This is a genomic window from Alteromonas sp. MMG017, assembly GCF_018100795.1.
Taxonomy (GTDB): domain Bacteria; phylum Pseudomonadota; class Gammaproteobacteria; order Enterobacterales; family Alteromonadaceae; genus Alteromonas.
On the sequence record NZ_JAGJDY010000005.1, the window covers coordinates 173014 to 230684 of the forward strand.

Genomic DNA, 57671 nt, shown 5'->3' on the forward strand with positions numbered 1-57671 from the left:
TATGCAATTTTCAATGTCGATATTGCCATTGCAGGATTGTATTTATCAACAATGGAACTGGGCTATTATCAGTTTGCCGTGATGTTAGCTATGATGCCAGCAGCTAAGGTTTTACCCCTGCTAAGACAAGTTGCCTATCCGGTCTACTCCAAAATTCAAGAGGATCCTGTAGGGATAGAGCGTTATTTTTTGAAAAGCCAACGTTTGAGCGCTCTACTATTTGTGCCTGTTTTTTTCGGCTTGGCGGGAGTTGCTAATACGCTCATTCCAGCGCTCTTTGGAGACAAGTGGGTTCCTGCAGCACTAACATTATCAGTATATTGCCTTTCAATGCCTATCAAAAGCCTAGAGCAGCTTTTCGGCCCAGTACTAAAATCGTTGAATAAAATGAATGTCATAATAGGGAACACGGCAATATTTGGTGTGGTTTTAGTTCCTTCTTTTCTTATTGGCGCTCAATATGGTGGGGTAGGGTTAGCATTGTCCTGGCTGCTAACATTTTTCTTCTGTTTTGTCATTAATGCATATCGCTCGTGCAATGCGATAAACATTTCATTCAAAAGTTGTTTATCGGCAATAGTAATGCCTCACATCATTGGCCTACTTATGCTGGTTATTTGCTTTACTCTTGGGTACTGCTTAACAAATGTCGTTAGTGTTTGGATAATATTAGTCGTTCAAGTAAGTATTGGAGCTTTGGTATATGTGGGGCTAACTTGGATGATATCGAAAAAAGATCTTCAAGAGCTACTGCATCTATTTAAAAAGAAATCCTGATGATTTCGATGCTGCTCTTTATACTACAACCTCAAAAATCTTGAGATAATTTATGGTAAATATCGTTATTGCTGTCATTACCTGTAGACGTCCTGAGTGGCTTAATCGTTTGCTCGAGGAGCTATTAAAGCAAAATGTCAGATCTGATATGCATGTTAGTGTATTGGTTGTAGACAATGCGAGTGACGCAAAGACTAAAAATGTCGTTTTGAAACATCAATATCGTAACCTTAGTATTGAAGTACTTTACGAGGTTGAATCAACGCCAGGCATAGTGTTTGCTAGAAATAAATGTGTAACCACTTTTTTAAAAATGAGTGGTGAATATTTACTATTTATCGATGACGATGAATGGCCTGGAAGTGATTCGTGGCTGATTAACATGTTTGATGCGGCGATAAATTCAAAAAAGCACATAGTAACAAGTCACGTGATTTCGGTAGGAGAGGAAGGTACTCCTCCTTGGGCTATCGATTTAATTTATGGCGATAATCCGTTAACACCGGGTCAGGCTGTTGATGTTTTTTATACCAATAATCTATTACTGTCGCGCGAAGTTATAACTTCGGTTTTTCCCTGCTTTGATGAGCGCTTCGCGATGACAGGGGCAAGTGATTATCATTTTTCATTACGATGTAAAAAAGCTGGTTTTAATGGCGTCTATATTGATGCGCCTGTTATTGAAGAGTTTCCAAAAAGCAGGGCTTCAATCAAGTGGTTTTGTAGAAGAGGTTTTCGCTCGGGTATTGGCTATACTCGCTCACATTTATTCGAAGAGAGAAAAGTGACCGCTATTGCTCGATGCTTAGTGATGTCTATTATTCGATTACTGAGAGGATTAGCAAAGTTGGTTATCGGCATTTTCAGTTTTAATAAAATGCGCTTTGTTGACGGACTGTTCCGGATATCTTCAGCTGCAGGAACAATAGCAGGCTTTCTTGGAATAAAGCATGAAGAATATAAAATTATACATGGCAAATAGTGTAATTAAGATCATTTAAATGTGTGATAGAGGAAAAGTTTTGAAAGATAAAAAGCCGAGTGTGGTTGTCCCCCTTAAAACTAACGCTAGACACTTGCAGCAGTTGTTTACAGGGCTGGAGTCCCTCGCACGCAAAGGTTTTATATCTCTTATGTATGAAAGAAATGTGGAACAGCATCACAAGGCAAGCGTTTTCATAAAAGTCGATAATGCGCAGATATATATAGATTGCTCAGACTCTCCAGATATCCATAAAGAGGAATATCAGCATTGCGAACTTTATTTTAAACGAACTTTGAGGAAAGAGGATAGGCAAACACTGAGTAAGCTTAGGCCTTTTGGTCTGTATTTCGAAGTGTACCCTTCGTTTCGTTCTCTAATGACTTTACGACGTTTTTTAAGCTTTTCAAATGATGGCATGAAAGGAAAGGGTAAAACTGTTGTTAAGCTATTAGATTCAGACAACAAGTTGGGTTTTATGCCTAGGGAGTCAGCTTTTTATAGTAGCAAGAAAGCTACTGGTAAAGGTCAAGCGTTAAAAGTACTTTTCTACGTCAGACTTTGGGATCCAGAAAGTGACAAAGAATTTGAAATTTCTGATATCGAACGTACAGATAGGGAAAAAATAAATACATCACGGATAAAAACGATACGTTTATTAAAGCAGAAATTTAAAGAAAATGCTTTGGTAGGTGTAATGGATGACAATTACTCACGAAAAGTTGCTCCTGATTTAATTGTTGATAAGTCTAAAACGTCTAAAAAACAATATCTCAGTCAAGTTAACTCTGCATCTGTATGTATAGCTACAACAGGTTTACATGGCTCAATTGGTGCAAAATTTGCTGAGTATGTTGCTTTAGGGAAGGCGATCGTTACCGAATCTTTTGATTATGTGTTGCCTGGTACATTGGATGAGCCAGGACATTATTTAGAGTTTAATTCTCCCGAGCAGTGTGTAGAGAAAGTTAGTCAACTATTTGATACACCCAATATGCTTGAGCAAATGGAAAGTATGAATATACGCTATGCCCAGCAATATATGACCTCTGAAAAAATGGTGTCTAGAATAGTTGAGGAAGTTAAGCTCGATACTTTGTTATAGGGCTAACACTCCCTGAAATTTTACACTGGCGGTATTCAACCTTCGATTCCTTCAATGTAACTATTTATAATAGGGCGACGACGTCTAATTTCATTGTATTCAATTATTATGGGCTCGATGAAAGTATTCCTTTTTAAGATGATACTTTCCACGTTCGTGTCAGATACGTCTGCATGTATTCGCTTAAGTAGCTCAGTACGTTCATTAAGCGTATTTTCTTTAATGGTAATGTTGGGCTTTCCTTCAACCCATTCCCGATTTTGAAGCTCGTCTGTAACTAACACAATGCTTTTGGGTTTTGAAATGAAAGCTACGGTGTTCCCACTTAATGTTAAAGAGCGGAGGCCTTGGAACGTTCTGACAAGCGTTCTGTTGAAATTTGGAGCCAGTAAAAATAAATTGTCTCTAAATAATGTGTCTCCCCGAGACGCACTATTACCGTCTCCGCCCACGCGGCTTCCGAGTCCTGGGGGTTGATGAAGTAATATATTATTGAAAACTGTGTTCTGCTGGCCATAAAAATCAAATTTTCCGTCGTAGCCTATTAATTCAATAAGGTACTTGGCTTGAGGGTGATCACCAGATTCAATCCAATTCCCCTCAATGAGCGTGTTCTGAAAGCGAGACTTTATACTGTTACCCCTGTTGTTGTGTATAAAGCTGTTTTTTATAGTGAGCAAGCTATTTGGAAAGCTGTGTTGATCGCTAGCAGCATAAATTGCATGACCCCAGCTGCGGCCAAGTGCTTTTCCTCCGCTTTCTCTTACTTCACTGTTAAGAATAGTCAGGTTACCGGAATTAAGATCTGTTCCGAGTATACCGGTGCTACATCGTTGAATAAGTACATTCTTGATCGTAGTGCCATTAGATTCGTTCCTAAAACATAAACCACCGTCTTGTATGATGATGTTCTCTATTATCCAATAGTGAGAGCCCCTCAAACTGACAGTCCAGTTGTATTTTTCAGAGCCACCAGCTACTATCGGTCGGTCTTTCGCTGCGTTAGTATTTCCTTTTAAAGTTATAGGGAGATTTTTTGTTCCAGGTACATATCTAATGTCGAAAGGCTCATAAGTTGCATTGGCTTCTAAAAATAATGTGTCGCCAGCAACAACGTCAGGTAATACATCCGATACTTCTCTGTATGGGTAGCTGGGGCCAATAAGCCACGTCCTAGGCTCCCGCTCTACATTCAGTGTTTGAATTGACCAAATTATTCGATAGACTTTTCTTCGTCGCTCTTGATCCGTTTCGTTAAATGTAAGGCGAACGACCTGATTACTATTAAACTTTGAGGGCGCTCTAAATTTGAAAGATAATTTGTCACCATCTTTTACCATATGGTTATTGTCTGAATCATATGCCTCTTCATTAATTAAAATGTTAACATTTTTCATATCTTCCAGAATTAATGGGAATTTCCCCACCCCGGTCACGACTACACAACCTTGAATTTCTTCATTAGGGGAGGCATCTAAAACTGCAGGTAGTGCTGCATCATGTCTCACTCTCCATTGGTAGTCTGATATGTCTTTTTCGACACAGCCGAAGTCTCTTGTATGTCCAGGCACAGATGAGATAAGTAATGAAATGAGTATAAAAAGACGAAGTGTGAACGGTTTAATCATATTACGTTTGGCTCAATGAGTTTCAATAGATGATAAAATAGTTATCGGCCAGTGATGCGGCGTATTAATTCTCGCAACCTAGAGCCTGAACTTAACTGCCGAAAGAGAAAGGCTCTTATAGTTCTTGATAATAGCGTTATTAAAATGAATCGACGTGATTTGACCGGAGTAGTTATTATCTGAGCAATATTATCTTCGTATGCCTTAACTACATTGCTTAAGTGGTATCGTTTATCACATTGAAATTTTAAAGTTTGTCCGTACTTGATAATATCTGTTTTTCCCATCCGCTGCATATCTTCTATATTTTTCAGATAAATGCCATCTTTTTGAAGTAATTCGACAGCTGGGTGGTCTTCATTGACAAATTGAGGAACTGCCGAGCTGGCATGAATTTGACATTTAGTCGGGGGTTTAGTGAGGTGCCTAAACTCTCTAGTTTTGTAATCGATGCATGATATGCACGAGGCTAGATAGGCATTTTGCTTTTCAACAGACCACTTTTGAACTACATAACCTTGAATCTCAATATTGCCATCATCACCTACAATGGGGGGGCTTAATCCTAGTCTGTCTAATTGCAGAGTAATACTGTTCAGGTCTTTGGTAATATTTTGTGTGTCAGAAAGTAAAACGATAGTGTCAGGATGAATTTTCTGGTCTATTAGGAATCTGATAGTCTGGGGGACATACTCAGATACGCCTAGCCATAGTCTAAAGTCTTGAACTGTACTATTGCGCTCAATATCAAATTTTTGATAATGATCAATAGCATACTTTGGAACCGAAACAGGTAAATAAGTATTAATATTGCTATTGTGAATAAAAATGGCGTCTAACAGTGTGAGGACTGTCTTATCAGACCATATTTGAAAAGTTGAGTAATAATAATCGATTGGGACGAATATTAGTTTAGTTGTTTTGAGTCTTCTGAAAGTTGAATTCTTAGGCAAAAATTTTGAAAATATAGCAATATGGCAACTTTCGTCAATATCCTCTTCGTTCTCAAAATATGAGATGCTGTAATCAGTTTTTTTTTGTAAACAGTCGAACACATCTGTTAAAACCCAATCAAAGCTTGGGGCATTTGTTTTTGGTCCAATGGTGATTTTGTAACTCACTCTACTCTTCCTTAACTTGAACAATGACATGTTACCAATAAGTGCGTATCTCAAGAAGACAATGATTGGCAGATATGAACCAAAGAATAATTACAGTTTACACTAGAAGTTGCTTTCTAAAACACAAATTATGGATGATAGAGTTTCGACTAGTTATAGAGTCGCCATGAAATTACATGATACAATATTATTACTTAAGTTTTTATTCGCTCAATTTTTTTATTTCCAATAATAAAAATATCACATTAAGAGAAGCCCATGAAAGTTGGTGTATTTCGTCCTGAAAATCTTCCAGAAAGCTTTGATGTTTGTATTGATAATATTGTAAAACACGCCAGCACTTTAGATGTAGAGTTTATACAAACTACAGATGTTTCAATATTGGCATCTGTTGATTTGATTTGGGATCCAAGGGCCGGTGGCGGTCACGCTCCCAGCGATATTCTTTGTAATTTAAGAAAACCTTTGGTGGTTACTCTGCATGGAATTGGTCCTATGATGTTTCCAGAACACTATTCCGTAGGTCTCCGTCACAGGCTTAAGGTACTTAAAGACAATAAAAACAAGAAGCTGGCCTGGAAAGGTGCGGAAGGAAAATTCAGTCATATTGTCACAGTTTCAGAATTCTCTAAGCGTGTAATAAATCAGTATCTCAACATAGACAACGATAAAATCTCTGTTATCTACAACGGTGTAGACACAAGTGTGTTCAATCATTCGATTACCATTGATAAACCAAATCCTTATTTTCTCCATGTTTCAAATGATGAATCTAGAAAGAATGTTGATAGAATAATAAAAGCCTACTCAAAAATAAAAAATGAAAAAAAGTGGCCTTTAATTTTAAAGCTATCCAGCAAAAGAACTACTGATGTTGATAAGGTGGAAATAATAAATGAGCGATTAGACGAAAGCGAATTGTCTAATTTGTATAAGGGAGCTGGGGTATTTTTGTTTCCTTCTATCTATGAAGGGTTTGGTATTCCAATTATCGAAGCAATGGCTTCATATTGTCCGGTTATCACTTCTGCTGGAACTGCATGTGAAGAGGTTGCTGAAGGCCACGGAATACTTGTAGATCCGAACAGTGTCAACTCTTTAAAACAAGCAATGATAAATATAATGGAAACTGCTCCAAAGGCAGAAAGTTTGGTTTTAGCTGAACGACACGCCAAATCTTATAAATGGGAAAAGGCGTCAAGGTCTTATTATAGAATTTTTAAAGAAGTGCTCGATAAACATCAAGGTTAGGTATTTGAGGGGGCGTGGGCTTAGCTGAGTTATCAATAGTTATTGTGGTTGGTTGTAACAAGCAAGATTTTATCTTTTACTCGACATCTTCTATTTAGAATTTTCTATATTAATTATACTGTTTTAAGAGGTATATTATTTTGTTAGGCAGCTTTGCTTACAAGGCAAGTTTTAGTACTACAGGTTCATATATTTATGAGAAATGTTTCACTAGATTTACTAAAGCTTTTTAATGGCTTTCATGGTTGTTGCGTTGCATGCGAATTTTTTACTCGAATACTCTTCGCTAGGCTCATACCTTTTTGTAAACGGTCTTTTTAGAGTAGCTGTGCCCATATTCTTAATAATTAACGGTTTCTACTTTTTTAACATCTTAACACAGGGTGCACAGTCAACTTGGTTTAAAAAAGTTTTTATCTTATATGCTATATGGATGATGTTGTACTCGTATTTTTGGTTTTCTATACCAGAATTTTCTTTTTCAGGCATCTTCAAACTAGTTAGAGATATAGTAATAGGGTACTGGCACTTATGGTATATATCAGGGATGTTAGTGGCCGCTATTATAGTTATGCTTTTTAACAACAAATCTACCAGCTTTCTAACTGTCGCAATTTTATTGACTTTTACTTTGGGGGTAGCGATCCAATACTTGGGAAACTATCAGAATTTCGAAGGCAGTCTATTTAATGTGTTATTTAATCGAAACTGGTTTCACCGAAATGCGATTCTATTTTCATTTCCATTCTTTTGTATAGGCTTTTTGATCAATAAGCATAAAATGCATAGAAAGATTAAAATACAGACTGCGTGGTGGTTAGCTATTTGGGGATTGTTTTTGCTATTTTTGGAGTCGTATTTTAACTTTAACCAAGATAGTAATGAAGGTGGCTTCGATAACTATTTTTCTCTAATTATAGTATCACCTTTTATGTTTATTTTTTTCTCGAAAATAAGTATACACGGTAGTAGCAAAAGTATAGCGCTATACTCATCTTCAATTTATTTTGTTCACGCATTTTTCTTACTTTTATTGATAAAGTACACGGCATTTCAACCCACCGCTTTAACTTTCGCATCAATTTTGCTTTCTACAGTAGCATCGTATTTCATAATAAAAATTAATAAAAAGGTAAATTACTTGTTGTAAATAATCAGATATACAGAGCGAAATAAGTTCAGATTATTGTACGAAGTTAATGCTAAACAGCCGTATAAGCACTTAAATAAAGAGTTCACTAATTTTTTTTGCTGTGTTGACCCAAGTATAGTCTTTTATAGAGCTTCGAATGATGTCAGGCTTCCATTTTGTTTGCATTGTACTTTTAATTCCAGCCACAATTGATGCTGCCGATAAAGGTTCAATCAACGTGCCATTAACCCCAACCATCAGTACTTCTGGAATACCTCCTACAGTGGTTGCTATAACGGGCGTTCCTGTGGCTAGAGACTCCATAACAACATTAGGAACACCTTCCCTGTAGCTTGGTAGAATGAGAGCGTCTGCGTCTTGTATGTGCTTACACAATTGACTATGGGGTATAGGCCCTAATATGCTTATAGTTTGTTGTAAGCCAAACGACTCTACTTTCTCTTTCAGCTGTGCCTGACTACTTCCACTACCAATAATAGAGAGTGTAATTGAAAGTTCATCTTTTAAGGCTGCTATTCCTTCAACGAGTTCAAATATACCTTTTGTAGGAATAATAGAACCAATAAATACGAAATGAGAATTGGGTTGCTGGAATACTGATGTTTCTCTTAAGAAAAACGTGTCGAAATCGACTCCATTGTACACAACCTCAGCAGTTATTGAGGGCGCATGTTGTTTAATGACCTTGGCTAAAGCGTAACTTTTTGTCGTAACAGATGTAGCCGTCTTAAACGCCCATTTCATCTGTATTCTGTGCAAAGGCTTTTTCATGAGAGCATTCACATCGCTGCCTAAACATTCAATAATTAGTTTAAATTTGAACAGCTTCTTCAAAACAGCTGAACATACTCCTTCAGAGTAGGCCCAACTAGCTATAACGTTATCGGCCTTGGCAAATAATAGGAGGGGCTTTATACAAACTATTATAGATAACAACATAAAAATTGGATGCAAAAAACTTAAAACTTTGGGGATGTAAAAAAAGGGGAATAGGCAAGAGTTACCTTCTGCCCGGTGCCCGTTAACTAGCACTTCTTTTATCCATACAAACCAAGGGACGGGAACCAGCAACGTTATATTTGCATGACTACGTAAATGCCGTATTTCCTCTTGATTATACGTCGCTCTAGTTGGTTGCCAAGGCAATGGGTGTAGATTTGTAAAAAACAGGATATCTGATTTCATTATTGGTAACTTTTTTGATAAATCATACAGATGTGTTTTATGGCGAACTGGTCGCGAATAAAAGCATAGGCGGCTGCCCCCATTTCCTGTAGTGACTTTCTATGGGTATTTGCAAAAGTTAATTGTTGCTGCCATTCCTCTAAGTTATTCAGCGAATAGACTATACCATTGCACTGGTTTTCAATAACATTAGGTATTTCGCCAACACTTGTTGAAACGGCAGGAATTCCTCGAGCCATTGCTTCAAGCAAAGACATTGGGAGGCCTTCTGTAGTGGAGTTGATAAGCAGCAGGTCTTTATTCTCATAAATGGCCTGTTCATCCAAAACTGCCCCATAGAAAGTGATGGATTGGTTTAGATTCAATTGTGTTGTTAACATCTCTAAATTAGATTTTTCAGGCCCGTCACCATATATATGAAGTTCAGCATAGTCGGAACAGCCATATTGTTTGAATGCTTCTATTAGCTGTGCAATATTTTTAAGTGGTACTAATCGACACACAACGCATAGTTGTAATTTGGATTGCTTAGAAATTTCCTGTGGTTTTAAAGGAATTACAACACCATTTTTTATCACTGTAACTGATGAAGTAGGCCATCCATAGCGATTTTTTATGCCTGCTTTAATATTTTCTGAAACGCCATATGAGCGATTTATATAAAGCCTTGCTAACTGGTGAGATTCTTTTACGAAACTTATAGGCGGCTCTACTTCACCATGTATGGTATACACCACCTGCTTGATTAATAACACAGGGAAAATTAACGTGAATGCACGAACAACAGCTGGTGAATGTATATGGACCGTAGAAAACGTTGAGACTGCTCTAATTGAAGACCATGCGCGAGATATTAAATTACCTGTTATGTTTATTACCTTGACGCCCGAAGTTTCCATTTCTTTTTGAAAGGCATCGGAGGGGGCACCAAACGATAGTACGGCAACCGTTAAACCTTGTAGCTTCTGCTCTAACACTAGGTTTCTAACGCACTTCTCTGCGCCTCCTACTTTTAGACTGCTCACACAATGCAATATCCGCATTTTCTAAAATTTCCCAGTGTAACTGAACATGTTTTTTAGCGCGGCTTCATCAGCTTCAGGAGCAATAGGGAAACGATGTAGATCATAAGGCGAATTCGAGGGAGATATATTCACACCCGGTAAAAAGTTAAATGCTATTTGATATCCAGTATTTCTAAGCCCATCGATGACTTTTTGGTTATAAGTCGATTTATTTCCGACTGGATATGAAAATGCGGTAACTTGGCAGGGTAGATATTGCTCCAATAAAGCTTTTGAATGACTGAGTTCATAAAATAACTCATCATCTGTTAGCTTTGTAAGAATGTCGTGATTATGTGAATGTGCGCCTATTTCCATTCCTTCAGCAAGCAGTGTGTTGAGTTGCTCCCAACTCATAAATTCTGCATCAGGATAACCTGTAGAATGGGAAAGCTCTCGCTCAATCTCCAAAATTTGTTCGTTCGCTGAATACTTACACAGTTTTACAGCACTTAAAATATCCCTGATGTAAGATTCTTGGTTGCCTGAATAAATAATCTTTTGATTCCACCCAGATAATATAACTTCACTAGGCTTGTAACGTTTTATTAAATAAGCAATTTTGTCCCACCACGGAACAGTATTGTTACCCACAAGTCCCGTTGCAATAAAGAAGCTAGCCGTGACATTGTGTTTTTTTAGAACCGGCAATGCGTTAGTGAAATTGTCTACATAACCATCATCAAAAGTTAAACACATATATCGCTTAGTTGGTGGGCTTTTACTTTTTATTAACTGCTCTAGCTCAGTTAGGCTAATTACCGCAAAATGTTGTTTTATAAATCCAATGTGATTATCTAATTCATTAGTACTACAAGAAAATACACAAGGGTCAAAAGGCGTGTCTTCTCCTGACCCGATACGGTGGAAATTAAGACAATAAAGACCATTAGGCCGATTTTCCCAGTAGTAGCTATCAAGTCCAAGTAAGCCACCTAACTTCCTTTTTAAACGGGAAAACTTCAAGTTACAACCTCTTAAACGTTGGCGCTGGCAAAACGAAATTTCTAAATTCGTTGGGGTTACCTTCTGCGCCAGCTTCTGCAGCTTTGATTATATTGTACATTTCTCGAGCGGAAACATAGTGAAGTAAGTAGTTTTCGCCATCGTTGTACTTGTCATTAAGGTGGCGATGCATTGCTTCTACAGGTTTCCCTAAAAGCGTATCCATATCCCCATCCTGCGCACCATGAGTGTGAATTTTGATAAATACCCACTCAGGCTTCCCTTTAACATGAATGCCTTGGTCAACCCACAAATCGACGCGGTTTGGGGTTGGGGGGAAAGTATGTCTGACATCAGAATTTTCAATTTGTGGGAAAATTCCTTTTTTCTTAACCTTCCAATTCAGCCCTAAAATACCTTGGATAAGAAGTAGGTCGCCCCATGCTCGTCCACCTTTTTCTATTGGCTTGCCAGTTTCGTAGGATTTTGGTTTTTCAGGATCATCTTTAGCGTAATAAATAGTATTGAGCATGGCAGGCTGAGATGTATCTGGTGATGGGAATGTGAAATCGGCATAACAACCCGTTTCGTTTAATACAATTAACTCATCGTTCACACCACACCAATGACCTTCAGGGTGTGAATTATCCAACACCCAGTTTCCATGAATAAAAGCATAGGTAGGCTTTCCCGTCTTGGGATCAATGCTCAATGCGTTGTGTTCTTCATGAAGGCATTGCGCAAATCCCGACAGGGTCTTTCTCAAGTTATCACTTGTATCATTTTCATGGTGTAAGTGAATTTCAATTTCGCCGAACCCCTTGGCACAAAGGTCTGAAATTTTATCGAGATGCTCTTTTCTATATTCTTCTTCTGGGTAGAAAAAACTATGTTTGGGATGACAGCCATCCGAATCAGTAAACTTCGATGCCATTAATGGGTAATCTGACATCCAACGGTCTACACGTTTTCTTTCTAATTCAATATTATCTTTGTTAAGCCATTGAGGTTCATAATGGTCCACGAAGCAAAACATGACATGCTTCGTACCAGAATGTTCTGGGGCTGTCGAAAATTGGCTCTTGGTATAGTTCCATAGCCAACTTTGCATTTTTTTCTTTCTGACAATGAAAATAAAAGCGGCTATGAAGAGTGTAAGTAAAATTATTGCAACAACTGCAATCATCGAGATGTCCTTTGCCAAGTAGCAGATAAATTGCTTGTTAAATATCTAATGTAGCCGCGAAAGAGCGATATATTCATGGATACAAAAAACGTTATTAATGATACTAAACCACTAACAATAGGTATGTTTTTTAAAAGCTTAAGGCTTCCAAGTAGCCATAGGCAATAGAATGCAACTTGCGCGCTAAAAAGATAAGTGTAAATCGAATGGCTATGCCAAAGCAAAGCGAAATTTGTAGATAAAGAGAGGATCATGAAGTGTGGTACAAACCAACGAATAACTTTATGACTTATATAGGAAAACCAGCGCCACTTATATTTAGGGTTGAGTAACCATGTCAGCCTAGCAAAAGCTTGGTAATTGCCTGCGCCAATGCGTACGCGACGATTGGCTTCTTCTTGCATGCTTGGGGCTATCTCTTCTATTGCTTTTGCTTCTGGCGTGTAAACCACAGATTGATTTTGTCGCGCTACATTCATCACAATACAGAAGTCATCGATAATCGTGTTGCTTGGCAGAGGTATATAAAATTCAGTTTTAATGGCATATATGCCGCCATTCGCTCCCAATAGAGCATCTAACCTTGATTCATGGAATTTCAGTACTTGTTCATACTTCCAATAAAGGTTGTCTTTGTTATCTCCTGAATGTGCATCAATGAGAACTAGCTCACCACACACAGCGCCTACTCCTTTCTGATTGATAGACATAACAAGTTGGGTAACCGCGTCTTTTTCGAAGGCAGTATTCGCATCCGAAAAGATAGTTATTTCCGAAGTAACACGTTCCATCAAATCATTTAATACATTAATTTTGCCTCGATTCTTCTCGAAGCAAAAAGTACTTAGTCGAGGGTCGTCAAAAGATGCCAATATGGAATTAGTGTTGTCCGTACTTCCGTCAGACGCAACGAAGATACTGAGCTTTTCTGCCGGATAATCTAAAGCGAGTAAATTTTCAATGCGTTCTTTAATACATGATTCTTCGTTGAATGCAGATATAACGATAGTGACTGAAGAGTCATCAGATGTATCTAAACGCCGTTCTTTTTTAATTAGCGTATAACGGGTATCTCTAACGCATTGAACCAACGCGCTGACCAGTATTAATATGAAAGGATAGATAACATAGCTATAGATAATAGCCAAAGAGACAACCCAGAATAAAATTTCAATATACTTCATTTATGCTTACTTTGATTTCGCGGGAATGCCAAGTGCAGTTTTGTTCGACTCTACGTCCTTTACGACTACGGCATTAGCGCCTACTTTTACATTGTCACCCACAGTGATAGGGCCAAAAACTTTAGCGCCAGCACCAATAAATATATGGCTTCCAAGAGTGGGAGATTTTCCTTTTTCATCACCCATTACGACACCGCTTTCTACAGTGATATTGATTCCACCCTTAACTTTGGAATTTATAACCACGCCGATAGGATGCATAATGACGAAACCTTCACCAAATTCTGCACTTACGCCAATTACACAGCCGTTGTAGACCCTGTTTATGTGTTGAATTATCAGAGCAATAGGCGCCAAAATTTTTGTTTTTGCGCACCTGCCAGCTAAGCGGAAAAGGATATTAGCACTAGTTCCGTCAGTAAGGCACGTTCTAAGTAATGATATTTCAGCGCCATCTTGATGAAAAATTTCCTGTTTTCTTTTTAAGTCAGATTTTATGAGTTGCAATGTAGATGGCATGGTTATGTGTCTTTACTTTCTTCTAAAATCTGTTTCACTTTCTTAAACATATATTTTTGCAAAGGGTTTCTGTTTCCCCAAGGTCTCCATGTCTTTATTAAGTTATTTCGGTAAGCGTCAAAGTGTAGACCTTTAGGAGCACAGACAACTTCGCCTCTATCTAGTAGAAGTTTCAGCACATTGGTACACAATACCCCCGCCGCTAACGAAATACCCATACATGTTGAGGGCACTTTCTTTTTCATGAAGTTAACTGACGAATTTTGAACGAGGTAATGTCTTTGCTGTACTGATGGGGAAACGCCTATCACAAAGCGAACAATATTATCTTCGAAGTATCGTTCCTTAGTGGCATCGTCAGCACCGTAGGGGGCGTCAACCATTGCAAAGTATTCGTCGAAGGACATGCCCCCTGGTTTGAAACATAGCATAGCCGTACCCATCCCCATTGGGGCTGCAGTAATAGTAGGTATACCTAATTCATAGCAGCGGCGAAAGACTTGTCTTCTAATTTCTAATGCGAAGATATCCAAACTATCTATGTATATATCAACTCCATCTAAAAAGGCTTCAAGGTTTTCGTGCGAAATCCCTCTGTCAAAATTCTTTATCTGCGCGTCAGGGTTGATGTCTCTCAACGTTTTTTCCATCACAACTGACTTTTCTTCACCAATTGTAGATACAAAAGCACCGGCCTGACGATTGAAGTTGGCGTAATCATACTCGTCTAAATCAGAAATATGGAAATTTGAAATGCCCATTCTAGCACATACAATGGCGTGATCGCCTCCAACGCCACCCAATCCGCCAATAGCTACTTTGGTATTTTTAATTTTTTCTTGCTCAGCTTCCGTTACCCAGCCGATATTTCTCGAGAATGCTTCGTTATAATTGAACATAGATTTTTCACCCTATTCCGACGCGATTATTCTTCTAGTTTGTCATATAGAGCGCTAGCTTCATTCTGCTGTTCAACGCTTTTTGGCTCTAATTTTGTGAATACAATTTTGGCATAGTCCTTGTTACCAGATTTATGCAAAGCTTCTATATAGTCTAGCGCTATTTGGAAGGAGGATGGAGCTTTTTCATATGCTGCTTTCAAGTTTTGTATAGCTTTGTCATATTTTTTCAAACTAACATAAACGTTTCCTGCGGTTGCCAAAATTGTAGGGTTTTGTGGCAGCAGAGCTAATGCTTGTTCTATGTAGCCTAACGCTTCATTTGCTTTATTATTCTCAACTAGAAGCCATGCCAAATTATTAAGCACAAGAGGGCTAGCTGGAGAGGCATTCAATGCTAGATATTTAAAATGTTCGATTGAATCTTGCTGATCTCGATTCATGAGCTCATTAGCAAGTATTAACCTCATAGCAGTGTCGTTAGGGTCTTGTTTTATATGGTTTTCGGCAAATTTAATGCCTTCATCATAACTATTTTGTTTAACTAATGCGGTATACAAAAAGCGAGCCGTATCAGTATTCGCGGCTATAGCATATGAACGACGAAATAGTCCCTCAGCGTTGTTGTACTCTTTTTTAACAAGTAAGAGTCGACCTTGGAGAGAAAGCCCTGAGGCCGTTGATTTTAAGTTTGCGGGAGTTGCATTGAGGACGCGCTGCGCTTTATCGTAATTTTTATTCAATATTAGTAAGTGCGTAAGAATTAAATCTAGCTCACGTTGCTGGGGAAATGTAGTGGTAGCTTGGTCAGCAAGGACTAACGCTCGAGAGATATCCCCCGACATTTCTGCAACTCGAATATTCTTAACAAAAGCACTAAAACTCTTTTCTTTGTTTAACCAATTGGTATAGGCATTTATACTTTCTTCTGTATTTCCCTTTTCCCAGAGGGCATCACCTAAAAGCATCCAATACTTTGGTTCGTTTTTACCTTGTTCCGAGATAGATAATAAATGGGCTACTTGTTCTTCTACTTTACCTTGAGAAGCTAGTGAACCAACATATATGAGGTCGTAGATGACATCATCGGAGGAGTCGATAGCATTTCTCATAGGAACTAAAGCTTTTTCGTGATTTCCTAGTAACTCATGAACTTGGAAGTACCTCACCAATGCTTCGATATTTAGCGGGTTTTTTAGTACAAGAGTTTCTAAGTACCGTAAAGCTTTCTCTATGTTGTCGCGCTTGATATTCACTTCAGCAAGAAAAAGGAGGGCTGAGGGCGTAGTACTATCGATGGTCAAAGATTGGTAATAGGTTTCTTCTGCTAAATGTATTTCTTGCATATAGCCATAAGTGCGAGCTTTTAGGTTAATAACCGCTACATCATTAGGGTTCTTCTTAAGCCATTCATCAGCAAGTCTGAGTGTCCTATCAAACTCCCCAGAATCTAAATAAGCTGATGCAAGTATAAATAGAGCCTCGCTTGAATCTGGTTCTGCGGAATAGCTTTTTTCTAAATCTTCGATACCATCTTTGTCATTAGCTAAAATTTTTAGTGAACCTAAAGCTCTTAATGTTTTACTATCTTCAAGTTTAGATGAGTTAATTTGGTTCAATAGCAATTTAGCCGAAAGTGAATCGCCGTTTTTCAAGAGGCTGTTGGACGTAGCAATGATAAAACTAGTATCGTTTTCATTTAGGTCAGATATTAAACCTACGGACTCTGACGCTTCTGCGTTATATCCCAATTGAAGTTGTATGACCGTAAATAGTTTGTAGGCAAAGTGATTCTTGGGAAAATTGTTAATTACCACGGAGAGGTTTTGGTATGCCTGCTCAATACTTCCTAGGTTATAATTTGCCAAAGAGGCTAGAAGTCGCGTTGTGGTATTTGAGCCACCATTTTTTATTGCTTTGTCTAAATGAATCAATGATGTTTGAAAATTTCCTTTCGAAAACTCTACGGCGCCTTTAAGTTGATTAAAATATGGTTGTTCAGAAGATATTTTAAGTAGATTGTCAACCAGAGGTTCTGCAGCTAGAAAATCTCCGTTGTTAATAAGTGCATCAGAGAGTTGAAGCTTAATTTTGTAATCAGCTGGTCTTAAAGAGAGTAAAATATTCAGTGTATTAATGGCGTCAGTCCATTGCTTCTGCTGAATTTCTACTTTAGATTTAAACTGTAAGGCAGGCAGATAATTTGGTCTATATTGTAAGCTGTTCTTTGCATCGGTGGTTGCTCTATCAATATTGTTGTTTAATCCAGCAATATAGGCACTAGCTAAGTTTGAAACTTCAGGTTGTTTAGCGGTATCAGCTAGCGATGCAAACTTTTCTAGTGATTTTAGGCTATTACCTTCTCTGATCAACGCGATAGCTTTATATATATTAAGCTCTTCTATAAGCGCAGATTTTTCTAATGAATTTGAAACCGTTAATTCTCGAATCTCGGCAAATTTTTCCTGCCATAGTAGTGACTCTGCAAGGCTAACCTTCGATGAGTCAGTATTTGCCCTTGACAGCTCTTTTTCCGCTGCTGAATAGAGACCTTGATGTAAATAAACATCACCCAACATTTCTCGAGCATCAACATTATTGCTGTCTTGTTTTATCGCGTTTTTTAGTGCAATCGAAGCAGCTTGATAGTTGCCATCACTTTGATGTTTAGAAGCTATATCAATATATTCTTTACTGCTCTTTTCACTACAAGCAGAAAGAAGAATTACGCTAAAAATAAAAACGTTTAATTTAGTTGAAGTCACAAAAATATCCTTTTGTTCACGCTACGATCTAAAATAACGTAACTGCACCTATTTACAAGATAAGTTTACCAACAGAATTAAGGATATGTTTGAATAATACTGGGCTGGAAACAAAAAAGCCCTGATGAAAATCAGGGCTTGGATAAATATTTGGTTTTATATTAACTACGACGCTTACGCGTTGAGCCAGCAAGGCCTAAAAGACCTAAACCGAACAAAGCAATAGTAGCTGGAGCTGGAACACGAAATTCAACACCCGCATTGTGGTCATCACTTACTAAAACAGTTGTGCCGTTAGTAATGGTAGAATTAGCAATGTTTTGTTCAAGTTCTAAAACGCTTACAGTTTGAGAAGCTTCTAAGATAATATCCACTAATGTAGCAGAAATATAATCTTCGAATGATTGAAAAGTAACTCCGTCACCAAAGAAAAACATGTCTTGGCCAGCAGCAGTAATGCTAGTACTTGTTACCAGACTTTGAACAACTTGCTCTCCTGGGTTAATGCCTCCAGCAAAAAGTTCAGTGGTCATTACCTGAGTAGCACCCGCGCCATAATCGAATGCATCAAACGAGTAAATATCAAGGTAGCCAGAAGTGTAATCAACACCAACAGTAGGTGTCAAAGTACCTTCTAAATATAGGTCAAAAGTAAGTTTAGTCCATGAAGGACCAGTGACATCTAAGCCAGCACCGGGAAAGTTAGGAGTAGAAGTGAAAGTATTTGTTTCACCACCACTTTCAGTCACAAGATCTTCGAGGTCGGTATAGGCTGGAGCTGTAACTCCGCCAAACGTATAACCAATTAGGCTAATACCGGCACGAGTTACCAATGAACCTGTTGCAGTATCAACTTCAGTGTTGGAAACATAAGAAAGATCTAATTGGTCAATCTCTCCAACAGGATTAACCATACCATCGTCAGATAAATCAAGATAAAAAGGGGTAGCTGCGGCTTGTCCACTAAGCACTAAACCCGCAGCTGTAATCGTTGTAAGTAGTAACTTTTTCATTTCTGCTCTCCGTAAGTATGCAGCGTTCTAAATATTGCATTTTTACAAAGCAGTTAGCGTGCCACTATTTAACCCATTGATTTTGTTGGTTAATAAATTTTGTCGAAAAAGATCTGTAAATAAACTCGACAATTCTATCGGCGTTTCTAGCGGAAATATCATTATTCTCAACATCATGCCCAAGTGAGGCTTGAATATGCTTAAACATAGCGGCAAAGCCTTTTGGTAGGTTCTTATGTAGCATCTCGGGCGTTATATAATAAGCGGCACGTTTTCCGTGGTAGTCCACAACAGGACCAATTTGTTCAAATTTTATGCCGATGAACCGCATTGAACGAGCTAGACGTGGTTCCATCATTACATAGGTATGCTTAATACCCGAATTGATTGAGATGGACGCCGCGGCAAGGTAAAGCCCGATAGCAATAAAGGGGAAACATCGAAGTTCAGTTTCCGAGTACGTCGATGTATTGATCACACCTGTAGATGCACCATCAAACTTATCGCTTTTACGACGGCGAAATTCTTCAGGTACTGCTAATCTCGATACTTCACAAATTTCGCTACGCTTGAAATTTGCCGGGTTAAGTTCAGGATGGGTTATCGAAGAGGGGCAATATTTTTCAATAGGCAATAACTCATCTTCTTTTTGCGGGCGAACGAGTCGAACCGTACCAGCAAAACGATGTGTCTTTTTATGTTCAATCATGCAAGCTGTAGAGTAAGCATCAAACTCGTCAATTTCTAGTTTTGATTCTCTTTCTGGTTCAAAGCCTTCTTCTACGCAATAGACTTGATGTCTAATGCCGTAAGACTGTTCTTTTAAATCCTTATTGCTTGCGACAAGTGGTGTTAAATACGCAGAAAAGTGCGAAGAGATTTCTCTGACCTCTTGTAACTTTTGATATCCACTTAATGCTTTTGATATTCTACTTTTTTTTCCAAAGATAGTTTGGATCGTAGAAAGTAATTTCCTTTTTTGCATGTTAATTCGTACCTATTTATAAAGACCATACATCCAGAAAGGCTATAAAGGTATCTGCAACCTAAGCAGTGCAACATCTAAGCAGTATAGATTGTATTCCTAATATTATGAACGTATTATTTTTGTAGTTGTATTTATTGGTAAATATAAGTGAAACTGTTAGTTATATCTTTCCTGATGTCTACATTGATATCGATTAACCCAAAGGTGCATCGTGAAAACAGACTCAAAAAGTAGAGCTTTAATGCTATGCGTATTCACAATAGCTTGTATTTTATCGACTCAAGCGCTAGCAAAAAATCTCGTTGAGCTAACTAAAAGCTCGGTAAAATCTACGGTGGCCATTGCGTTACATAGCCCTTTGAAACACACAACACCTCAAATTAAAGGTACAGGCTTTGTTGTTGGCAATGGTAAACATGTTGTTACAAACTACCACGTTGTTGATGAAGAGCTAGACCCTACTATAGTCGAACATTTCGTTGTGATGTTGCCAGATGGCAAACAAGTACGCTTTGATAAAGTAGAAATACTGGCCATTGATGAGAAGCATGACTTAGCCTTATTAAAGGTTAATAATCCTTTCCCTTCTTTTAAATTAGCCAATAACACCTTAGTTGATGCCGGCACGGAGCTTGCAATCTTTGGTTATCCATTGGGAGGAGCATTAGGATTGTTCCCTGCTGTACATAAAGGCATAGTGGCAACCATTACGCCTGATTATATGCCTTCAAACAATGCGAGATCGCTTACTGCGAAAAGTCTTGATAGACTTAAGAATCCAGACTTGATTTATCAATTAGATGTGACCGCTTATCCAGGAAATTCAGGTAGCCCAGTTGTTAATGTTGAAACGGGGGAGGTCTTCGCGGTCATCAATAAAGTTTACGTTAGAGACAGTAAAGAAAGTGCGTTAACGCATCCTTCAGGCATTTCTTATGCTATCCCAATTGAGCACGTTCATGCACTGTTAAAGCGTGAAATGGAAAAATAGAAAATAGGACTTTTATGAAAATTCTGGTTACCGGCGCTGCTGGCTTCATTGGCGCAGCAGTTTCTCAATATTTAATTAATCGCGGTGACGATGTTGTTGGGATTGACAACATTAACGACTATTACGATATCGCCCTTAAACATGCCAGATTAGAGCAGGTTCAGAATTCTGCTGCAGGCGAGCGCTTTACATTTGTTAAGATGGGTGTTGAAGATCGCCCTGAAATGGCAGCCTTATTCGAAGACCAAAAGTTCGACAAAGTGGTGCACTTGGCGGCGCAGGCAGGGGTAAGGTATTCAATTGAAAACCCAAATGCTTATGTAGATGCTAACTTGGTTGGCTTCATGAACATCCTTGAGGGATGTCGCCATAACAAAGTAGGTCATTTAGTTTATGCATCATCAAGTTCTGTGTATGGTGCTAACGAAACTATGCCGTTCTCAGAACAGCATAACGTCGATCACCAAGTAAGTTTATACGCAGCGTCGAAGAAGGCGAATGAGCTAATGGCGCATACCTACAGCCATCTATATAACCTTCCTACCACTGGATTACGTTTCTTCACCGTATACGGCCCTTGGGGTCGCCCAGATATGGCGCTATTTAAATTTACTAAGGCCATATTAGAAGGTAAAACAATTCAGGTTTACAACTTCGGTAATCACAGACGAGACTTCACCTACATTGACGATATCGTTGAAGGGGTAATTCGCTCACTTGATAACGTAGCGAAGCCAAACGAAAGTTGGGATGCGAGTACACCAGATCCTAGCTCTAGTAAAGCGCCTTATAAGGTTTATAACATTGGTGCACAAACCCCTGTGCATTTGCTTAAATTTATCGAAACCTTAGAAGCGTCACTAGGCGTTGAAGCGAATAAAGAGCTGTTACCATTGCAACCTGGTGATGTCCCAGATACCTATGCGGATGTATCATCACTGGTTAATGACACAGGTTATAAACCGTCTACGTCTATCGATGTGGGTGTTAAAAACTTCGTCGATTGGTACAAAGACTTTTACAACATTTAAAAAGCCAGTCTAAAGTAATTTCTAGCCAGTAGAAGCCACTTTGAAAGATTGAAAAGCGGCGCACTTTTTGGGAAGAAATTCTTTAGTGGTTTCGTAACCAAGTTCAAATAAATGGTTCTTCATTTCAGCGGTTAACGCAAAGTCTACCGCTGAAATTTCCCCCGTATTAATGACCACAGTGTTATGCCAGTACTTCGCATTAATATATTCTCTAGATATTGCGGTCATAAAAGTGCGTATGAGCATAGATAAATATTGCGGCAGCAGCAGTACCCCTTTCTTTATTATTTTGCGTTTTTGAATAGCACTTTGAAGTCGAAAGCATACTGTGGGCGTGCCATCATGTTGCCAATCTTCGAACAAAGCATCTTCTGATAATATTGCGCCGTCTACCAATAAGTGTTCTTTGAAAGGTTTAAAGGAAAAAAGCAGAGGGATAGACATTGAGTAACGCACGGCTTCAGAAACCTTCATGTCGGGTGTATTGTCTTTTCCAAACAATACCGGGCCGCCACCGTTTACATCGGTCGCTAAAATAGTAAGTGCGATGGGAAGGTCGGCAAAAGTAATGCCTTCAAGCTTATCATCAATCCAGCGTTCGAAATGATCGCCCGATGATAACCCGCCTTCTCGCAACAATCGCCACACAGAGAAAGCAGTAAACTGTTTGAAGTCGGTGGCGATGACTAACTCTCGCATCTCTTCAATGCTATGACCTTTGGCGTACATCGCAGCAATAATTGAGCCACCAGAAACGCCAACAAGGGTGTTAATTTCTACATTTAAATCTTTAAGCGCTTTAAGTATGCCTATATGGGCACTAAGCCGAGTGCCCCCACCCGACAAAATAGGCACGATGGAGGCGGGTACCTTAGCAACGGGTACCGATGAAGTTACCTGCATGTTTTTAACTCCAGTAATTATAGTAAAAGCGTAGTAGAGTTAGCCGAACCTGCCACTTTATTGGTGTACTAGTATGTGTCGTTATCAAGTGATTAAGCACTCATGCGAGCATTACTGAATGTGCAACAGAGTCGTGTCTTAAAGTGTATTTGTAGCGGTAGATACGAGATGGTAAACATCGATAAAATAGCGATAAAATAGCGATAAAAAGAGATTTAAAAGATAGCGGGGGAATAGGCAGTAAATAAAACTCAGGCAATGGCTGAAAGAGCTAGTAAGTGGATGTATATTCCACAAGAAAACTAACAAAAATGCCGAACTTAACTAACCTTAATAATAAGTTAGCTAAGCTCGACATTGCTTTTACTGGCGTAGCCATAGAAATAACGACAACGAATACAACATTGTATTAGCTCGGCTAATTTAGCCAGATCAATTTCTCTAGGCTAATTTCGCCTTCATCTCACGGCGTCTCGCGTGCAGTAATGGCTCTGTATAACCACTAGGTTGCTCTTTCCCTTTAAAGATAAGATCGCTAGCGGCTAAGAAACCAATTGAGCTATCTAAATCAGGCATCATAGGGATGTATTCTGCATCACCAGCATTTTGTTCATCCACTAGCTTTGCCATACGGCGAAGTGATTCATCAACTTGCTCTGCACTTACAATGGCGTGCTCAAGCCAATTTGCAATATGCTGTGATGAAATACGTAGTGTGGCTCTGTCTTCCATCAGTCCAACATTGTTAATATCTGGCACTTTAGAGCAGCCTACACCTTGATGCACCCAACGAACCACATACCCTAATATACCTTGTACATTGTTATCTATTTCACGCTGTATGGTACCGGCTGATAGCGAATCTCTGCTCTCTAGCAGTGGAATAGTCAAAATATCGTTGAGGCCTGAGAAACCCTCGTCTAATCCCTTTTGAATGTCGAAAACATTTACATCGTGATAATGCAGAGCGTGCAAAGTGGCAGCGGTAGGTGAGGGAACCCAAGCGGTATTTGCGCCAGATTTTGGGTGTCCAATTTTGGCATCCATCATATTTTGCATTTCATCGGGAATAGGCCACATGCCTTTACCAATTTGGGCCTTACCAGAAAGACCACATCGAAGGCCGACGGCTACATTTGCGGTTTCATACGCTTTAATCCACGGCATAGTCTTAAGCGTCACTTTCTCGGCGAAGGCCCCTGCAAGCATAGACGTATGAATTTCATCGCCTGTTCTGTCTAAGAAGCCGGTATTAATAAATACAACACGAGACTTCGCTGCATTGATACAAGCGTCTAAGTTCACACTGGTACGGCGTTCCTCATCCATGATACCCATTTTCAATGTGTTTTTGGGCACATTGATAACGGTTTCAATCTTGGCAAAGAGGGCATCAGAAAAGGCGACTTCTTCAGGGCCATGCATTTTGGGTTTAACGATATAAATGCTGCCATGACGAGAATTTTGGAATGCGCTATTATTCAGTAAATCATGCTTGGCGATGAGCGAAGTCACTAAACCGTCCATAATACCTTCTGGTACTGGCTCACCATCGAATAGCATAGCGTCGTTTGTCATTAGATGACCTACATTACGGACAAACATAAGGCTGCGTGCAGATAAAGACAATTGCTCTTGGTTCGTTACATGTTTTGAAGGCGAGTACACTCTATCTTCATGCATAGCGCGAACGATGGTTTTGCCACCTTTGTTCATTTCAATGCTTAAAGAGCCTTTCATTAGCCCTAGCCAGTTACTGTAAACCAAGGTTTTGTCTTCAGCATCAACGGCGGCGACTGAGTCTTCGCAATCCATAATGGTTGTTAGCGCAGCTTCAATGAACACATCTTTCACGCCAGCGGCGTCAGTTTTCCCAATAGGGCTGGTGATATCTATCTGAATTTCAAAGTGCAGACCATTGTGAACAAATAATAGCGCAGTGGGGGCGGTAATATCACCTTGGTAACCTTGCCACTGTTCGGTGTTTGCAAGCGTGGTGATGTCACCGTCCGTTAACGAAATCGCTAATTTTCCGGTTTCAATTTTATAACCGGTAACATCAGCGTGACTTCCCTTCGCAAGTGGAAGCATATTGTCTAAATAGGCTTTCGCTTTCGCTACCACTTTCTCGCCACGTACAGGGTTATAGCTTTTGCCGGGTTCTGCCCCGTTCTCATCGCTAATAACATCAGTGCCGTACAAAGCATCGTACAAACTACCCCAGCGGGCATTAACAGCATTTAATGCATAGCGGGCATTGTTAATTGGTACCACTAATTGAGGACCAGCCATGGTAGCAATTTCTGCATCCACGTTTGTGGTATCTGCTTGCACCGTTTCAGGCTGCTCTACTAGATAACCAATTTCTTTTAGGAAAGTAACGTACTGCTCACCAAAAGCGGGGTTTCCTGCTTGGTGATAATTATCGATAGCGAGTTGGAGTTGTTCTCGTTTTTCTAGCAGGGCACGATTTTGAGGAACGAATTCTGAAAAGAGGGCTTCTGCACCTTGCCAAAATGCGTCTGGTTGAACACCAGTGCCTGGCATTGCCTGTTGGTTGATGAAATCATCGAGTTGCTCAGCAACCTGTAAACGGCCTCGTGTAATATAATTTTGCATAACTACCTCTATACATTTTCTGTAGCTCTAGTGTAGAGAGTATAGAGGCAGTTTTTTAATTTATGGTTCCTATCTTTGCCATTTCTTCAGTGAATGTTTGTGTGCAATTAGTATTCACATTTGAAATCTTAACGGCATGAAGCAAGATGGTGCTCTAGCTGTCACTCATTTCATTCGCGACATCGCTAATTAAACGGCGCAACCAAATGTGTCCTGCATCATGATGCAGTAGCGCACTCCATGCCATTTTCAACGCGATAGGGGGAATATCAAAAGGCGGCTCTTTTACCACAACGCTAGGGTCGTCTTTGAATAACTTCGCTGCTTTGCTTGGCAAGGTGGCTATAAGCTTTTGCGTTTTGGCTATTTGCAATGCGGCATGGTAGTGGCGCGTAAATACTCGAATAGCCCGTTGCTTGCCTATTTTGGTTAGCTCAGCGTCTACCCAACCTAGTTTCTGTACTTCCGTTGGGTCAATACCCACACCAACACCAAAGCCAGTTTTACTCACCCAAATATGTTGAGCGTTTAAATAACTGTCTAAGTCGCATTTTGCTACCAGCGGGTGATCTGAACTCATTACACAGCTGAAGGTATCGTACCAAATCACTTTTTGGTGAAAAGATAGCGGCAGTTCTTCAAAGCGGTTAATGGCCATATCGACCTTGCCTTGCTCTACATCATGAAAGGTTACGTCACTAGGGGTGATTAAATCTAATGTAATATTCGGCGCCAGGTCGGCTAACCTGCCTACTAGCTCAAGCAATAAAGTGCTTTCAGCATAGTCACTGGTCATGATACGAAAGGTGCGTTCGCTGGTTAGCGGATCAAAATCGGTTTCAGGCTGAATTGAGCTTTCAAGTCGGCTGAGTACATCACGAATAGTGGGTTGAAGTTCAAGTGCTCGTTTTGTTGGTGTCATTCCGTCGCTGGTGCGCACCAATAAAGGGTCTTTAAACAAGTCACGTAAACGCTTTAGCCCATTGCTCATCGCAGGTTGCGTAATGCTTAGCTGATTGGCCGCTTTTGTTACACTGCCTTCACGCAGTAAAACATCTAAATATACCAGTAAATTTAAGTCGACCTTCGCTATATTCATTATTGTAATGCTCTTAATAAACTCAATTAGACAGGGCTATTATAAAGCCTTTTTAATCCGCTGTCAGATACGCTTTTGGTCTTACGTTTAAAAAGCGCAAAATCCCTAAGCTACTGAAAAATATGTTTAATTATATTTATGGTGCTAGTTTGGGCATAACTTCTAGAATTTAGCGACATGGTAAATACAGATAAATTCGCTGAATAATAAAAAAAGGCACCCGAAGGTGCCTTTGAACAAAGTTGGGATACTTTGTGTTTAAACGTCGAACTGGTTCATGGTGTTATCATCACCAGAAGCTTTAAGTGCACCTTCACCAGAGAAGTACTCTTTGTGTGTATCACCTAAATCTGAACCTGCCATTGCTTGGTGTTTAACACACGCAAGGCCTTGGCGAATTTCTTGGCGCTGAACACCGCGAACATAAGCCAGCATACCTTCTTCACCAAAGTAGCCTTTAGCCAAGTTGTCAGTAGACAATGCCGTAGTATGGTAAGTCGGTAGTGTAATAAGGTGATGGAAAATACCCGCTTCACGTGCAGCATCTGCTTGGAAGCTCTTGATTTTTTCATCAGCTGTAGTGGCTAGTTCAGTTGTATCGTACTCTTCGCTCATCAACTTAGCACGGTCGTATGAAGAAACATCTTTGCCTTCTTCAGCCCAAGTATCAAACACTTGCTGGCGGAAGTTCAGTGTCCAGTTGAAAGAAGGTGAGTTGTTGTAAACCAATTTCGCGTTTGGTACTTCTTTACGAATGGCGTTAACCATTTCAGCAATCTGACCAACGTGAGGTTTTTCAGTTTCAATCCACAACAAGTCTGCGCCGTGTTTAAGTGATGTTATACAATCTAGTACTACGCGGTCGAAACCAGAGTTGTCTTTAAAGCGGAACAAACCATTAGGTAAGCGCTCAGGTTTTACTAGTTGTCCGCCTTGTTTCAATACAAGGTCGCCTTCAGATAAATCGTCAGCACCGTTAACGGGTGTTGTTTTTAAGAATGCATTGTACTGAGCCGCAAGGTCGCTTTCAGAGGTTGATACGGGGATTTTTTGCGTTAAACCTGCACCTAGTGAATCGGTACGAGCAACAATAACGCCATCGTCTACGCCAAGCTCTAGGAATGCATAACGAACGGCATTGATTTTAGCTAGGAAGTCTTCATGTGGAACGGTAACTTTACCATCTTGGTGACCACATTGTTTTGCATCAGAAACTTGGTTTTCAATCTGAATACAACAAGCACCGGCTTCAATCATCTGCTTAGCTAATAAGTAGGTCGCTTCTTCGTTACCGAAACCCGCATCGATATCGGCAATGATAGGTACTACATGGGTTTCGTAGTTATCAATTTGACTTTGAATGGCTGCAGTGTCGCCGCCACTTGCTTTCGCGTCATCTAGCTTATGGAACAAGTCGCCTAACTCACGAGCGTCCGCTTGGCGCAAGAAAGTGTATAACTCTTCAATGAGTGAAGAAACGGTCGTTTTTTCATGCATTGATTGGTCTGGAAGAGGTCCGAACTCAGAGCGAAGGGCGGCTACCATCCAGCCTGAAAGGTATAAGTAGCTCTTATCAGTAGTACCTTGGTGTTTCTTCACTGCCAACATTTTCTGTTGACCTACAAAACCATGCCAGCAACCTAAAGACTGAGTATATTGCGCCGTGTCAGCATCATAGTCTGCCATGTCTTTTCGCATGATAGCAGCAGTGTAACGCGCAATGTCTAAACCAGTCTTAAACCGGTTTTGGATTTTCATTCTAGCAGCGTACTCAGGGCTAATGCCTTCCCAAGCACCTTTTTGTGCTGCTTTTAACGTGGCGAAGTTATCAATATCTGTTTGATACTGCGACATGAGCGTTTCTCCCTACTATAATTGTTATCAAATGTTGTTTTGAGAATTCGCATTGGTGCGTTCTCTTAAGCTTCCATTTCATCCTAGTGCGGCTATCAAAATAATAAAAGTGTATAATTTTGATTGCCGTCATTCATGGTGTGAATATGTTTTGTGTTGAGATAGTGTTGATAAGACGTTTTGAAAAGTGTCTAGAGTCGGTTCGTACCCAGCATCGATGTTCACTAATATTCGTAAGAACGTGATTTGTGGACTAGCTTTTACTTTGGAGAATAAAAATTAGGCGGGTTATTAGCATAATTGATAATAGGTTTCTGATTGCAGGGCGTGTAAATTCTTTTGACACTTAGCTGTATTTCAGCAAATGGTAGCAGGCATTCCGAATAATTGGTTTAGAGAATTAAAGTGAGTAACGATGAGTAACGGCGTCCTTTCCTCAGTTGATCAGCGCACTAAGTTAGTGGGTGAAAACAGACTTGAATTGCTGATGTTTCAGTTGGGTTCTCGTCACATCTTTGCCATGAATGTTTTCAAAATCAAAGAAGTTATCAACATTCCTAAATTTAATAGCATGCCTGGTTCTCACCAAAACCTTAAAGGTGTGATGAACTATCGAGGCAGTGCCATTCCTATCATTGATATACGCCAAGCGATTAAAATGCGCGGCGGTTCAATAGGTAGCGATGCACATAACGTTATCATTACCGAGTACAACCGAACTGTTCAGGGTTTCATTATTGGTAAGGTAATGAATATTGTGAATACGTCTTGGGATACTATCCAGCCACCGCCCAGTGGAATGGGTAAAACTAATTACCTTACCGCCATCACACAAGTTGAAGTACAAGGTAAAAAAGAGATTGTTGAAATTATTGATGTGGAAAAGGTACTAGCCGAGATCATTGATTACGATATCTCTATTTCCGACAAAGTGCTTGATAAAGACATCGTTAATCACTTTAAAGACAAAAAAGTACTGATTGTTGATGATTCAAGCACGGCAAGAAAGCAAGTTAGAGACACCCTAGAGCAATTAGGAATAACCATCATTGAGAGAAAAAATGGGGCTGAGGCATTAGCCTTACTTCAAGAGTGGGCGGATGCAGGTAAGCGCCCCAGTGATGAAATATTGATGATGTTTACCGATGCTGAAATGCCAGAGATGGACGGCTATAGGTTAACCTCGGAAGTACGAAATGATCCCAGAATGCAAGATCTCTTCATAACGTTAAACACCTCATTAAGCGGCAGTTTTAATGATGCTATGGTTGAAAAGGTAGGCTGTGACCGGTTTATCTCCAAATTCCAACCCGATATGCTTGTAGAAGTTGCCCAACAACGACTTCGAGACTTCCTCTCGGAAAATTAGTTATTCCTCAAAAGACATTAACCCCCTGTCGACGCTATTTACCCTTAATGCTTTGAGAAAAGGGCGGGTCTGCCTTACACTAACGCCTTCAATAATAAGCATGTTCAACATTCTCGCCATCTTCTGGTGAATATTTTGTGCAATGTGTGAAATGACACAATTCTTAAATGCGACCCATTTAGGATGAGGGTCGTCCGCGCCCTCGTTTTTTGATATATGGCGCTTTTTTAGTTCTCAGGGAAGTTTCATGATTTATAGTAAACGCAAACTATTAACCACCTTAACACTATGCGGCTCGCTTTGTGTATTGTCTGGGTGTGGCTCTACATCAAATGAAAGTGCGCAAAAGACAGTTGCGCAAAACTCAGCACCTAAAAATATTATCATGGTGGTAGCTGATGGAATGGGGCCTGCTTTCACTACGGCTTACCGTAATTATGTTGATGACAAAAATACCCCTGAAGTTGATGCGGTAGTATTCGATGATATTTTGATGGGTAACGCATCTACTTACCCAGCGCCAGTATCAGGTTTTGTAACCGATTCAGCAGCTGCGGCCACCGCATTAGCGTCTGGTGTGAAATCTTATAATGGTGCCGTTGGTGTTGATGTGGATAAAAAGCCTGTTAAATCGGTTATGCATTATGCCAAATTGAAAGGCATGCGGACAGGCCTAGCGGTCACCTCACAAATTGTTCACGCTACGCCAGCGGCTTATATCGCACACAACGAAAGTCGTCAGAACTACAATGCCATTGCCGACGATTTTTTCGATGTGCGCGTAAATGGAGAGCTTGTTGCTGATGTAATGTTAGGTGGCGGAACCGATTTTTTTGAACGCGAAGATCGTAATATCATTGGCGAGTTTATCGATGCCGGTTATGAATATACTGACACTTACAACCGCTTAGCCACTGTGCCTAAAGGCAGTAATGTATTGGGCTTGTTTGCTCCGGTAGCTTTACCTGCCATGCTGGACGACAGCCGCGACAATCGTCTTAAATACTTAACAGAACATGCAATTAAGCACCTAGAAAACGACAATGGATACTTTTTGTTGGTTGAAGCCAGCCAAGTAGACTGGGCGGGGCACGCCAATGATATCGCATCGGCGATGGCTGAAATGCAAGACCTTGCCTACACCATAGAGTTCTTAAAGACTTATGTGCAAACGCACCCAGACACCTTGGTTGTTCTCACGGCTGATCACAGTACTGGCGGTCTAACTATAGGTGCTAGAGGTGACTATAGCTGGAGCCCAGAGTATTTAAATAATCTGAAAGCGTCACTGGGTACTATAGCCAAGAATATGGTTGAGCAAGATAACCCAGGTGAATATGTTGCAACGACTTTTGGTTTTGATGTTACCGATGAAGAAATCGCCACGTTCGACAGCATTGCTCAGCAAGATGTAAAAGCACGCTTTAATGCCTTGAAAGTATTTTTAGATAACAAAACCAATACTGGCTGGACAACATCAGGGCATACCGGTGTAGATGTAGAAGTATTCGCGTTCGGCGCCGGCCATAGTAATTTTATGGGGCAAATAGACAATACGGATATTGCTAAGAAAATTTTTAACTTCATTGATAAACGTAATTCGACTACTCAAGGTATTTCAACAAATGTTGAGTTAATAAAAACAACTGACAAAAAAGATGCGACCAACACAAGTTGTGATTTTAAAGAAAATTGGCGTTGTGATTAAAAAATAAAGGAATACTGCGCTAATGCTTGAACTGTTAGAAGCCATTTTTGATGAAGTAAAACCAATGCTAGGGGAGGGGAAAGTCGCAGACTATATTCCTGCGCTAGCCAGTGTTGACCCTCATCAATTTGGCATTGCCATTTGTGATATTGAAGGGCGCATTACATCAATTGGTGATGCCGATGTGCCTTTTTCTATTCAAAGTATATCCAAAGTTTTCAATTTAGTGCTTGCCATGAATCACTATGGCGAAGATATGTGGGAACGAGTGGGCTGTGAACCGTCGGGTCTGCCTTTCAACTCGCTAGTACAGTTGGAGTATGAAGATGGTATACCACGAAACCCGTTTATTAATGCGGGTGCACTAGTGGTTAGTGACATGACACAGTCTCGTTTCGCCTCACCTCATATCGGTATGCGAGATTTTGTTAGGCGCCTATCCTGCAACGATAATATTTTTGCCAATAAAGTGGTTGCTGATTCTGAATTTGAGCACCGTGCTAGAAATGCAGCCATGGCCTATTTAATGAAAGCCTACAACAACTTTGAAAATGAAGTTGAAGATGTATTGCATAGCTACTTTAACAACTGCGCATTGGAAATGAGTTGTGTGGATTTGGCACGCGCCACAAACTTTTTAGCAAATAGAGGTTACTCTATTTGTGCCGATGAACAGGTACTAAGCCCAGATCAAAACCGTCAAGTGAACGCATTGTTAGCTACAAGCGGTATGTATGACGAAGCAGGGAGTTTTGCTTTTAAGGTTGGCTTACCGGGGAAAAGCGGGGTTGGCGGGGGAGTGATTGCCGTAGTACCGGGTCGCTTTTCTATTTGTGTGTTCTCACCTGCGCTAAACGCGGTGGGGAACTCTCATTTAGGTGTTGCTGCGCTTACTTCATTAAGCAAGCGCATTAATTGGTCGGTTTACTGATTAATAAAATCATCCAACTCTTCGCCAGTTATTTTCTTAATCTGGCTGAATAAATACCACAATGCAGTAATAAGCAAAATCATGCTAGGGATAACAATGACTGGGTAGCTCAACGCAGTCATTCGGCCTAGCTCTTCGGTGTACGCCGTAGTGCCTGGCTCGCTTACTAAAATAACTTTGGCCAAAATATAGTTTAAGGCAGAAGATAAAAAGAACGAGCTGGCCACTATGTATGAACTTACTGCGACTTTGCGTTTAAACAAAGCCTGTTTATTTTGTTCATCAAGTACGCGGTTTAAGTGAGGCCAGTTTATAATTTGGTCGTTTAAGATAAGCATTTTGACCAGCGGCTTTTCAGTGTATTGGGTTATTAATACTGCCAAACCAATAGCGGCAGGAATAGCCGCTTCTTTAATGGCAATATACTCCGCCGGTAGTTTTAACAAACTAAAGCCACCAGTCAGCAATACACTGATAATACCTAAAACAGAAAATCCGTTTACTTTGCCCGATTCTTTTAGATCCCATAGTCCGTAACCTATAGGGAAAGCGAGTGCGGCGACGATACTCCATTCTGGGCCTAAATAGTCTTCAGAGCTAGCATAGCTCATGAGCACCACGGGTATAATAATGTTGAAAGCGAGGTTGCCGAAAAAGCCCTGATTTTTTTGCTGCGATTGTACTTCTGCCATAACGCCTTTATCTTTCTCTTATTAGCCGCACTGTTTGATGAACTGCAATTATACGGCATCCATTCATCGTGCCCAGTGCCAAGCGGCAAATAACCCACCTAAAAAGCCAAATAGATGATATTCAAATGAAATAAACCTGGAAGTTGGCAAAATACCTACCAGCATTCCGCCGTAAAGGATGGCAACAATGATAGAAATAAGTAGGTACTTAACTTTTTTACTTTTAAAGCCAGCTAACACTAAGAAGCCGAAGTAGCCGTAAACCATACCACTTGCGCCAATATGCATAGCGCTACGACCGAAAATCCATACACCGAGCCCACCAATAATTAACGCACTGGCTGTGGCGATAAGAAATGTGCGTTTACCCCATTGCATAGTCAGCCACATAAATAACAACAGAGGGATAAAATTGGCCATTAAGTGGGACGGCGTACCGTGCAAAAACGGTGCGGTAAAAATATAGGGCAGATGGGACAAAGAGCGTGGATATACACCAAACTGATTTAAGCTATTCCCTGTCACCAGATTCACTATCTCAATCACAATGAGAAGTGCCCCTAGCGTTAGTAACACACGAAGTTGAAATGAGAGTGGCTTCATAAACAGTATTCTATTCCTTGGTTATAACATCGTGCTCTGCGCGATAGCGTCGGCGAGTTCAACTCGCCATGTAACCGCTAAGCAATCAGCGTTTCGATGCGTAATTACAAGATGATATGGGGTAGGTAGCGAGACAAGTCTTGTGTAATCGCATTGCTATCTTCACGCACCGAAATACCTGCGGGCATGTCATCTACCAACCAGCTTCCGATAAGGGTATGGTTTCCATCAAACACTGGAAGCGGGTGAAAAGCTTGCACAATAAACCCTTCTTCTCCATACGGTCCAGGGCTTAATTCCGATTCCTTTCCATTTTCAATCAATGAAATATTCGCGCCTTCTCTTGAAAATAACGGCTTTTTCACCCACTTGCCGCCGTGTATCGCATTATGAGGAATATCATCGGCGAAATAGGCAGGGAGTAAATTAGGATGGCCTTTGAACTTCTGCCACAACAAAGGCAATAATGCTTTGTTTGAAATAATAGACTTCCATGCAGGCTCTAACCAATTTACTTTTGCATCAGCGAGGGCATCACCGAACTCTTCTCGCAGAATAAACTCCCAAGGATAGAGCTTAAAGCAATCGGTAATGGGGGCATTAGCAAGGTCGGTAAATACGCCAGTATCTGCCAAACCAATGTCTTCAATAAAAACAAAGTCGCTTTTAATACCAGCTTCTCGCGCGCAATCTTGTAAATACTGCACCGTACCGCGATCTTCTTCTGTGTCTTTGCAGCAAGAAAAGTGCATTTGATTCAATTGATAATGCTGGGCTATTTCACCAAAGCGAAACACCAGCTTTTCTTGCAAGCTATTAAACTGATCTGCATTACGCGCTAATACGCCCGCATTCACTTGTTGTTCTAACCATAGCCATTGCCAAAAGCCTGACTCGTAAAGGCTGGTGGGCGTATCTGCGTTGTTCTCAAGCAGTTTTGCGGGGCCTTTGCCGGAATAAACTAAATCTAGGCGGGAGTACAAGCTAGGGTCGCGGTTGCGCCAACTGTCTTTCACCAAACCCCAGTGGGCTTCGGGAATAGAAAAGCGGGTGAGTAACTGCTCACTATTAACTACATCTTCAACCACAGCTAAGCACATTTGATGAAGCTCGGCGGTGGGATCTTCAATGTCCTTTTCAATCTGAGCAAGGGTAAATTGATAGTAGGCGCGCTCATCCCAGTAGGGTTCGCCATACATGGTATGAAAGTGGAACCCAAATTCGCCGGCCAATTGCTGCCAACCTTTGCGTGGCTGGCATGGCATTCTAAACATGGCTTATCCGCCCCAACTACCTTTGCGTGAGCTACTTCCCCACGACGATTTTGCCCTAACACTGCTACCGAAACCGCCGCGTTTCATGGTGCGGTTTACCGTAGGTTTAGGTTTTAGTGTATCTGAGCCCACTTTGTAATTGCGCTTGCGAATATCACCACTAAACACGTTACCATCGGCGGTAACCCAACGAGAACGATAAGAAGAGTAGGGTGAATATGAGGTATAGAGCGGCTGTGAATAATAGCGATTTGGTGATAATAACTGGCTCACCATGAAGCCGGCCATAAAGGGCATAAATACACTGCCCGAATTGGTATTTACCGTACGACATTGGTTGGCGCCAAATTCGTACTCACAATCGTATTCGCTATTGAAGCGAGGGCTGGTGCGCATCGCTTCTTCTGTCGCGGTTTTATAAGCTGCATCACAGCGTTCTACCGCATCAGGGAAATCTCGCTTACAGTCTTCCAATGAAGTATAAATTTGTGCGTCTTGCTTCTCTTCACCGCAAGCACTCAAAAAAACACTGGCAATACCAATAGCTAGAGGTTTTAAGGCGTAACTTTTGCGCATACGAGAAAGGTTGATACCTGAGCTACGTTTACGGCTGGTGGCTACACCTGATTGGCTATCCATCATATCGTCTTGTACGGCCTGTGATTTATTAGAATTTGTCATGGATCCCCCTTAATAGGTCATGCATGCCGCATTTAATAAACCCACAGCAATAGACATACTGGCTAGCATTACGCCTGCGGACACTTCATTTTCGTTAATACGCTGTGCAATTTTAGGCATAAAGGTGAAGCGTAATAATGCAAAGGCTAACGATTGCGCGATAATAGCGACAACAGCCCAAATAATGAAATCGACAATGGCGACTGAGTGAGTCGCTGCGCTAGCAAGTGCAATGGCAAAACCCACAATCGCGCCGCCAAAACCAATGGCAGCTGCGACATTTTTCTCTTCTTTTACCAGTTTCCACTCATCGTGTGGGGTCACTAGCGCATAAACAAGTTTGAAGACGAATAAGAAAACAATTGAGAGGCCGAAGTACACCGCAAAGTTATCTAATCCAGCCAATGAATCCATAATAGTGTCCATAGAACGTCCTTACCTTTATATGTCGATTAACCGTTTATTGTAATGTCAGCGGGCTCTACATCAAACCCAGTGGAGATGACCAAGCAGCGGTCAAAATTGCTTCCAACTACCTTTTCTTCACCCACCACCAACAATGATTCTACTCTATCATTTTCTATCTCTCGTTCGTAGAGCATCATAAATTGATCGGTAGTGCTGATATCTTCATCTTCTTCATAAGTGGTCTCTGATACCGCTACGGGCGGTGATTCTGCGCCTACTGCTTCCCAAACGCGCTTAAACACCTTGCCATCAAGGGTATAAGTCGGTTGGCTTATGAGGGTGTTTACACATGACTTCCATTGTTGTTCACTACCAATGGTTTCAGTGCTATAAAAATGCCAGAGTTTGACGTCAGTAATATGGTTTTCGGTTAGTCCGCCATCAAGCACCACTTGTAAAAAGGCATCATCATCAGTGTAAAAACGCAGCAAAGTGCCGCCAGTATCAAGGGGGGCTTCGCCAACGGCCTGAATAAGTTGCGAGCGTGCTGCGCCTTCAATCGTTAGTGAAGGCTCAAGTAAAGACAGCTTCAGGTTATCAAGCTCGAATGAACCGCCTAGGTACAAGCCCATTACCTCAGGCACTTTGGGTTTTTCGGGTGCTTTTTTCTTAAATAATTTACTAAACACAATACACTCCTGTGCTATTCGGCGTCTAACGATGGCCAGTTAATAGCATTGATACGCCTGTCGGCAATGTAAAATAAGGTATCGCCAGGTGCTAACGTCGACTGCAACGGCGGGTTCACCACCATCTCTTTCACTTGTCCGCCTGGGGCGTAACCAATGAATATGGCATCGTGTCGACGCTTTAAGTTCATAAATAATTTGGCGACTGAAATAGTAGGGCTATCGCTAGGAATTTTTACTGAAAATTGGGCTTGGCCTTCATCCACGCTGAGTAAGTCGTGATGCAGCATGCTAGAGCCTGGGTCGAACGCCGCTTTAGCTAGCATTTCAACGGCCACGCTGGGCGTACATTCCACTTTCGGGCAATGCTCTTGTAGTAAACCGACTAGGCTATCATCGTTAAAATAAGCCACTTGATGGGCTTGTGGATTTCGCTTTGAGCAATACAATGCGGTGGTCATAGTCACATCGTCTTGCGGATTGTCGATAAGAATAGTTTGCGCTGAGGCGATACAGGCTCTATCCATGTCGTCATCTTTGTTAAACGAGTCTACTTTTACAAATTCAATGATGCCGGGCATGGGGTTGGTAATGTCGGCTTTTACACACAAGACAATGTCAGGCCGCTCGGTCATGTCTTCTCGTTCTTGCAGAAGTAAATTAAGTAGCAACATGGTGCGTTGCTCGTTCCAGCCAATAACTAAAATATGTTTACTAACGTGAAGGCTTGTCATGCCCATGACCCCTTTTCTCCATTGTCCAGATACCCAGGCTGCAATTCGGCCAATCACCATGGCAAAAATACTGAGCCCTAGCGGAATAACATAAAACGCAACGATGAGTTTGCCGGCTGATGTGGTGGGCGATAAGTCGCCATAACCTACGGTAGATGCAGTGACGGCTAACCAATAAATAAAGTCTGCTTGTGAAATTAACGCATTTTCATTGGCAGCATATAAAAGCCAATAACTACTGACCCCATAAAAAGCAGTTGCGCCTAAAATGGTGTACCAACGAGACTCGGCGAAATACTGCAACATCATCTTGCGCAGTTTTGTCCATTGCGACATAGCGAGAAACAACCTTAGTTTGTCTTTTCTTAACTGTGCCTTTAAGCGGGGGAGATGTCTATAAAAGACAAAGCGGGAGCCTAAGCTCCCGTTAAATATTACTTTATTTGCCTAAAATACGAGCAAGCTCATCATCGGCTGAGGTTTTGCCCCCTTTAATACCGGCTTCTGAGAGGCGCTTTTCTAAATCGCTGCTCGACTCTTCAGTGGCAAGTTCTTCCGCCGCTTGAAGTTCAGCGTTGCGCATCTTCTGCTTATCTTGAATGCGTGAAAGCGATTCCGTTGCGGTTTTCATTTTACTGTTCGCGCCCATGTGGCGAGATGAAACAGCAACTTGTGCCTTCTGTACACTTTCAGTGGCTTTCACCATATCCACTTGCTGCTCTAAACGGCGCAAGTTCGCTTTTGCTTGCTGGATATTCTGTGCCAATTGCTTCTCTGATTGTTGGAACTGATCAAGATACGCTTGCTCTTGCGCTTGTTCTTCTTTCAATTCAGACACCTTTTGAGCACAATCTAGGGCTAACTGGCGATCGTTATCAATGGCTTTACGTGCATGCGCTTCGTACTCGGTGATGGATGAATTAAAGCTGTCTACTTTTTGTTGAGACAACTTACATTTCGCTAAAATCTGCGTTCTTGCATGATCAGATTTACGTAACTCTTCTTTAGCTTCTCTGATTTCTTGCTCCAGAATACGGATAGCTTGGCTATCTACTACCGACTGTGCCGCTTCATTGGCACCACCCTTTACTGCAGTAACTAATTTTTTCCAGACTGACATTCGCTTCTCCTTCGAAGTAAATATTAACTAAGGTGTGTTTCGTAGGCATCTAAAAATGATGCAACGTTCTGAAACAGTGTTTCTACTTCAATCACAATACTTTCTGACTTCGATTGGGCACTTAAGGCGCCAAAGGCAACGTAGTACTCTTCGTCACCAACGGTCGAAATGCCTACCGTGGTTAATGGGAACAGCATGTGGGTAGATAAAATCTCGTGATCTAAAGCCGCTTTGTCTTTCACTTCTGATGAAGCAAACAATAAGGTTTCTACTAAAATTTGCTCGCCGCTTATCGCTAGCCACGCGTCTATACCGTCTTGATTCGCAATGAGTAAACAGTTTTCCTCACGCGTCACCACAAAGTCATCGTGCCCTTTAAACAAAGATTCGATGCTCTCTAGATCCCAACTCATACAGTTCTCCTTTTCGATTGAAGCGATAATGTCGAGTGCCACTGTAACCACAAATTACGCACTCGCCAATATTCTTGACTTGCAGTGTAGACCCATTATGCCATAATCGTCAACAACGAATACGCTTTAAATGTGTAAAAAAGTGTGTTTTTGTAAATCATACGTCACAAATGGGGTGTTAAATTGAGTGCTAAAAATGCATGGCGACAAACCGTAGCACGACTCGTTAAGTCTGAAATGTCTGTGCGTGGAGTAAAATATCAAGCGCTCAGCCAGCGTTTAGCCGACATTGGTGTGGAACAAAGTGCTGATAACCTGAGGAATAAGGTTAATAAAGGCATAATGGGCGCAGATTTGTTAGTACAAATATTATACGTCCTTAAAGCGCGTGCAGTAGATGCGGCGTTAATCGAAGAAATCTTAACTGATCTTGATGATACAAACGGGTAAAATGCTTTATCGCAAAAAGATATGAAGTGAAAAGTTCGCTCAGGAAGTCGGTAGCAATCGACAGTCGAAAAAAAACCCGACAAGTGTCGGGTCTAAGATAAGGAATGTTAAGGGAGAACATCATCACTATCTGGGATGAATCTTAACCGTTTAAGGTTTTCTCTTCTATCTTTGTTTGATATTTAACCGTATTGGGTTCTATAAGTAGGTATAGTAAATTATACATGGCTACTTTAGGCTAATAAAAATAAGAGGTTGGATGAGTGGGTGAAATTGTATTTTGGTTAAAAGTAACCAAAGTCTATGGAACTTAAATTTACTTAATATTCAACTTTTGTCTTAATTCTTTAGTTCAATTTTGGCGTCTTTAAATAGTAAATATGAAATTATCAGATTATCGCTTCACACTTCCAGAACACCTTATTGCCAAGTATCCAACAGAAGATAGAACGGCAAGCCGTTTACTTCAGTTGAATGGTAAGTCGGGCGCTGTCACTCACTCTATGTTTAACGACATGCTGTCATTAGTAGAAGAGGGTGACCTTCTGGTATTTAATAACACCCGGGTTATTCCTGCGCGCCTGTTAGGCAAGAAAGAAACCGGCGGCCAAGTTGAAGTGCTCATAGAGCGTATTTTAACCGAGCACACCGCGCTTGCGCATGTGCGAGCCAGCAAAGCACCAAAGCCTGGTACCCGTTTATTACTTGAAGACCATGTCAATATTACGGTTGAAGGACGTGATGATGCCTTGTTCTTACTTCGCTTCGACCATGAAGAAACCGCGCTTTCGTTGTTGGAGCAGTATGGTCACATGCCATTGCCACCCTACATTGACCGCCCTGATGAATCGACCGATAAAGAGCGCTATCAAACGGTATACAACGAAACGCCAGGGGCAGTTGCAGCGCCTACCGCGGGCTTACACTTTGACGACGATATGCTAGCGGCGCTTAAAGCAAAAGGCATTAATTTAGCCTTTGTTACCTTGCATGTTGGTGCGGGTACTTTCCAACCAGTAAGGGTGGAGAATATTGAAGAGCATAAAATGCATGCTGAATATGCCGAGGTATCCCAAGACGTGGTAGATGCCGTATTAGCAACGAAAGCAAAAGGTAAGCGGGTGATTGCGGTAGGGACTACATCGGTACGTTCATTAGAATCTGCGGCAAAAGCCAGTGCAGAGCAATCAAAAGAAAAAAATGCAGGTGAAAGCCCCGTAATTGCGCCGTTTTACTCTGATACTGAAATCTTTATTTACCCGGGCTTTACCTTCAAAGTCGTCGATGCCATGTTCACCAATTTTCATTTGCCTGAATCAACACTTATGATGCTAATAAGTGCTTTTGCTGGCAGAGAAAATGTAATGAATGCTTATCAAGTAGCTATCGAAAACGAGTATCGATTCTTTAGCTATGGCGACAGTATGTTTATCGAAAAAGCCTGATTGAAAGTTTTAGTATCGGCGATATTTTAAAGAATAGGGCAGAGGATGACCGTCCTATTTCTTTATCTCAACGATAAACATGCGTATAGGGCATGATCTCAGAAGAATAACTGGTATAATCGCCCACAATTTCGTTTGACCCAGCGCCAGTGCGCGCACCTAATTGGGAACGCTTTACATGCAATTTGAGTTGTTGAAAACCGATGGTAAAGCCAGACGCGGACGTCTGGTTTTTGATCGTGGTGTGGTAGAAACCCCAGCATTTATGCCAGTGGGTACCTACGGCACAGTAAAAGGGATGACCCCTGAAGAATTAAAAGAAAGTGGTGCACATATTTGCCTTGGCAATACGTTCCACTTAATGTTGCGTCCAGGTACTGGCGTTATCCGCCAGCACGGCGATTTGCATGACTTTATGCATTGGGACAAGCCAATCCTTACCGATTCAGGTGGTTTCCAAGTATTTAGTTTAGGTGATTTACGAAAAATTACCGAAGAAGGGGTAACCTTCCGCTCGCCAATTAACGGTGAGAAGATTTTACTTACGCCAGAAAAGTCGATGGAAGTGCAACGTGACCTAGGCTCTGACATCGTGATGATCTTCGATGAATGCACGCCTTACCCTGCTACTGAGCAGGAAGCGCGAGTATCCATGGAAATGTCTCTTCGTTGGGCGAAGCGAAGCAAAGAATCTCATGGCGATAACCCTGCTGCTTTGTTTGGTATCATCCAAGGTGGTATGTACGAAGGTTTGCGTGATGTATCGCTAGCTGGACTTGAAGCTATTGGCTTCGACGGATATGCCATTGGTGGCTTATCAGTTGGTGAGCCTAAAGAAGATATGATCCGCATTATCGATCATACCGCGCCGCAAATTCCAGAAGACAAACCTCGCTATTTAATGGGCGTGGGTAAGCCAGAAGATATCGTAGAAGCGGTGCGCCGTGGTATCGATATGTTCGACTGCGTTATGCCAACCCGTAACGCTAGAAACGGTCACTTATTTGTTACCGATGGCGTAGTAAAAATTCGTAATGCGGTGCACCGCAATGATACGTCGCCTCTTGATGAAAATTGTGACTGTTACACTTGTAAAAACTATTCTCGCTCTTATCTACATCATTTAGATAAGTGTAATGAGATTTTGGGTGCGCGTTTAAACACCATCCATAACCTTCGTTACTACCAACGTGTTATGCAAGGCCTTCGCGATGCTATTGAAGCAGATTCGTTGGACGATTTCGTACACACTTTTTATGAACAAAAAAATATGCCGGTTCCGGCACTATAACAACGAAAATAATTGGGGAATTTTATGAGCCTATTTATCTCAAGCGCACATGCGCAAGCTTCTGGTGGCGCTGCACAAGGCGGTGGCATGGAAATGATCATCATGTTGGCCGTATTCGGTTTAATCTTTTACTTCCTTCTTTATCGCCCTCAAGCGAAGCGTGTAAAAGAGCATAAAAACTTAGTTACCTCACTGGGTAAAGGCGATGAAGTGCTAACACAAGGTGGCATTGTTGGTCGTATTACCAAAGTGTCTGACGACAAAGATTTCATCGAAATCTCGCTTAACGACACTAACAACATTGTTGTACAGAAGTCGTCTGTAACAGCTGTGTTGCCAAAAGGCACTATGAAGTCGCTGTAATTGACAAACGCCGGGGCCGGGACCTTCCCGGTACTGGCACGAAAGGAACTATCCAGTGCTAAATAAAAATTCAATCTGGAAAGTGCTAAGTACGCTTATTGTCATTGGACTATGCGCACTTTATGCACTTCCCAATATCTACGGTGAAGATCACGCAGTGCAGATTTCTGCAGGCCGTGACGCTGTTGTAACCGAGTCAATGGTAGGCCAAGTTGAGTCTACGTTGGCGGCAAAAGGTATTACCCCTAAGCGCATCGAATTCGAAGATGAGCAAATTCTCGTTCGCATCTCAGATTCAGACACTCAATTAGTTGCCCGTGAAGCATTGGAAGATGCACTAGGTGACGAGTACTTTGTGGCAATGAACCTTGCTCCTGATACGCCAGAATGGCTTGAAGGTTTAGGCGGTACGCCAATGAAGCTTGGTTTGGATTTACGTGGTGGCGTTCATTTCTTGATGGAAGTGGACATGACCGAAGTCATCACTAAGTCATTGGAAGATGCTGAAAGCGGATTCCGTACTTCATTGCGTGAAGAAGGCATTCGTTATCGGGGTGTTACGCAAAAGGAAGACTACGTAGAAATCACTTTCCGTGATGAAGAAACACTTGATAAAGCAGAGTTTTTCTTACGTAACCAAAATCGTGACCTTACGCTAAGCCAAACTGATGACTTAGTGCTTCGTGCAGTATTTTCTGAAGCTAAACTTCAAGAGATTCGCGAGAATGCGGTGAAGCAAAACATTACGATTATTCGTAACCGTGTTAACCAATTAGGTGTTGCTGAACCCTTGGTTCAAAAGCAAGGTGCCGACCGTATTGTTGTGCAACTTCCAGGTATTCAAGATACGGCCCGTGCGAAAGAAATTCTAAATGCCACAGCAACCTTAGAATTTAGAATGGTTGATCAGAAAAATGACGTGCGTGACGCTATCAGCGGTCGTGTACCTGCGGGCTCTCAGGTTATTGAAGACCAGCAAGGTATTCCTCAGTTACTTGAAAAACGCATCATGCTTACGGGTAGTCATATTATCGATGCCAACAGTGGCGTGGATGAGTACGGTTTACCTAACGTTAATATTTCTCTTGATTCTGAGGGCGGCAATAAAATGTCTCGCTCGACCCGCGGCAACATTGGCAAACCAATGGCTACGGTGTTTATTGAATACAAGTCAAATGGCGAGCGTAACAAAGACGACAAGCTTATCTTTGAAAAGCATGAGCAAGTTATCTCTGTTGCCACCATTCGTGCTCAGCTGGGCAGTAAATTTCAAATTACCGGCCTTGATTCTCCGAAAGAAGCCCGCGATTTAGCCTTGCTACTTCGCGCTGGTGCATTGATTGCACCTATTCAAATTGTTGAAGAGCGCACGGTAGGGCCAAGCTTAGGTAAAGAGAATATTGAACTTGGTACGCAAGCTATTGTGTATGGTTTGTTAGCGGTTCTAGTATTTATGCTTATTTACTACAAAGCTTTTGGTATTGTGGCAAACATTGCACTTATCACGAACTTAGTGATGATTGTGGGCATTATGTCTATGATCCCTGGTGCTACGCTAACCTTACCCGGTATGGCAGGTATTGTACTTACCGTTGGTATGGCGGTAGATGCTAACGTGCTTATTTTCGAACGAATTCGAGAAGAGTTGCGTGATGGAAGAAGCCCTCAACAGGCTATTCATCATGGCTATGACAGCGCGTTCTCTACCATTTTAGATGCTAACATCACCACGTTTATTGCGGGTCTTATTCTGTTCGCTGTAGGAACAGGTCCAATTAAAGGCTTCTCTATTACGCTTATGATTGGTATTGCTACCTCTATGTTTACTGCTATTTTACTGACACGCGTTATCGTTAACGCAGTGTGGGGCGGTCGACGTAATGTACAGAAATTAGCGATATAGGAGCAGGACATGCAATTATTAAAGTTATCTGAAACCATTAATTTCATGCGTCTGCGTGTGCCAGCGATGGTGCTATCTACCATTCTTATTTTAGGCTCGTTCGTCTCTTTGGGCGTGAACAGTCTTAATTGGGGATTAGATTTCACTGGCGGAACGCTAATTGAAGTGGGTTACGAAGATTCGGCAAACCTAGAATCGATTCGTACCTTACTTAATAACGCGGAATTCGAAGACGCTATTGTACAAAACTTTGGCAGCAGCCAAGAGGTGCTTATTCGTATTGCACCTCGTGACGGTGTTAAAGCGGCCACCATTGGTGAGCAAGTATTAGCCGCGTTACGTGCCGATGGCACTGCGGTTGATATGCGTCGTATTGAGTTCGTAGGGCCAAACGTTGGCGAAGAACTTACCGAGCAGGGCGGCTTAGCCATGTTGGTGGCGCTAATTTGTATATTAGTTTATGTTGCCATGCGTTTTGAATGGCGATTTGCGCTAGGTTCGGTATCGGCCCTTGCTCATGATGTTATTCTGACCTTGGGGTTATTTTCGATACTTCAAATTGAATTTGATTTAACGGTACTTGCAGCGGTATTAGCGGTAATCGGTTACTCGCTTAACGATACCATTGTTGTATCCGATCGTATTCGTGAAAACTTCCGTAAAATTCGCAAAGGCGAGCCTATTGATATTATCAATATCTCTCTTACGCAAACCTTGAACCGTACCATTATTACGTCTTTGACTACGGTACTGGTATTGGTTGCACTGTTTTACAAAGGCGGCGCGCTAATTCACGGATTTGCTACTGCATTGTTATTTGGTGTGGTTGTGGGTACCTACTCTTCTGTTTATATTGCCAGCTCGGTTGCACTAGCACTGGGTATCAGCAAAGAAGACTTGATGCCACCTCAGGTGGAAAAAGAAGGTGCCGATTTAGATCCTATGCCGTAATCATAAACGCTAGGTATTGCCATACACGAAAAAGCTAGTCACCTAAAGTGACTAGCTTTTTTTTTGCCTTCGGCCTGTTTTCCCCAGATACAAGTTAGTGTTCACTCTTTATCTTCACCTAGAAAATTATCATTAAGTATTACATCCAATTATTTAACGGTAGGCTATAATTTAGTCGTTTCTAACGGGTTATAAATAGAACTCCATAACCAATAAATAACACGGTTTGGCGTAGTACGTACTCTTTTCTATTTCTATGACTGCTAGTCAGAACACAATGCTTATAGTCTCTTCTTGGTGATTAATGGATGAAAGTTTTAACCGGACTTTTGGTAGCGTTGCTTGCCCCATTTGGGGCAGCCTCGCAGTCGATAGATAGTAAACATCTAGCGTTAGACGCACTGATGGATTTAGATGTGCAACTTTCCACCGTTACTCGTCGGTTACGTGTTGCAGAGGAAAATGCTGCATCCATTTATGTTCTTCCTGGCGATGAAATAAAGCGTTCAGGTGTCACCTCTATTCCCCAAGCCCTATCGCTTGTGCCTGGTCTACAGGTGCGAAAAATTGATAACAACAACTGGGCTGTAACATTACGTGCGGTAGCAGGGCGTTTTTCTAGCCGAATGTTAGTGCTTGTCAATGGGCAAAGTATTTATGATGCAGTAGATGGTGGAGTCAACTGGGAAAGCCTCAATACTCCGTTGTATGACATTGAAAGAATTGAAGTAGTTAGAAGTAATGGTGGATTGTCATGGGGAAATAATGCCACTAATGGTGTGGTAAATATTATTACTAAACATAGCGAAGATACCCGTGGTTTACTGAGTACGTTAGAGGTGGGTAGTGAACTGACAAACGCCGCTATTCGCTTTGGTAAAGACCTCAACTCTTTGGGTTCGTTTAGGGTTCATGCTTTTAGTAAAAACCTTCGAGAATCAAACAATGCCCATTTTTCTATTACCCCCAATGATAGTAACCACACTCAAGGTATTGGTACGCGTTTTGATCTCAACTTGAGTGACAGCGTATTCGTATTAGTGCAAGGTGAGTACCAAAACATCGACATTAGTAATGTCGTGTTGGCTCCCGATTTACTAACAAACGCCACCCAATTTAATGAAGATTCAGAGACAAGAGAGTTATTTAATTTTGCGGTTCGTCTTGATCACATTATCGATAACAATACCAGCCAAGTTTTCCAGTTAACCTATAACAACGAAGAGTACGATTCATTTTATTTCGAAGATGAACAAGAAGATGTCAGTATTGATTATTTGATAAGCTCACAAATCAATGCATTTCAGTTCGACTTTGGATTAAATTATCGTAATATCGGCTTAACGCTGACAAATAATGACTACCTTACCTCGTTAAATAATCTTGATATCCTGCAGTATTACAGTGCTTTTTTACAGGCCCAATATGAACACATTCCCAGCCAAGTTAGCGTTAGCTTAGGAAGTAAAGTTGAGCGTAATAGTGCCATAGGTTGGCAGCATCAACCCTCAGCCAAAGTGATGTGGAAGGTGAATGAGGAGTCTACGCTTTGGGGGTCAATATCAAAAGGGAGCCGCTTTCCATCGTTTACTGAAATGGATTTATCTTTCCGCGCTGCAGGTATCCCTTTCGGCAATTTTATATTGGCGCAAATCATTCAAGGCAATAAAGATATACAAGCTGAGCAGTCAGTTTCAAAAGAGGTTGGCTATCGCTACAACGCCAGTCGATGGGATATCGATTTATCGTTGTTTAAAACCGAAGCTGACAACGTACTCACCACTGACGTTGCGATAAATCCGCCTTCCTTATTCATTCAAACATTTGTCTCTGACGGACGATTGGATACTTACGGTGCAGAGGCCTTTGTAGATTGGCAAGTTGCCTCTTGGGTTAATACTGAACTTACCTATAGTTTTGCCAAAATCGATTATGATCTCTCAGAAAATTTGCAATCACCAACGGGCGAAAATTCAAAGGTTGAACAGTGGTTGTTCAAAACATCTTTGCAGCTTAGTGATGCTCATTCACTCTTTACTACTGCACGCTGGGAGAGGGGGGATGCTTACAGTACTGACGACTACTATGCGTTAGACGTATCCTGGCAATGGCAAATATCGGAGAACTTACAGTTTAGTGCCACCGGAAATAATTTGTTTATTAGCGATAGAGTTGAGTATGCAAATACGCGGCAACTTTTTGTAGTTCCTTCGTTTATTGAACCCTCTTACGTTATCAACCTTAGCTACTTTTTTGAGTAAATATCTATGAAGAATTACATCAAAATAGTACTTATCATTTTTATCATTGCACTGCCACTTAGTGAGTCACATGCACGCTCAAGTAACAGAGAAAATGCGATTAAAGCAGGATTTATCTATAACTTTGCACTTTACAGCTCTGGTGAGTGGTTCGATCCTAACGCAAGTGATGTCTACAGAATATGCAGCAACGATTCTGATTTTGTAAATTCAGCTTTAACTACGCTCGCAAATCAGAAGGTGAAAGGAAAGCCTGTTGTAGCTACTTATATAGATCACCCTGAGTCTGGGTGTCACTCGCTGTTTATCGTAGAGAAAAGTCAGCATAAGCCAGTCTCACTCGATAGCGGTGAGTTCATCAGTACTATGATTATTTCAGAGTCCAAAAATATTGCTCAGTGGTCAGGGCATATAAACTTATTTAAGACGGGCGGAAAAATACGTTTTGAAATAGCCCCGCAAAGGCTCGAGAGAGCAAATATCGTAATGAGTTCAAAGGTAATGAGATTGGGGCGAGTTGTTGACACGCCGCGAGAGCCATGGTGAATATGTTTCTGAAAAAGCGTTCACTATTATTTAGATTGACGGCTATGTTCATGGCAGTAGCGTCATTTTCTACGCTTATCACGTTGTTAGTCATGTCGGTGTATCAAATTAATACGTTGAGTAACGCTGAAGTTCGACGGGTAAATTCACTGGCACAAATACTCGCTCCCAATGTCACGGCATCACTCATTTTTAACGACAAAGAAGCTATTCATGAGCTTATAGAACCACTCGCCTATCAGGATAGTGTGGTCATGGTGAGTGTGATAGATCATCAAGGTGATGTTTTTACTTCAATTGATATCGCTGAGAGTGCAGCACGATTAGATAACCAAGCACTGACTAAAACTGAGACTAGCTTAGAAGCGCATGACTCTCATTATGGCTCACTTATTATCTATACGGATGATAGTTCAGTGAGAAAACATGTTTCATTCTACTTGATGTTTCTAGGTGCCATCTTTATCACTATTATCGTTTTTGGCTTTTTCCTTTCACTTTTCGCTAGTAAGCGTTTTATCTATCCTATTTTGCGCTTGGCGGCAGTGGTTAAAAAGGTGACTCACAGTCATGACTACTCAATAAGAGCGACCTTTAGTTCCTTTGATGAAATAGGGGACTTAACGAAAGGGTTTAATTCGATGTTAGAAACCATTTCCCTTAGAGATAACTTGTTAGAGAGTACGGTTCAGCAACGGACTGGTGAATTAGAAAAGGCCAATATTGAATTAAGAGATCAAGCATACAAAGACAGTTTATCGGGTTTGCCAAATCGGCGTTATATTTATGAATTAATAAACGACGTGGGTAAAAGTGCAAAGCCCCATACCTTTACATTGCTGTTCCTTGACTTGGATGGCTTTAAGGAGGTGAATGACACGTTAGGTCATGATTATGGCGATTTGTTAATTGTTGATGCAGCAAAACGTATTCAGGCCATTATTAACAAAGGCGATACCCTTGCGCGATTAGGCGGCGATGAGTTCACTATATTCCTGCAGGATGTAGCAGAGCCCAGTGTTATCGAAAGCATTGCGAATCGAATTAGATATGAGTTTAATAAACCCTTCCTGATCCGCGATGAAAGTGTCCATATAACCGCCAGTATTGGCGCGAGTTCTTACCCAGAGTGTGGTCAGTCTGCTGAAGAAATAATGAAAAAAGCCGACTTAGCAATGTATGAGGCAAAATCATCAGGAAGGAATTGCTATCGCTTCTTTCACACTTCAATGTTAGAAAAATTAGAAGCCAAAAAGCTGGTGATAAGCGACTTGCGCCAAGCCTTGAAAAATGACGAACTAGAACTCTTCTATCAACCTATCTACAACATTGAAACACGAAAAATTGATAAAGCAGAAGCGTTAATTCGTTGGCATCATCCAGAGAAGGGGGTAATTTCACCTCAGGACTTTATTCCTATCGCGGAAGAAAATGGCCTAATCGTAGAGCTGGGAAATTGGGTGCTTCAAAATGCGATTGCTAATGTTCAAGCGTTTAGGCAAAGCTTGTGCCCTAACTTTTGCGTAAATATTAATGTTTCTGCCGCGCAATTAAAGCCAGAAGACAACTGGATACCTGAGTTTATCCGTATTCTGGATGACGCTAATTTAGGCGCAAATGCAATAGCAATAGAAATCACTGAAACTGCATTGATGACAGATAGAAAAAAGGTGGTTGAAGACTTACGTTTACTGAAAGAAAAAGGTGTTGAGATCGCTATTGATGACTTTGGAGTAGGGTATTCTTCATTGTCGTATTTGCAACAGCTAAAAATAGATATCATCAAGATAGACAAAAGTTTCGTCCAACAGCTAGGTATTGATTCAGCAGGTACTGCACTGTGCAATACCATTGTTCAAATGGCGAAAAACCTAAATATTAAGGTGGTTGCTGAAGGTATCGAGGATGAAGCACAACTACAGATGTTAACGGAGTTTGGTTGCCATTTTGGTCAAGGATATTTTATCGCTAAACCCGCGCAAGCAAAAAAATTCGAAACGTTTTTTCACGCATTTAAGCCTGCACATATTGCATCAAAAACGGCGCTGAAAGGTGAGGTGTTGTTATAATACTCGCTATTCTCTCGTAATCATTCACGATAGACTGGGCGTTAACCTTGCTTTTAAATCTTCTTTATATCGCCGTGATATAGCTACTTTTGTACCATCCAGTAAGACGGCGATCCCGTCTCCACTCTCTTCAAATGCGATATTGTTTATAAATGTACATTGAATAGCATAGGAACGATGAACGCGAATAAAGCCCTTGTCACCAGCGTTCTCACAGAATTGTTTCATGGTATATCGTAAAGGGAATGTTGATTTTAAAGTGTGAAGATTAATATAGTTTCCCGAGGCCTCTATCCAGTATACGTCACTGAGTTTCACCAAAAACTCTTTGTTTAGCTTCTTTACCAACAAATTGTCGGGCATGGTCGAGGGCGAGATGTTTCCTTTATTACCACTAACTTCCTCTGGCGCATCATGCTCTCGAATAACCGAAGCCTCTCCAATAAGCCTTCGATAACTGAACATAATAATGTAATAAAAAGTGACAAGGGTGATATAGCCCCATATATCCTTACGGTACTCATAAAAAAATTCGCGGGCTAGCGGCCCGAAATTATATTCTTTATCTGATAGTAAGTAGCAAAGCTCTCTAAATGTCACCATCAATGTGACATGAGCAATTGAAAATAGGCTCGCAAAAGCAAAGTGCCAAACTAGCCATATCCTAATTCCAAATGAGTAAGTATCGAGTTTACGAATAGAGAAAATAAGCGGAACGACTAATAAGGCAGTAGCTAATGCGCTGCTATATTCCCACAGATAAGGTTCCCATAACGCAGTGCTGTTATTTTCATCTCTCGATAGCTCTGTCCAATCGGATGCGGCATTAATGGAGTTATTCAAAAATAAATAGATAACCAGCAGTATGAAGGCCGCCCATTTATGATATCGCTCTGTATTGCGAAAAAACTGACTGAGTTTTTCGTCACTACTACCCACCGCTCACCCCTAAATACGCATTCTTTCGTCACTCTACGCTAGTGACAGTAAGAAAATCTACGTTATATAAAACCCTATTACTACATTATTGAATAGGATAGACAGTAATGACACAACTAAAAAAAGGCAGCGATTTAACAGAGCTGGCCAAAAGCAGTGGGGAAGTAATTCGGTTTCATGCGCTCGATGCGTTAAGAGTGATCGCGTTTGGTGTGTTGATTCTTTATCACATTGGTATGTACTACGTGTTGGAATGGGGATGGCATATCAAAAGTGAGCAGCCTCAAGCATGGTTGCAAGATGTTATGATTTTAACGAACCAGTGGCGAATGTCGCTGTTGTTTTTGATCTCTTCGATGGTACTTACCGCGCTGTTAACTCGCATTGAGCCTCAACCGCTTTTATTTTTAAAACGGGCTGGGGTGTTGATAGCCCAACGAACGCAACGATTATTGATTCCGTTACTATTTGGCATGTTTGTGATAGTTGCCCCACAAGTTTACATTGAGTGGACAGTCGATGGGGTGATAGACACTACCTTTACACAGTTCTATTTAGCCTATATCAACCCCGATACGCAGTGGCTAGCCGAGCGTCATTCTGACATTGGCTTACTGACGTGGAATCATCTTTGGTTTCTACCTTACTTGTGGGTGTATTCAATACTGTTAATTTTGCTGTTTCCGGTGATGGCTCAGTTGCGAAAACTTCAGATTGGAATGATAACCTTCGCCTTTGCATCTTCTACGGCTATGGTAGCGATATGGCTAATGTTGCGAAATACGTACCCGACTACACACGATTTGCTTAATGATTGGTACAGCCATGCTAAATACTTTCTTGTTATGATAGTTGGTGCCGTTATCATTTTGCAGCCCAAATTATGGGAAGCGCTAGAGCGTACTCGCTATGTAAGCATGCTGGTAGCGCTGTGCATGTATTCACTTATTATCGCCGATAGGCACGATATGTTCGGGCCTGTTGGCGATTGGATGACTGAGTTCTTGTGGTTCAGAGTTCTGGTGGGATACATTGTAGTGCTGAATCATTGGGCTTGGTTAGCGGCGATACTAGGCTTTGGTAAGCGTTACTTAAATAAACCGATGGCCTGGGTAAAATACCTTAATAGCGGTGTGCTTCCTTACTACATGATGCACCAAACATTAATTGTGGTTGCCGCGTATGCTCTGCATTCGATAGGCTTTCCAGTAGGAATTCAGTTTGTGCTCATTTTACTGGTTACGTTAGTAGGCTGTGCGCTTACTTATGAACTTGCCAAGAGAAACCTAGTGACACGGATATTATTTGGATTGAAGGCCAAACCGCAGGGAATTACCCAGATAAACGACATAATGAGTCAAGCACCTTCCACGTCGGTTTTTACTAAGACAGTTTTTAAGCCATTTACAAAAGCCTCTCAATAAACAGGCACAAAAAAAGCGGTGTATGAATGACACCGCTTTTCCTTAACTTTTTACAGGCAATAATCAACTCATTGCCTTGTCTAAAGAGCTTATTTCAAGTGCTTAACTAAGCCTTGAACTACTTTGGCACTACCTGCCACGATTTCGCCGCTATAAAGTGGATCGTTACCGCCTTTAAAGTCGGTTACTAAGCCGCCAGCTTCACGAACAATAAGTTCACCAGCTGCGATATCCCACGTTTTAATACCACGTTCCCAGTAGCCATCATGACGGCCAGCAGCAACGTATGCTAAATCTAGCGCTGCACTACCTGCACGGCGAATATCACCACATTCGTGGAAGATTTTGTTTAGGCTAAGTGCATACTCACCGAATTTGGCTTTGTTCTTAAACGGCATGCCGGTGGCAAGAATCGTTTCGTTTAAATCACGAGGCTTAGACGCACGAATACGGTAACCATTCAACTGGGCGCCTTGTCCACGGCTAGCGGTGAATAATTCGCTACGGATAGGATCAAATACAACAGCTTGGTCTAGACGACCTTTGTGAAGTAATGCAATAGATACGGCAAAGTGAGGGATGCCTTTAATGAAATTGGTGGTGCCATCTAATGGGTCAATAATCCACTGAAAGTCAGTATCTGCGCCAGCAGTTTCGCCAGACTCTTCACCCATAAAGCAGTGATTTGGAAATGATTGCTGAATTTTAGCAATAATAGCTTGCTCAGCTTCTTTATCAACTTGGGTGACGTAATCGTTCAAACCTTTTGATTCAGTTGCTACTTCGTTGTGTTTTTCAAAACCACGAACAATAATTGTGCCAGCCGCACGCGCTGCGCGCACCGCAATATTCAGCATAGGATGCATAGATAAACCACCAATTGTAAAAGACCAAAGAACTGACCTTGACCATAGGTTAGCCCAACATGCGTTTTACGCAAGTGACCAACAAGGTAAGGTGTTCAAAACGCGCGCATCTTAACCAGAATGGTCGTGTGATGCAAATGAAATGTGGATGGGCTGCACAAGCACGTGTGATGCTGACAATATTGAGGTATCAATGTAGGGCTGCAGATAGCCATCTATACCGCCATTGTGCTACTATTCCGTTCAATATTGACGAGGCTACAGGTAATAAAAAGCATGCTCGAGAACATCCGTATTATTTTGGTGAGTACATCACACACTGGCAACATTGGCTCCACAGCGCGAGCGATGAAAACCATGGGCTTGAGTAGCCTCTATCTAGTTAATCCTGTACATGAGCCTGATGGTCAAGCAAGTGCTTTGGCTGCTGGGGCGGGGGACGTTTTAGCTAACGCCAAAATAGTTAGCACCTTAGAAGAAGCCGTGTCTGATTGTGGTTTGGTTGTGGGTACATCGGCCCGTTCTAGAACCCACTCTTGGCCTATGCTAGGTCCACGTGAATGCGGTGAAAAACTAGTACAAGAAGTAAGTAACTTCCCTGTAGCGCTGGTATTTGGTCGTGAAAATAGTGGGTTAAGCAACGAAGAGTTACAACAATGTCACTTTCATATGTGTATTCCTGCCAACCCAGAGTACAGCTCGCTTAACTTAGCCGCTGCGGTACAAACCTTATGCTATGAAATTCGTATGGCGTACTTAAACAAAGAAGCTTTACCTACGGCTGAAGAAGCGTACCCGCTGAATGAAGATTTAGAACGTTTTTATACGCACCTTGAATCAACATTAGAAGGTACGTCTTTCATTCGTAAGAGTCACCCAGGCGTAGTAATGACTAAACTTCGTCGTTTGTTCAATCGCGCTCGTCCTGAATCTCAAGAGCTCAATATATTACGTGGCATCTTGGCGTCTATCGATAAATCGGTCAAAGCGCCCTTGCCAGAGCCTGACAACGAAAATGAATCACCTAACTAGGCGAGGCACTCGTGTTCTCTAGAATTAAAGACGACATTCAAGGGGTATTTCATCGCGACCCAGCGGCGCGAAATACCTTTGAAGTGTTAACCAATTACCCAGGTTTGCATGCCGTGTGGCTGCATCGTGTCAGTCACAAATTATGGAAAGCCGACTGGAAATGGTTGGCACGCAGCCTATCCACATTCAATCGGTGGCTAACGGGAATAGAAATTCACCCCGGGGCGACCTTAGGCCGCCGTGTATTTATCGACCATGGTATGGGCGTTGTGATTGGTGAAACAGCAGAAGTGGGCGACGACGTTACTTTGTATCACGGGGTAACATTAGGCGGTACTAGTTGGACGCCGGGGAAACGTCACCCTACGTTAGAAAAGGGCGCGGTAGTAGGCGCAGGCGCTAAAGTGCTCGGTCCTATTACCATTGGTGAAAATGCCAAAGTTGGGTCTAATTCGGTAGTAGTAAAAGATATCCCTGCAGGCGCCACAGCAGTGGGGATTCCTGGGCGAATTATTATCTCTAAGCAACAAAGTGATGCTGCCCAGATTAACCCCAATCGCCATAAAATTGCGGAAAAATACGGGTTCGATGCTTACGCAGTTGCGCCTGATAATCCAGATCCTGTCGCCAATGCGATGGGGATTATGTTAGAGCACATGCATCAGATGGACACCAAGGTAGAAGAGATGTGCAAAGTGATTCAATCTCTCGGTGGTGACGTTTGTACTGATAACTTACATAATATATCTGCGCAAGATTTCGCCGATACAGGTATTGAGTTTGCAGACGAGAGTAAAGCTAAAGCTGGCCAAGAGGCATTTGACCCAACAATCTAATCATTAATGGTTATTAAACTAATGGTATTTAAGTTACTAATTTTAAAGCTTAAATTGTTTAGCAAAAGTTCAGCGGTAAAAGCGATTAGCGCAATCAATAATACTTGACTAGATTACTGGGTCTTATACTTGACCAATTTAGTCAAGTATGTGAAAATTCTTGCTATATTAATAGCGGGAGGATTCTATGAAATTAACATCTAAAGGGCGCTACGCAGTAACGGCAATGCTTGATGTAGCATTGCATTCGACACGCGGTCCTGTGCCTCTCGCTGATATCTCTGAACGCCAAGCTATCTCGCTATCTTATTTAGAACAGCTTTTCTCTCGTTTGCGTAAAGATCAGTTAGTCGACAGTGTTCGCGGGCCAGGTGGTGGCTATTTACTAGGGCGCGATGCAGCCAATATATCAATTGGTGAAGTTATTCGTGCGGTAGACGAATCTGTTGATGCTACCCGTTGCCAAGGGCAAGCTGACTGTCAAAGTGGTGACCGCTGCCTAACCCATAGTTTGTGGCAAGATTTGAGCGATCGTATAAGCTCCTTTTTAAACGATATTACCCTTGGTGAATTAATGGCGAAGCGCGATGTTCAGGAAGTGGCTGGGCGTCAAGATAAAAGCGCGTCTTTACGTAATGTAGCCAACGATATCGAAGTTAGTTTTCAGTTATAACATCAGCTTTAGAGAATGTATTAATCGCTATGTCTCGTTCAACACCTATTTACTTAGATTATGCCGCTACCACACCTGTCGACCCAAGGGTTGCAGAGAAAATGGTGGAGTGCCTGACGATAGACGGCAATTTCGGTAATCCTGCTTCCCGTTCGTATCGTTTTGGTTGGATGGCCGAAGAAGCAGTAGACGTGGCCCGCAATCAGATAAGTGATGCGCTGAACTGCGACCCACGTGAAATTGTATTTACCTCAGGTGCGACAGAGTCAAATAATTTAGCTATTAAAGGTGTAGCCGAAGGCTATGCGAATAACGGCAAACATATCATTACCGTTAATACCGAACACAAAGCAGTATTAGATACCTGTGAACATTTAGAGAAGCAAGGTTTTGAAGTGACCTATCTAGACGTAGATGCGTCGGGTCTTATTTCAATTTCACAGCTTGAAGCGGCCATAACTGATGAGACTATTATAGTCTCAGTAATGCATGTGAATAACGAATTAGGTGTCGTTCAGGATATCAGCGCGATTGGTGAGCTTTGCCGAGCGAAGAACATTTTGTTTCACGTAGATGCGGCGCAGAGCGTAGGTAAACTTCCTATCGATTTGCAAGCCTTGCCAGTCGATTTGTTATCTATTTCGGCACATAAAATTTATGGTCCGAAAGGCATGGGGGCCTTATACGTTCGCCGTCGTCCAAAAATTAATTTAGCTGCCCAAATTCATGGGGGCGGGCATGAGCGGGGTATGCGTTCAGGCACGCTAGCAACCCATCAAATTGTGGGCATGGGCGAAGCAATACACTTGGCCTATCAGCAGCTAGAACAGGATTCAGCCCACATTAGCGAGTTGAAAGCAGCGTTATGGGAAGGGCTAAGCCAGTTAGATGATATTCACCTTAATGGCCATGAAACTCAGCGTATAGCGAACATTTTAAATGTGAGTTTTGGTGGTGTGGATGGGGAAAGTATGATGATGGCGATGAATGATATTGCGGTATCTTCTGGCTCTGCCTGCACATCGGCAAGCTTAGAACCTTCATACGTGTTACGCGCCATTGGTAGAAGTAGTGAACTTGCTCACGCTGGCATACGTTTTAGTATAGGTAGGTTCACCACATTAGATGATATTACCTACGTCATCAGTAAAGTCACCGATGTGGTTACCCGTTTACGTGAAGCAACAGTGCTGGCTGCAAGCCGATAGCACCTTTTATCGCAGGCCATCGCAATTACCGATTGGTACGATATTTAATTTTTATTTAACAAGGCTGTTGAATATTTGAGTGAAATACTCAGGTATTATATAATACGGCTCCAAAATTTTAGGCTGTCTAGATATTCGATAGGAATATCGCAAATACGTTTTGGCAAATAGATAAATAGCCAAAACGGCAACGTGACTTACTGGCAAGACCGAGAGGCCAGTAGTGAAGGCAGCAAACGCAGGCAAACAAGTGAGATCCCAACATGAGTGAACAGATCGAACAGGCGTTAGAAAGAAAGTACGATGCTGGATTTTATTCAGAGATCGAATCTGAGACTTTTGAAAGTGGCCTCGACGAGTCAGTAATTCGCCGTATTTCAGCAATGAAAGACGAGCCAGAGTGGATGCTAGAGTGGCGCTTAAAGGCGTATCATTCGTGGCTTGAGATGGAAGAGCCTGATTGGGCCCATGTCGATTATCCTAAAATTGACTATCAAGCCATTTCTTATTACTCGGCACCAAAGAGTATG

At 41.4% G+C, this 57671-nt stretch carries 51 protein-coding genes (2 of these 51 only partly in view); 24 read left to right on the plus strand and 27 right to left on the minus strand.

The features are described from left to right. The 3 genes in view from J8L84_RS09635 to J8L84_RS09645 are tightly spaced (at most 52 nt apart) and all read left to right on the plus strand, a layout consistent with a single transcriptional unit that may run on beyond the window. Positions 1-777, plus strand: partial view of a lipopolysaccharide biosynthesis protein gene (locus J8L84_RS09635; protein WP_211070513.1) — the 3' portion only. It extends 657 nt beyond the left edge of the window; 777 of the gene's 1434 nt are visible here — the last part of the coding sequence; the start codon falls outside the window, past its left edge; its stop codon occupies positions 775-777. A 52-nt stretch (positions 778-829) separates the two neighbouring features. Continuing rightward, positions 830-1759, plus strand: coding sequence for a glycosyltransferase family 2 protein (locus J8L84_RS09640; protein ID WP_211070514.1), 930 nt, complete (start codon positions 830-832; stop codon positions 1757-1759). A 40-nt stretch (positions 1760-1799) separates the two neighbouring features. Further along, entirely contained in the window at positions 1800-2864 is a 1065-nt protein-coding gene (locus tag J8L84_RS09645) for a hypothetical protein (protein WP_211070515.1), read from the plus strand. Between the two features lie 35 nt (positions 2865-2899). Here the strand turns inward: J8L84_RS09645 and J8L84_RS09650 are convergent, their stop codons facing one another. Next, complete coding sequence (locus J8L84_RS09650; RefSeq protein WP_211070516.1) at positions 2900-4492, minus strand: right-handed parallel beta-helix repeat-containing protein; 1593 nt, start codon at positions 4490-4492, stop codon at positions 2900-2902. 41 nt (positions 4493-4533) lie between these two features. After that, positions 4534-5613 carry a hypothetical protein gene (locus J8L84_RS09655; RefSeq protein ID WP_211070517.1) on the minus strand — a complete coding sequence of 360 codons (1080 nt, stop codon included), beginning with the start codon at positions 5611-5613 and terminating at the stop codon, positions 4534-4536. Positions 5614-5871: 258 nt separating this feature from the next. Here J8L84_RS09655 and J8L84_RS09660 point away from each other — a divergent pair, with 258 nt between their 5' ends. Continuing rightward, the gene (locus J8L84_RS09660; protein WP_211070518.1) at positions 5872-6864 is read left to right on the plus strand and encodes a glycosyltransferase family 1 protein; all 993 of its coding nucleotides are present in this window, start codon (positions 5872-5874) and stop codon (positions 6862-6864) included. A gap of 1222 nt (positions 6865-8086) precedes the next feature. Here J8L84_RS09660 and J8L84_RS09670 read toward each other — a convergent pair. The 10 genes from J8L84_RS09670 to J8L84_RS09715 form a co-directional block, all read right to left on the minus strand. After that, positions 8087-9202, minus strand: coding sequence for a glycosyltransferase (locus J8L84_RS09670; protein WP_211070520.1), 1116 nt, complete (start codon positions 9200-9202; stop codon positions 8087-8089). Then, positions 9202-10245 carry a glycosyltransferase family 4 protein gene (locus J8L84_RS09675; protein ID WP_211070521.1) on the minus strand — a complete coding sequence of 348 codons (1044 nt, stop codon included), beginning with the start codon at positions 10243-10245 and terminating at the stop codon, positions 9202-9204. Before J8L84_RS09675 ends, J8L84_RS09670 begins: the two co-directional genes overlap by 1 nt. 3 nt (positions 10246-10248) lie before the next feature. Continuing rightward, positions 10249-11232, minus strand: coding sequence for a polysaccharide deacetylase family protein (locus J8L84_RS09680; protein WP_211070522.1), 984 nt, complete (start codon positions 11230-11232; stop codon positions 10249-10251). Position 11233: 1 nt separating this feature from the next. Further along, positions 11234-12397, minus strand: a complete 1164-nt coding sequence (locus J8L84_RS09685) for a hypothetical protein (protein ID WP_211070523.1) — start codon at positions 12395-12397, stop codon at positions 11234-11236. Next, the gene (locus J8L84_RS09690; protein WP_211070524.1) at positions 12394-13581 is read right to left on the minus strand and encodes a glycosyltransferase family 2 protein; all 1188 of its coding nucleotides are present in this window, start codon (positions 13579-13581) and stop codon (positions 12394-12396) included. The genes J8L84_RS09685 and J8L84_RS09690 overlap by 4 nt, the downstream gene beginning before the upstream one ends. A 6-nt stretch (positions 13582-13587) precedes the next feature. Next, complete coding sequence (locus tag J8L84_RS09695; RefSeq protein ID WP_211070525.1) at positions 13588-14100, minus strand: serine acetyltransferase; 513 nt, start codon at positions 14098-14100, stop codon at positions 13588-13590. 2 nt (positions 14101-14102) lie between these two features. Further along, positions 14103-14999, minus strand: coding sequence for a ThiF family adenylyltransferase (locus tag J8L84_RS09700; RefSeq protein ID WP_211070526.1), 897 nt, complete (start codon positions 14997-14999; stop codon positions 14103-14105). Between the two features lie 26 nt (positions 15000-15025). Next, positions 15026-17764, minus strand: coding sequence for an XrtA/PEP-CTERM system TPR-repeat protein PrsT (gene prsT / locus J8L84_RS09705; protein WP_211070527.1), 2739 nt, complete (start codon positions 17762-17764; stop codon positions 15026-15028). Between the two features lie 161 nt (positions 17765-17925). Further along, positions 17926-18777, minus strand: a complete 852-nt coding sequence (locus tag J8L84_RS09710; RefSeq protein ID WP_211070528.1) for a PEP-CTERM sorting domain-containing protein — start codon at positions 18775-18777, stop codon at positions 17926-17928. 64 nt (positions 18778-18841) lie between these two features. Continuing rightward, the gene (locus J8L84_RS09715) at positions 18842-19762 is read right to left on the minus strand and encodes a PEP-CTERM/exosortase system-associated acyltransferase (protein ID WP_211070529.1); all 921 of its coding nucleotides are present in this window, start codon (positions 19760-19762) and stop codon (positions 18842-18844) included. Positions 19763-19976: 214 nt separating this feature from the next. Here J8L84_RS09715 and J8L84_RS09720 point away from each other — a divergent pair, with 214 nt between their 5' ends. Both J8L84_RS09720 and J8L84_RS09725 read left to right on the plus strand, forming a co-directional pair. After that, positions 19977-20756, plus strand: a complete 780-nt coding sequence (locus J8L84_RS09720; RefSeq protein ID WP_317354310.1) for a serine protease — start codon at positions 19977-19979, stop codon at positions 20754-20756. A 14-nt stretch (positions 20757-20770) separates the two neighbouring features. Further along, complete coding sequence (locus J8L84_RS09725; RefSeq protein WP_211070530.1) at positions 20771-21787, plus strand: NAD-dependent epimerase; 1017 nt, start codon at positions 20771-20773, stop codon at positions 21785-21787. Between the two features lie 21 nt (positions 21788-21808). Here the strand turns inward: J8L84_RS09725 and J8L84_RS09730 are convergent, their stop codons facing one another. The 4 genes from J8L84_RS09730 to J8L84_RS09745 form a co-directional block, all read right to left on the minus strand. Next, complete coding sequence (locus J8L84_RS09730) at positions 21809-22690, minus strand: patatin-like phospholipase family protein (protein ID WP_057790517.1); 882 nt, start codon at positions 22688-22690, stop codon at positions 21809-21811. Positions 22691-23131: 441 nt separating this feature from the next. Beyond that, on the minus strand, positions 23132-25309 hold the full coding sequence (locus tag J8L84_RS09735; RefSeq protein ID WP_211070531.1) for a malate synthase G: 2178 nt from the start codon (positions 25307-25309) through the stop codon (positions 23132-23134). A gap of 154 nt (positions 25310-25463) precedes the next feature. Then, entirely contained in the window at positions 25464-26408 is a 945-nt protein-coding gene (locus J8L84_RS09740; protein ID WP_057790522.1) for a LysR family transcriptional regulator, read from the minus strand. Positions 26409-26666: 258 nt separating this feature from the next. Beyond that, entirely contained in the window at positions 26667-28262 is a 1596-nt protein-coding gene (locus J8L84_RS09745; protein ID WP_211070532.1) for an isocitrate lyase, read from the minus strand. A gap of 415 nt (positions 28263-28677) precedes the next feature. On the opposite strand from J8L84_RS09745, the gene J8L84_RS09750 reads away from it, so the two are divergent. The 3 genes from J8L84_RS09750 to glsB all read left to right on the plus strand — a co-directional run bounded on the left by J8L84_RS09750 (position 28678) and on the right by glsB (position 32270). After that, the gene (locus tag J8L84_RS09750) at positions 28678-29631 is read left to right on the plus strand and encodes a chemotaxis protein CheV (RefSeq protein WP_057790526.1); all 954 of its coding nucleotides are present in this window, start codon (positions 28678-28680) and stop codon (positions 29629-29631) included. A 247-nt stretch (positions 29632-29878) separates the two neighbouring features. Continuing rightward, positions 29879-31339 (plus strand): alkaline phosphatase, encoded by a 1461-nt coding sequence (locus J8L84_RS09755; RefSeq protein WP_211070533.1) that lies wholly within the window; start codon positions 29879-29881, stop codon positions 31337-31339. Positions 31340-31361: 22 nt separating this feature from the next. After that, a complete protein-coding gene (gene glsB / locus J8L84_RS09760) occupies positions 31362-32270 on the plus strand; it encodes a glutaminase B (protein ID WP_057790530.1) in 909 nt (302 codons plus the stop codon). Here glsB and J8L84_RS09765 read toward each other — a convergent pair. The 9 genes from J8L84_RS09765 to J8L84_RS09805 form a co-directional block, all read right to left on the minus strand. Then, positions 32264-32962: a VC0807 family protein gene (locus J8L84_RS09765; protein WP_057790532.1), complete on the minus strand. Its 699-nt coding sequence runs from the start codon at positions 32960-32962 to the stop codon at positions 32264-32266. The two genes, glsB and J8L84_RS09765, sit on opposite strands and share 7 nt — an antisense overlap. A 63-nt stretch (positions 32963-33025) precedes the next feature. Further along, positions 33026-33565, minus strand: a complete 540-nt coding sequence (locus J8L84_RS09770) for a rhomboid family intramembrane serine protease (protein WP_211070534.1) — start codon at positions 33563-33565, stop codon at positions 33026-33028. A 104-nt stretch (positions 33566-33669) separates the two neighbouring features. Continuing rightward, complete coding sequence (locus J8L84_RS09775; RefSeq protein ID WP_211070535.1) at positions 33670-34839, minus strand: glutathionylspermidine synthase family protein; 1170 nt, start codon at positions 34837-34839, stop codon at positions 33670-33672. Between the two features lie 3 nt (positions 34840-34842). Further along, positions 34843-35520 carry a DUF1190 family protein gene (locus tag J8L84_RS09780; RefSeq protein ID WP_211070536.1) on the minus strand — a complete coding sequence of 226 codons (678 nt, stop codon included), beginning with the start codon at positions 35518-35520 and terminating at the stop codon, positions 34843-34845. A 9-nt stretch (positions 35521-35529) separates the two neighbouring features. Beyond that, the gene (locus J8L84_RS09785) at positions 35530-35946 is read right to left on the minus strand and encodes a DUF350 domain-containing protein (protein WP_057790539.1); all 417 of its coding nucleotides are present in this window, start codon (positions 35944-35946) and stop codon (positions 35530-35532) included. A 26-nt stretch (positions 35947-35972) separates the two neighbouring features. After that, complete coding sequence (locus tag J8L84_RS09790) at positions 35973-36617, minus strand: YjfK family protein (RefSeq protein WP_211070537.1); 645 nt, start codon at positions 36615-36617, stop codon at positions 35973-35975. Between the two features lie 14 nt (positions 36618-36631). Then, entirely contained in the window at positions 36632-37687 is a 1056-nt protein-coding gene (locus J8L84_RS09795; RefSeq protein ID WP_211070538.1) for a potassium channel family protein, read from the minus strand. A gap of 103 nt (positions 37688-37790) precedes the next feature. After that, the gene (locus J8L84_RS09800; RefSeq protein WP_211070539.1) at positions 37791-38471 is read right to left on the minus strand and encodes a PspA/IM30 family protein; all 681 of its coding nucleotides are present in this window, start codon (positions 38469-38471) and stop codon (positions 37791-37793) included. A 23-nt stretch (positions 38472-38494) separates the two neighbouring features. Beyond that, positions 38495-38884 (minus strand): DUF2170 family protein, encoded by a 390-nt coding sequence (locus tag J8L84_RS09805; RefSeq protein WP_062087694.1) that lies wholly within the window; start codon positions 38882-38884, stop codon positions 38495-38497. Positions 38885-39121: 237 nt separating this feature from the next. Here J8L84_RS09805 and J8L84_RS09810 point away from each other — a divergent pair, with 237 nt between their 5' ends. From J8L84_RS09810 to J8L84_RS09850, 9 genes are all read left to right on the plus strand, one after another. After that, on the plus strand, positions 39122-39334 hold the full coding sequence (locus tag J8L84_RS09810) for a DUF6471 domain-containing protein (RefSeq protein ID WP_247670699.1): 213 nt from the start codon (positions 39122-39124) through the stop codon (positions 39332-39334). A gap of 380 nt (positions 39335-39714) precedes the next feature. Continuing rightward, a complete protein-coding gene (gene queA, locus J8L84_RS09815; RefSeq protein ID WP_211070541.1) occupies positions 39715-40779 on the plus strand; it encodes a tRNA preQ1(34) S-adenosylmethionine ribosyltransferase-isomerase QueA in 1065 nt (354 codons plus the stop codon). A 178-nt stretch (positions 40780-40957) separates the two neighbouring features. Further along, a complete protein-coding gene (tgt, locus tag J8L84_RS09820) occupies positions 40958-42070 on the plus strand; it encodes a tRNA guanosine(34) transglycosylase Tgt (protein WP_211070542.1) in 1113 nt (370 codons plus the stop codon). 24 nt (positions 42071-42094) lie between these two features. Then, on the plus strand, positions 42095-42433 hold the full coding sequence (gene yajC, locus J8L84_RS09825) for a preprotein translocase subunit YajC (protein ID WP_013783253.1): 339 nt from the start codon (positions 42095-42097) through the stop codon (positions 42431-42433). 55 nt (positions 42434-42488) lie between these two features. Continuing rightward, positions 42489-44336 carry a protein translocase subunit SecD gene (secD, locus tag J8L84_RS09830; protein WP_211070543.1) on the plus strand — a complete coding sequence of 616 codons (1848 nt, stop codon included), beginning with the start codon at positions 42489-42491 and terminating at the stop codon, positions 44334-44336. Positions 44337-44345: 9 nt separating this feature from the next. Further along, a complete protein-coding gene (gene secF, locus J8L84_RS09835) occupies positions 44346-45287 on the plus strand; it encodes a protein translocase subunit SecF (protein WP_057790557.1) in 942 nt (313 codons plus the stop codon). Between the two features lie 308 nt (positions 45288-45595). Then, on the plus strand, positions 45596-47548 hold the full coding sequence (locus J8L84_RS09840) for a TonB-dependent receptor (RefSeq protein ID WP_211070544.1): 1953 nt from the start codon (positions 45596-45598) through the stop codon (positions 47546-47548). 6 nt (positions 47549-47554) lie between these two features. Next, entirely contained in the window at positions 47555-48094 is a 540-nt protein-coding gene (locus J8L84_RS09845) for a YfiR family protein (RefSeq protein ID WP_211070545.1), read from the plus strand. A 50-nt stretch (positions 48095-48144) separates the two neighbouring features. Beyond that, complete coding sequence (locus J8L84_RS09850) at positions 48145-50163, plus strand: EAL domain-containing protein (protein WP_211070546.1); 2019 nt, start codon at positions 48145-48147, stop codon at positions 50161-50163. 24 nt (positions 50164-50187) lie between these two features. Here the strand turns inward: J8L84_RS09850 and J8L84_RS20670 are convergent, their stop codons facing one another. Continuing rightward, on the minus strand, positions 50188-51102 hold the full coding sequence (locus J8L84_RS20670) for a LytTR family DNA-binding domain-containing protein (RefSeq protein WP_211070547.1): 915 nt from the start codon (positions 51100-51102) through the stop codon (positions 50188-50190). A gap of 107 nt (positions 51103-51209) precedes the next feature. Between J8L84_RS20670 and J8L84_RS09860 the strand changes: the two genes are divergently transcribed. Beyond that, the gene (locus J8L84_RS09860; RefSeq protein WP_211070548.1) at positions 51210-52526 is read left to right on the plus strand and encodes an acyltransferase family protein; all 1317 of its coding nucleotides are present in this window, start codon (positions 51210-51212) and stop codon (positions 52524-52526) included. A gap of 89 nt (positions 52527-52615) precedes the next feature. Here the strand turns inward: J8L84_RS09860 and suhB are convergent, their stop codons facing one another. Then, a complete protein-coding gene (gene suhB, locus J8L84_RS09865; protein WP_211070549.1) occupies positions 52616-53392 on the minus strand; it encodes an inositol-1-monophosphatase in 777 nt (258 codons plus the stop codon). A gap of 276 nt (positions 53393-53668) precedes the next feature. On the opposite strand from suhB, the gene trmJ reads away from it, so the two are divergent. The 5 genes from trmJ to sufB form a co-directional block, all read left to right on the plus strand. Then, positions 53669-54424, plus strand: a complete 756-nt coding sequence (trmJ, locus tag J8L84_RS09870) for a tRNA (cytosine(32)/uridine(32)-2'-O)-methyltransferase TrmJ (protein ID WP_057790570.1) — start codon at positions 53669-53671, stop codon at positions 54422-54424. An 11-nt stretch (positions 54425-54435) separates the two neighbouring features. Beyond that, entirely contained in the window at positions 54436-55260 is an 825-nt protein-coding gene (cysE, locus tag J8L84_RS09875; RefSeq protein ID WP_057790571.1) for a serine O-acetyltransferase, read from the plus strand. Positions 55261-55447: 187 nt separating this feature from the next. Then, a complete protein-coding gene (gene iscR, locus J8L84_RS09880) occupies positions 55448-55933 on the plus strand; it encodes a Fe-S cluster assembly transcriptional regulator IscR (RefSeq protein WP_057790573.1) in 486 nt (161 codons plus the stop codon). A 29-nt stretch (positions 55934-55962) separates the two neighbouring features. Further along, on the plus strand, positions 55963-57141 hold the full coding sequence (locus tag J8L84_RS09885) for an IscS subfamily cysteine desulfurase (protein WP_211070550.1): 1179 nt from the start codon (positions 55963-55965) through the stop codon (positions 57139-57141). A 263-nt stretch (positions 57142-57404) separates the two neighbouring features. Next, positions 57405-57671, plus strand: partial view of a Fe-S cluster assembly protein SufB gene (sufB, locus tag J8L84_RS09890; protein WP_057790577.1) — the 5' end (the start) only. It continues 1170 nt past the right edge of the window; the window shows 267 of its 1437 coding nt (coding positions 1-267); the start codon lies at positions 57405-57407; its stop codon lies beyond the right edge, outside the window.

Excerpts from the sequence above, each read along its gene's own strand:
- J8L84_RS09845 (WP_211070545.1), top strand. The coding sequence starts at position 47,555 with ATGAAGAATTACATCAAAATAGTACTTATCATTTTTATCATTGCACTG.
- J8L84_RS09755 (WP_211070533.1), top strand. The coding sequence starts at position 29,879 with ATGATTTATAGTAAACGCAAACTATTAACCACCTTAACACTATGCGGC.
- J8L84_RS09770 (WP_211070534.1), bottom strand. The coding sequence starts at position 33,565 with ATGAAGCCACTCTCATTTCAACTTCGTGTGTTACTAACGCTAGGGGCA.
- queA (WP_211070541.1), top strand. The coding sequence starts at position 39,715 with ATGAAATTATCAGATTATCGCTTCACACTTCCAGAACACCTTATTGCC.
- J8L84_RS09750 (WP_057790526.1), top strand. The coding sequence starts at position 28,678 with ATGAGTAACGGCGTCCTTTCCTCAGTTGATCAGCGCACTAAGTTAGTG.
- yajC (WP_013783253.1), top strand. The coding sequence starts at position 42,095 with ATGAGCCTATTTATCTCAAGCGCACATGCGCAAGCTTCTGGTGGCGCT.
- J8L84_RS09860 (WP_211070548.1), top strand. The coding sequence starts at position 51,210 with ATGACACAACTAAAAAAAGGCAGCGATTTAACAGAGCTGGCCAAAAGC.
- iscR (WP_057790573.1), top strand. The coding sequence starts at position 55,448 with ATGAAATTAACATCTAAAGGGCGCTACGCAGTAACGGCAATGCTTGAT.
- J8L84_RS09805 (WP_062087694.1), bottom strand. The coding sequence starts at position 38,884 with ATGAGTTGGGATCTAGAGAGCATCGAATCTTTGTTTAAAGGGCACGAT.
- J8L84_RS09775 (WP_211070535.1), bottom strand. The coding sequence starts at position 34,839 with ATGTTTAGAATGCCATGCCAGCCACGCAAAGGTTGGCAGCAATTGGCC.
- J8L84_RS09885 (WP_211070550.1), top strand. The coding sequence starts at position 55,963 with ATGTCTCGTTCAACACCTATTTACTTAGATTATGCCGCTACCACACCT.
- J8L84_RS09850 (WP_211070546.1), top strand. The coding sequence starts at position 48,145 with ATGGCAGTAGCGTCATTTTCTACGCTTATCACGTTGTTAGTCATGTCG.
- J8L84_RS09640 (WP_211070514.1), top strand. The coding sequence starts at position 830 with ATGGTAAATATCGTTATTGCTGTCATTACCTGTAGACGTCCTGAGTGG.
- J8L84_RS09740 (WP_057790522.1), bottom strand. The coding sequence starts at position 26,408 with ATGAATATAGCGAAGGTCGACTTAAATTTACTGGTATATTTAGATGTT.
- J8L84_RS09780 (WP_211070536.1), bottom strand. The coding sequence starts at position 35,520 with ATGACAAATTCTAATAAATCACAGGCCGTACAAGACGATATGATGGAT.
- suhB (WP_211070549.1), bottom strand. The coding sequence starts at position 53,392 with ATGCATCCTATGCTGAATATTGCGGTGCGCGCAGCGCGTGCGGCTGGC.
- J8L84_RS09730 (WP_057790517.1), bottom strand. The coding sequence starts at position 22,690 with ATGCAGGTAACTTCATCGGTACCCGTTGCTAAGGTACCCGCCTCCATC.
- glsB (WP_057790530.1), top strand. The coding sequence starts at position 31,362 with ATGCTTGAACTGTTAGAAGCCATTTTTGATGAAGTAAAACCAATGCTA.
- J8L84_RS09795 (WP_211070538.1), bottom strand. The coding sequence starts at position 37,687 with ATGTCGCAATGGACAAAACTGCGCAAGATGATGTTGCAGTATTTCGCC.
- J8L84_RS09745 (WP_211070532.1), bottom strand. The coding sequence starts at position 28,262 with ATGTCGCAGTATCAAACAGATATTGATAACTTCGCCACGTTAAAAGCA.
- J8L84_RS09685 (WP_211070523.1), bottom strand. The coding sequence starts at position 12,397 with ATGATTGCAGTTGTTGCAATAATTTTACTTACACTCTTCATAGCCGCT.
- J8L84_RS09660 (WP_211070518.1), top strand. The coding sequence starts at position 5,872 with ATGAAAGTTGGTGTATTTCGTCCTGAAAATCTTCCAGAAAGCTTTGAT.
- secF (WP_057790557.1), top strand. The coding sequence starts at position 44,346 with ATGCAATTATTAAAGTTATCTGAAACCATTAATTTCATGCGTCTGCGT.
- J8L84_RS09810 (WP_247670699.1), top strand. The coding sequence starts at position 39,122 with ATGTCTGTGCGTGGAGTAAAATATCAAGCGCTCAGCCAGCGTTTAGCC.
- tgt (WP_211070542.1), top strand. The coding sequence starts at position 40,958 with ATGCAATTTGAGTTGTTGAAAACCGATGGTAAAGCCAGACGCGGACGT.
- J8L84_RS09840 (WP_211070544.1), top strand. The coding sequence starts at position 45,596 with ATGAAAGTTTTAACCGGACTTTTGGTAGCGTTGCTTGCCCCATTTGGG.
- J8L84_RS09725 (WP_211070530.1), top strand. The coding sequence starts at position 20,771 with ATGAAAATTCTGGTTACCGGCGCTGCTGGCTTCATTGGCGCAGCAGTT.
- J8L84_RS09735 (WP_211070531.1), bottom strand. The coding sequence starts at position 25,309 with ATGCAAAATTATATTACACGAGGCCGTTTACAGGTTGCTGAGCAACTC.
- J8L84_RS09710 (WP_211070528.1), bottom strand. The coding sequence starts at position 18,777 with ATGAAAAAGTTACTACTTACAACGATTACAGCTGCGGGTTTAGTGCTT.
- J8L84_RS09675 (WP_211070521.1), bottom strand. The coding sequence starts at position 10,245 with ATGCGGATATTGCATTGTGTGAGCAGTCTAAAAGTAGGAGGCGCAGAG.
- J8L84_RS09715 (WP_211070529.1), bottom strand. The coding sequence starts at position 19,762 with ATGCAAAAAAGGAAATTACTTTCTACGATCCAAACTATCTTTGGAAAA.
- trmJ (WP_057790570.1), top strand. The coding sequence starts at position 53,669 with ATGCTCGAGAACATCCGTATTATTTTGGTGAGTACATCACACACTGGC.
- J8L84_RS09690 (WP_211070524.1), bottom strand. The coding sequence starts at position 13,581 with ATGAAGTATATTGAAATTTTATTCTGGGTTGTCTCTTTGGCTATTATC.
- J8L84_RS09670 (WP_211070520.1), bottom strand. The coding sequence starts at position 9,202 with ATGAAATCAGATATCCTGTTTTTTACAAATCTACACCCATTGCCTTGG.
- J8L84_RS09700 (WP_211070526.1), bottom strand. The coding sequence starts at position 14,999 with ATGTTCAATTATAACGAAGCATTCTCGAGAAATATCGGCTGGGTAACG.
- J8L84_RS09765 (WP_057790532.1), bottom strand. The coding sequence starts at position 32,962 with ATGGCAGAAGTACAATCGCAGCAAAAAAATCAGGGCTTTTTCGGCAAC.
- J8L84_RS09650 (WP_211070516.1), bottom strand. The coding sequence starts at position 4,492 with ATGATTAAACCGTTCACACTTCGTCTTTTTATACTCATTTCATTACTT.
- J8L84_RS09785 (WP_057790539.1), bottom strand. The coding sequence starts at position 35,946 with ATGGACACTATTATGGATTCATTGGCTGGATTAGATAACTTTGCGGTG.
- J8L84_RS09695 (WP_211070525.1), bottom strand. The coding sequence starts at position 14,100 with ATGCCATCTACATTGCAACTCATAAAATCTGACTTAAAAAGAAAACAG.
- J8L84_RS09800 (WP_211070539.1), bottom strand. The coding sequence starts at position 38,471 with ATGTCAGTCTGGAAAAAATTAGTTACTGCAGTAAAGGGTGGTGCCAAT.